This is a genomic window from Nesterenkonia sp. AN1 (assembly GCF_000582475.1).
Classification (GTDB): Bacteria; Actinomycetota; Actinomycetes; order Actinomycetales; family Micrococcaceae; genus Nesterenkonia; species Nesterenkonia aurantiaca.
Genome location: NZ_JEMO01000003.1, coordinates 1 through 54,168, shown reverse-complemented (window position 1 = coordinate 54,168; position 54,168 = coordinate 1). Strand labels below are relative to the sequence as shown.

Genomic DNA, 54,168 nt, shown 5'->3' with positions numbered 1-54,168 from the left:
ATCTCTACTGAGAACATCGAAGACCCTGCCTTCGAAAAGCCATCGCCGTTGTCGACCAGGATGCCACCCTGTTCCACGGAACGGTGCGGGAGAACCTGTTGCGAGGTGCCGATCCGATACGCGACACCGAACTCCTGGCTGTACTGGACAGGGTGAAGGCCTTGGAGTGGGTCACTCTCGAGGACCATATCGGTCAAAACGGTCTGCGGCTCTCCGGGGGACAACAAGCCCGGCTCTGCCTTGCCCGCGCCCTGATCCGGAAACCAAAGATCCTTCTTATTGACGAGGTGACTGCCAGCTTGGACTCGGAGACCGAACGCATCATTTCTGACGTCATCGCGGATTATGAAGGCACAGTACTCGTGGCCTCACACCGAAGCGAGACCCTGCAACGGCTCGACCGGGTCCTACACCTCACCCCAACCCGCTGAACTTCAATACCCGGTCCTTCGCGGCGCACCAGGCGCACCAGGCCGCTGGCGGTGACCCATATCTGAGGATTACGACAGGCGGTCTCAACCGGTCAACGCACCACCTGTGATTCTGAGAGTATCGCGGGCTGGTTCGCGGTGGTGAGGTGGGCTTGGTAGAGGTCGTTTGAGCTGGCCCATTCCAGGACCTGCCAAGGACGATCGTTGATGAGATTCGCGATGTCGTCGAGGTCTTTGGCTGTGAATCGTCGAAGGTCGGAGCCTTCCGTGAGGTATTGGCGAAGGATCCTGTTCGTGTTCTCGTTCGATCCGCGTTGCCAGGGGCTTCCTGGGGCGCAGAAGTAGACGTTCATCCTCAGGTCCGTGGAGAGCTGCTGATGCTCTGCCATTTCCCGACCACGATCCCAGGTCAAGGGCCGGCGCAACGGCTCTGGGATGTCCTTGAACGCGTTGGTCAAGGCAATGCGTACGGCGTCTGCCTTGTATCCGTCCGGGAGGTGGACGACTTTCACGGCCCGGGTCGTGCGCTCGACCAGCGTCGCTACCGCGGAAGGCCTCTTCCCCCATAACGAGGTCTCCTTCCCAGTGGCCTGCTTCAAGACGGTCCTCGATCGACGCCGGTCGAGCCGTGATGGGCACCATGTTCTTCAACCGACCTCGACCTGATGCTTGCTTTTTCTTGCGGGGCCGACGGGTGGTGCACCTATAGCGCAGATGCTGGGACATGCCTCGGTCAAGCTCACGGCGGTAGACGTAGTAGATCGACCGGTAGATCCCCTCGTGGGACAGGCGCATGGCCGGGTCTCCGGGGTAGGCCAGCTTCAACCATGCTGCGATCTGCTCGGGTGACCAGCCCAGAATCAGCTTTGCCTTCACGACGTGCAGCAGCGCTGGTCTTTGCTTGAGCCGGGTCAGCTTCGGTCGCTTCGTGCGCATACGGGCTGCCTGTTCGGCGGCCGTTGCCCGGTAGGCGCCTCGTCCGCCGTTGCGTGCGAGCTCCCTCGAGATACTCGAGTGAGACCTTCCCAGGGCGGCTGCGATTCCGCGCTGAGACAACCCTGCTGCAACACCGCGGGAGATTTCCTCGCGCTCCAGCTGAGTCAGGTGCCGGTGATTCCGTCGAGGAATGTTCGGCTTGATGCCTCCATGGCCCCGGAGGAAGTACTGGATCGCGTGAGCCGGTTGCCCTACCCGTTCACCGACCAGGCGGAACGATTCACCGTCCCGCCACCCCTCCCAAATCGCCTGCTGCTGCTCCATCGTGAACTCCACACGCACCTCCACCACTCATCCTGCCCAAGTAGTGGTGCGTTGACCGGTTGAGACCACCAATGCTTTTTGGGGCACTGCAATCCACTAACGTTGCACAAGCCAACGGATTGCTCCTCCGATACTTCTAAGCGATTCGCTCTAGGTGTGGGGGGTGTCAACAATCTCGTACTCATCAAGTGACTTCGTAGATGCCGCCCGGATGTCCAGGGTCTCGCGGACAACGTCGCATAAACGTTTTCGGCCCTGCACTTTGCAGTCACCCGAGCCAGAAGCGCCAAAAATACCCAACGCACGTCCCTTACCTGCGGCAAATCTCGGCTGATACCAAATTCCCGTGAACCCGGCTTCGTGGAAAGCGCCTGCCCAGTCCTGGGAAACTCCATAATCCGATATCGAGCACAACTCATTCGATATGCGGTACGCGAATACCTCACTACTCGTCAGCTTCGCAGCAGAAACTCCGGTTGGTAGCTCCACGCTCGATATGACACGTTCTTCCAGGAACGTATCCGGGACTAAGCCAGAGGCCACGAAATCGGGCCCTACTACCTCGCGAGCGGCTGTCTCAGCGGTATTCGCGAGGTAGCAGGTCCCCAGGGGTTCCGTAAGATCGAACCTTCCCGCGCCACTAGACGCGAAATACCAAGGTTCATTCTCGACCTTATGAGCCCGTTCCCACACAGTTTCTGCTCGGACTACTCGCCTTGGAAAACTCTTCAAGTCGAGACCTTCAGCGGGCGACTGTTGCTTCGGCATTTCTCTCGGAGTCGAACCCATTCAAGCGGACCACCGGTTGGACGCACGTCTCGCTGCACGAAGGGCAACCTCTTTCTCGCCTTCGTCCAGAAGTTCTACTGGCGTACGTTTCTTGTCATCGTCCACCTGAGGAGTGCACAGCCACTGCGCGATGGTGAATGGATCCACAGCTTCGCGGAGCGTCTGCACAAGCTCCATCACGTCTCTTCTAACTTCCGCGCCGTCGAACTGGAACAAGGGGAACAAATTCTCACCCTCAACCTTCAGGGCAAGAAGACGACCTTCCTTTGCCCTTTTACTGACGCCCGCTCGAGTCATACTCCAAAGTTCTGTCAAAGCTCTCGTCGAATAGACCGGACCGATCTGCTTGCCAAACTCTCCTGGCGGAGTCGGAACCATCCGCGCCATACGCTCGCCTACTGCAGACAAGTCAGTTACCGCTTCAATGCGTTCGTCCGGCATTTCGCCAAGCCGCTTCTCAACGTCGCGAACTATTGCGCGTCTATTTAATTCAGCCATCTGCGGTGACATCGCTACCTCCTCGTCAACCTTGTCAACACTGTCAACACTATGACTCGGCGTCAACTCCGTCAACACGGGAAAAGCCCGTCAGAGACGTGGCTCCCTGGGCGACGGTTACGTATCGGTGCGGCAGGCCCATGGTTGCGCCGTCGAACGACTGAAGGCGGGGCATGTCCCACAACCAAGGAACTGGGACTGGCTGCAGGTGTGCCCGAGATCGGTATGGCTTCCGTCGCAGATGGTGCTGCCCGCGATCTGACACGACTGGCCCCCGCAGGCCGATCGATCACTGCGACGGTTCGACGCCTAACCCCGCCCTACAATGGCGTGATGAGCCTCCATCATGTCCAGAAAGGCGCCGGAAGCCCCCTGCTGCTGGTGCACGGCCTCGGGGCGGGTCTGCGCTCCTGGGATCCGATCATCGACGCGTTGGCCGCGCACCGGGAGGTCATCGCGGTCGACCTACCCGGATTCGGCCAGACCCCGCCGCTATCTGGCGAGGTATCGATCGCCACACTCGCCGATTCGGTCTCACAATTCATCGACGAGCAGGGCCTTCACGGCGTTGCCACTGCCGGGCAGTCGATGGGTGGGCGGATCGTGCTTGAGCTCGCCAGACGCGGGGTCGGTGGTGACACCGTTGCGCTGGACCCTGGGGGTTTCTGGAACGAGCGCGAGCTGACGGTCTTCAGCTCTACACTTCGGCTCTCGATCGGCCTGGTCCGTGCTCTGCGCGGTGTACTGCCGACACTGTTGAACAATCGCGTGAGCCGGACCGCGCTGCTCGCCCAGTTCTCTGCCCATCCGTGGTCACTGACGCAGCAGACTGTGCTACCCGATCTGCTCGGGTTGGCCGATGCTCCAACGACGGATGCAGCGATGGACGCGCTCACGAAGGGGCCCAAGCAGCAGGGCGCTCCGCTCGGGACGGTCCCCGGTCGCGTCACCATCGGGTGGGGACGTCGCGACCTCGTCACCGTTCCGCGGCAGGCGCATCGCGCCGTGGCGGCGTTCCCCGATGCGACCCTGCACTGGTTCTCCCGGTGCGGACACTTCCCCCAATGGGACGCGCCGCACGAGGCGGTAGAGCTCATCCTGACCGGCACTGACTGACAACTACGGTGAATCAACGAGCGACGAGGCAAAGGGTCTTTATGTCTCATTAACCTAATGGTTTTCGAAACGACCCAACTGCAGGAGCGACTGCATTACTCCGTCCATAATCGACACGGGCCCTGCAAGCTTCCTAGGCCGATTCCGTGTCCGTTCACTTGGTCTGGTTCGGGTGGCTGGTGTGCACCTGCTCCAGGTAAACCGTGCCACCGTCAACATAGAACCAAATGCGGGCCGCGCCCTTCTGGGTTGGCTTGTGCTGCCAGCGCTCAAATTCACGGCCATCACGGCGGACCGTAGCAAGTTCGCCACGCAGCGGGTAGTTCGTCGACGTCCTCGCCGTCGGTGTGGCGGTCAGGAAGCCCCACGTATCCACCATGGGGTTACGGATCGTCGCGACGAGATCGATCCAGCCCTTCTGCGCGCCAGTCGAGGAAAAGTAAATCTCGTACTCGGACTTCTTCGAGGGCCGCGATACTAAGTTCTTCTTCGCCACGCTCAGGGCCGCTCGACTGGTTCGTCTTCATCGAGCCACTCGACCGGCTGCACTCCCAGACCCGCAGCGATCGCCGTCGCCGTCTCACGCCATGACGTCAGTTCAGCAAGAGCAAGGTGCGGCTGTCCCGTAGAAAACGACGCGCGAGAAGCATCAACGAGGGCCCGCGCGCACGTGGCGCGCTCCTCGGGGCGAGAGCGCGAGCATCCAGGGAAATCGGTTCGCCATCCGCACCTCTAAAGGACCGTCCTCAAGGGTCACGGTGACCAGCTCAGCGGCGAGCTTCAACAGCTCCGTACGAGCATCGGCTTCCCGTTGGGACATGAGCACCAGCGACTCCCCATCACGCCGGGTCACCGTCACAGGGTGGTCCTCGGCCTCAGCGAAGACCTCAGCCGAGTGCTTGCTCAGGTCCGAAGAGCGCCTCGTGGCGACGGAATTATCAATGGCGAGCGTCATACGACCATACTATTCGGATCGTGTTCGGAAGTCCAGAGGTGGACGGCACTGCATCCACCCCCACGCGCACCAGTTCCGTGAACGGTAGCTACTCACACGCTGCACACGCACCTCTGAGACATACCCATAAGCAACACTCCCCCGGTCTAGAGAGGGTCTGCTGCACCGGTAGGTGACATCTACTCTGGCTTGCCTGCGGGCGGCCTGGAAGGATGTCCTTGTGCCCAAGCCCTATCCCTCAGAGTTCCGCGACGATGTTGTCCGCGTGGCCAGGAAGCGTGAACCCGGAGTCACGATCGAACAGATCGCCAAAGACTTCGGTGTCCACTCCATGACGCTGCAGAAATGGCTGCGCCGGGCTCAGATCGATGACGGGGCCAAGCCCGGTCAGACCCGCACCGAGTCAGCCGAGCTGCGCGAAGCCCGCAAGCGGGTCCGGCTCTTGGAACAGGAGGTCGAGGTAYTGSKGCGGCAGASCCTATCTCTCGCAGGCGAACCTGCCGGGAAAAGGCTCTACCCGCTCGTGAGTGAGCTCGCCGTCGATGGGATCCCCATCGCGGTGGCGTGCCGGGTCTTGAAGCTTGCTCGTCAGCCCTACTACCGGTGGCTGGCTGATCCTGTCACTGACGCTGAGCGGGTCCAGGCCCATCGAGCGAACGCGCTCTTCAATGCCCACCGTGATGACCCCGAATTCGGCTACCGATTCCTCTTGGATGAAGCCCGTGATGCTGGTGAGCCGATGGCAGGCCGTACGGCGTGGCGGATCTGTCGAGACAACGGCTGGTGGAGCGCGTTCGGGAAGAAGAAGGGCGGCAAGGGCCGCCGGCCCGGCCCACCAGTCCACGACGACCGGGTCCAACGCGACTTCGCCGCTGATGCTCCCAATCAGCTCTGGCTCAGCGACATCACCGAACACAAGACCGCTGAAGGAAAGYTCTATCTCTGCGCGGTCAAGGACGTCTWTTCCAACCGGATCGTGGGRTATTCGATCAGTGACCGGATGAAGGCCCGCCTGGCCGTGGATGCAGTCAACAACGCCGTGGCTCGGCGCGGTGACGTGGCCGGGTGCGTGTTCCACACCGACCGCGGATCGCAGTTTCGAGCACGGAAACTGGTGCGTGCTCTGGGTCGACATGACCTGGTCGGATCGATGGGCAGAGTCGGGGCCGCGGGAGACAATGCGGCGATGGAGAGCTTCTTTGCGCTGCTTCAGAAGAACGTCCTGGATCGCCGCTCATGGCAGACCCGCGATCAGCTGCGGATCGCGATCGTGACATGGATCGAGCGGACCTATCACCGCCGCCGCAGGCAGAAACGGCTATTGGGGTTGACCCCAGTTGAGTACGAAGCAATCATGAACACCGGCGTCGCTCTCGCGGCGTGACTACACCTGTCACCTATTGGTGCGGCAGACCCGATGCATATTCAGGGTGGAGGGTTTTTCTCGTCTCAGGACACCAGAGCGGCACCGCAGGAGCAGCCGGGTTCTCAGACCGGGCCAGCCGCAGCTAGGCCGGGTCCTGGACCAGCGCGTAGACCCGGGACGGGCTCGCGGTCCCATCCACGATGGGCAGCGGAGCCACCACCAGCATCGCCCCCACGCTGGGGAGCTTGTCCAAGTTCTGCAGCGAGGTGATCCCGTACTTGTCATTGCCCAGCAGGTGATAGTGCACCGGGAACGGCGGGTCCAGTTCGGCGCCGCGGCCGGCGTCGATCCCAACCGTCTCCACCCCGATGCCCGAGAGCGAGGTCTGCTCCGCGATCCACAGGGCCGCCTCTGCCGAGATGCCGGGGGTGTGTGAGCCGGTGTCGTCGGCGTTGAGGAACGACTCCTGGTCCTGGGAGAACCGGTCCCATCCGGTGCGCAGGAGCAGCCAGCCGTTCTCGGGCAAGGGACCGTTCGCGGTCTCCCAGGCACGGATGTCCTCGATCTGCAGCAGGAAGTCAGGATCCTTTTCCACCTGCTCCCTGACATCCAGCACCGCGGCCGGGCCGATGAGTCGCTCGGGCGGGATGGAGGCCACGTCATGGCCCTCTCGGCCTGATACCCAGTGCACCGGAGCATCGATGTGGGTACCGACGTGCTCACCGGTGTGGATGTTGTGGTGCTTCCAGAACGGCCCCGGTTCGTCATACTCCGAGACCTTGTCCAGGCTGAAATCGATCAGGTTGGCGAAGGGCTCGGGCAGCTTCAAGGTCGGTGTTGAGGCGGACAGCGGATTCGTGAGATCGACGATGCGCACGGAGCTGTCGGCCAGGCCGGCGAGCAATGCATTCACTGCGGTCATGTGGTGACACCCTCTTCTCGAGATGGATCTCAGCTGAGGCTATCGGAGTTTCAGTGCCCCTTGAAAGCCTCCGCCAGCCACCAGGAGCCTCCGTCGTCGGCGACCTTCGCATCGATCACCAGGGGACGCCTGGGGTCTGACCCGACCCATTCCCGCAGCGGTGCAAGGTCCTCGGTGGAGCGCACGGTGATGCCGTCGGCACCGAATCCTCGAGCGATCGCGGCGATATCCGTGTCGGGGAACCTCACCGTTGCCAGGTCATGCCCCTCACCGAAGTGGTGGACTTCGGCCGAGTAGGCGGCGTCGTTGTAGACCACCACGACCAAGGGCAGCTCCAGGCGCACCGCGGTCTCCAGTTCCTGAACGGCCATCAGGAACCCGCCGTCACCGGTTCCCAGCACCGGCATCCGACGGGGCTGCGCCAGGGCCGACCCGATGGCGGTGTACAGGCCCAGCCCGATCGATTGGAACGCCTGGGTGAAGCAGAAGCCGAACTCATCGGGCACGTCGAAGTACTGGCTGGGGTAACCCATGAAGTTGCCGGAGTCGACACTGACGATCCGCTCGGCCGGAAGGATCCGGTTGATCTCCTTGGAGAGCTCACGCGGATCGATGTTCTCTCCGGGAGTGCCCAGGTCCTCGGTCGGGGTCTGGTCCCAGCGCGACTGGGTCGCAATGCGCTCTTGCACCCCAGGTGTGCGGTAGCCGGTGCGCTCCCGGCCATCGAAAGCCCCCAGGAGTGCCTGGGCGACGCCGCGTGAACCGCCGAGGATCGGGAGGTCGACGCCGCGATGGGCACCGAGTGCGGAATCCTCGACGTCGACCTGGGCGACCACGGTGTCGGGACCGATGAGCCTGCCGTGGCGGGTGGTCCACATGTTCAGGCCGCAGCCGAAGGCCACGACCAGGTCGGCGTCGCTGATCAGCTCTGCGCTCAGGGGCGAGGAGAAGCCGCCGGAGATGCCCAGGTCGAAGTCGTTGCTGTGGAACAGTCCCTTCGCCACGGCGCTGGTCGCCAGCAGGGCCCCGGTCGCCTGCGCCAGCGCTGCGATTTCATGCTTCGCTCCGCGCCCACCACGCCCCGCCAGGAACACCGGCCGCTCGCTGCGAGCCAACGCCTCGATCAGTGGCTCGAGCTCGCCCTGGGACGGCGTGATCTCGGGTCGCGGCTCGACGCCGAGCTGCGGGATCTCTCCGAGAGCCTCCGCGGCCTGGACGTCCAGAGGAAGATTCAACACCACGGTGCGGCGGTCCCGGACTGCCGTGCGATAGGCCCTGAAGGTGTCTGTGAGCGCAGATGCCGCGGAGTGGACGCGTTCCGGCTGTGCCGAGAGCGCGCGGGCGAAGCCTGTCTGGTCCATGGCGAAGTTGGAATGGACCTGGTGAGCCGCACTCTCCGCGGCCAGCACGATCATCGGGGTGCGGGACTTCGCGGCTTCGGTGATTCCGGTGCCGGCGTTGGTCAGGCCGCACCCCTGGTGCAGGCTCAGCACGCTGACCTCCCCACTCATCCGAGAGTAGGCATCCGCCATGGTCGCCGCGCCGCCCTCGTGCCTGGAGGCGATGAAGGGCACTCTCGCTGCGCGCAGGGCATTGGTCACGATGAAGTTTCCGCTGCCCACGACGCCGAAGGCGTGGCCGACACCGAGGCGGGCGAGGTAGGTGCCGACCTGTTCTGCGACGGTGATCATCTGCTCTCCTCCGGCTCGTTGAATGGCTGGCATGACCTATTCGACCATGCCGAGCCTGATCGGCGATGCCGGACCCGAAGCTCCTCGGTGCGCGCACCTTGTCGCGGAGCCTCGGCGAGACGAGACTGATCCCATGACGAGTCATCTGCTCTCCTGGTCCGGCCTCGACGACCCTGACCGCTCCGACCACGCATGCATCGAACTGAGCGAGTCCTCCATGCACGCCATCGGCAGCACCCAGACCCGACATTTCAGCTCGGCCTGGGAGCTCGACGTCGCCAGCGGGTGGATGACGCAGGCGCTGCGCGTGAGCACACGCGGGTTCGGCTCGTCCCGCTGGTTGGAGCTCACCCGATCAGAGTCAGGTCGGTGGTCTGCCGAAGCTGGGGCACAGGGCGACACCAAGCTGCCGCCACCCGGTCTGGACGAGCCGGCGACCCTGGACGACGCGATCGACTGTGATCTCGGCCTGTGTCCGGTCACCAACACGATGCCGATCCGCCGGCTCGGACTCCTGGACCGGGACGTGCCCGCAACACAGCTGGCCACCGCGTGGGTGGAGATGCCGTCGTTGCGCGTGCTGCGCAGTGAGCAGGTCTACGCCTCGCAGTGGGAAGGTGAGCGCAGGCTCGTCAGGTATAGCAGCCTGCGCGGCGACTTCAGCGCTGACCTGACCGTAGACTCCCATGGCCTGGTGATCGACTACCCGTCCCTGGCCCGCCGCGCCTGAAGCTCAGGTGCCGGCAGCGGTTCGGCCGATCGAGATGAGCTGCGGCTCCTTGGCGGGCGCCGGAGTGCAGCAGCCTCCACCGCTGCTCTCAGGGGCGTCGAAATCGCCTGCGCCGCCGCAGACGCCGGTGTCGGGCAGCTCCAGCTCGACCCGGGCCGCGGCAGCGTGGTCCCCGGCAAGCTCGGCGACCACGCTGCGCACCTGCTCGTAGCCGGTGAGGGCCAGGAAGGTCGGGGCTCGGCCATAGGACTTCATACCCACGAGGTACAGATCCGATTCCGGCTGGGCCAGATCGGCGGCCCCGGTGGCCTGCACGGATCCACAGGAGTGCACGTTGGGGTCGATCTCCGCCGCCACACGACGCGGCGCCTCCAGAATCGGATCGAGATCGAGACGCATCTCGGCGAGGAAGGACAGGTCCGGCCGGAAGCCGGTGAGCGCCACCACCGCGTCTGCAGCGGGCAGTTCCCGGCCATCCTCATCGATCAGCACCACCTGTTCGCCGCTGCGTCGAACCTCGGCGGTCCGGAAGCCGGTGACCAGCTGCACGGCACCGGATTCCACCGCCCGCTGTGCGCGCTGGCCCAGGGCCCCGCGCTGCGGGAGCTCATCGGCTGCGCCTCCTCCGAAGGTTCCCTCGCTGACGACTCGGCGGATCGCCCAGGTGATTCGGGTGCCGGGATGCTTCTCGGCGATCTGGGTCAGCTCGTGGAGAGCATTGAAGGCGGAGTCCCCGGAACCGATGACCACCACATGCTTACCGGCGTACCGGGCGGGCTCCGCCCGATCAGGCACCTGGTAGCGGATCAGGTCTGCGGCCGCGCGTTCGCCCAGGGCGGGCACACCATCTGCGCCCGCCGGGTTCGGGACCCGCCAGTTCCCGGATGCGTCGATGACCGCACGCGCCTGTACGCGGGACTCCACACCGGCGGAGTCGATGATGTGCACGGTGAACGGCTGGCCCGCCCGGTCCGCGTCGACCAGACGGTCTCGGCCCTTGCGCGAGACCGCCGTGACCCGCGCGTCGCAGCGGACACGGTCACCCAGCGCCTCTGCCAACGGGGAGAGATAGTCCTGCACCCATTCGGCTCCGGTGGGGTATCCCGCCTGGGGTGCGGTCCATCCAGTGGGCCCGAGCAGTCGCGCCGAGGCCTGATCGATCAGCTCGGGCCATGCCGAGAACAAGCGCACATGTCCCCATTCGGACACGGCGGCAGCTGGGTTCGATCCGGATTCCAGCACCAGCGGTTCGAGGCCATGCTCGAGCAGGTGGGCTGCGGCCGCCATCCCCTGGGGGCCGGCACCGATGACTACGACGGGGAGACCATTCATGGTTCACTGCTCCTTACATTGATGAACCTCGATACACCCACTCTCGGTCACGCATCGACAACTGTCAATGTATTGGACAGAATGGGGCGTGACCCAGAACGGAGCCCAGTGACTGACCAGGTTGAACCATCCCCTGACACCACCTCCGAACCACCCGCACATGTGCCGATCGCGATCATCGGTGGGGGCCAGTCCGGGCTCGCCACGGGTTTCTATCTCCGCCGAGCCGGCCTCACACCAGGTGAAGACTTCGCGATCCTCGATGCCGCCGAGAGCCCCGGTGGCGCCTGGCCCCGCATGTGGGAAGGGCTGCGCACGTTCTCGCCGTCCTCGTCCTCCTCTCTGCCCGGGTGGATGATGCCGTCCTGGGACGAGTCCGAGCACGGATACCCGCCACGCGCCCACGTCGTGGACTACCTCACCCGATACGAGCAGCGCTACGACCTCAAGGTCTTCCGTCCCCGGCGGGTCACCGCAGTGCGGACCCAGGACCAGGACCCCCAGGGACGGCTGGTCCTGACCGGGGAGAATCTCTCGATGACGGCGCAGACCGTGATCTCCACGACGGGGACCTGGGAACGGCCCTTCTGGCCGGTCTACCCCGGAATGCGGGGCTTCTCCGGGAGGCAGCTGCACGCTGCGGACTATGTGCACCCCCGGGACTTCGAGGGCCGGCGAGTGATCGTCGTCGGCGGAGGCAACTCCGCCGCCCAGATACTGGCCGAGGTGTCCAGCGTGGCGGAGACGACGTGGGTCTGCAGCCGGCCGCCGAGGTTTCTCCCCGACGACGTCGACGGTCGGGCGCTCTTCGCCGCCGCCACAGCCCGCATCCGGGCGCTGGAACAGGGCCGGGAACACGCAGGGGTGGCCGGACTCGGCGACATCGTGATGATCCCCTCGGTGCGCGAGGCGCGCGACCGCGGCGCCCTGCGCGCCAGCCCGATGTTCACCCGCCTGACCCCCTCCGGAGTGGCCTGGGAGAACGGTGACGCTCAGGATGCCGACGTCATCATCTGGTGCACCGGGTTCCGCCCAGCGCTGCATCACCTTCAGCCGCTTGGACTGCGGGATGCCCACGGCCACGTTCCGGTCGGCGGACCCTCCAAGACCCAGGTCATCGGTGACCCGCGGCTCTACCTCCTGGGCTATGGGGACTGGACCGGCACGGCGTCGGCCACCCTGGTCGGGGTGGGCCCCTTCGCCAAGGCCACGGCCAGGGCTGTCACTGGCACCTGAGGCCTGCGGCGTGAGGGTCAGCGGGGCGCGTCGGACACCACCAGGCCCAGGTGATCCGCCAGTGAGGGGGCCAGCTCCACCAGCTGTTCCTCACTGATCACCGCTCCCTTGAGTCCGGCGAGCCCGACGATCCGACTCAGCGCGGCGCCGCGCAGGTCGACGTCTTTCAGTCGGGCGTCTCGCACCTCCAGCGTACCCACGGTGCAGTCGGAGAACTTCACCCGAGTGGCGCGGGCGCCGGAGATGTCCAGCTCAGCGATGGTGCAGTGTTCGAACAAGACATCCGCCAGGACAGCATTGCGCAGATTCACCAGGTCCAGCTTGCAGCCGCGCAGCACCAGCCCGCTGATCCCGGCATCGTAGAGTTCTGCGACCCCGAAGCGGCTGCCCTCTACCGAGACGTCCCGCCAGGTGGATCGGGGGGCCTTCAGATGTGGGGCGTTCACCCGCTCCCAGCTCGATTCCAACACCGAGGCCGCGGAGAAGTCTGTGTCGGCGAGCGCCACGGATCGCAGCAGGCATTCGGTGAGTCTGCCGCCGGAGAGATCCATCCCGGAGAGGTCCGCATCCTCTAAGCGGATGCGGTCCGCCTGCCCGGTGCGCTCCAACGCCTCGACGCTGCCTGCCTCTAGGTCACCCCCTCGGAACGAACGGAGTTTGGGGCCTTGAATCGGTCGCATCTGCCTGCCTCTCAGTCGGGCTCAGCCTAGCCCCGCGGGCGGACATCGCCCGGTGTTACAGTGCCAAGATGGACCTTCGAGTAGCTGCCTATGCCGTCATCACGGACCACGATGGGCGGATGCTGCTGCCGCATTGGCATGTCAGCGGCACCGCCAAGGGCTGGACTCTTCCCGGTGGCGGGCTGGACCCGGGTGAGGACCCGGCCGACGGCGTCGTCCGAGAGGTCTTCGAGGAATCAGGCTACGAGGCCGAGGTCCAGGAGCTGCTGGGCATCGATAACTTCATCATCCCGGGGAATCGTCGGATCCACGAGAGCGAGCGCGGGACCGCGCTGCAGAATCTGCGCATCATCTACCGGGCGCGGGTCACCGGCGGCTCCCTGACCGTGGAGCCGGACGGATCCACCGACGCCGTGCGCTGGTTCAGCCACGCGGAGATCGACGGTCTGCACCGGGTCTCGCTGGTCGACGTCGGCCGCCGCTTCGCGGGACTGCTGAGCAGCGCCTCGCACTGACCCACGCGCTGTCCCACCGCACTGACTCGCGGCTGATCCGACCTCCCGCTCAGACCGCCGCGTCTGCGGCGTCCCGGAGCGCCTCCCTGACCTGGTCGGCACGGCGACGGACCGCCACCAGCTCCCCGTGGCCCAGCCGCACCATCGCGGCGGCTTCGGCGGTGGTGGCCAGGTGGTTGGCCGCCCGGGAGAGCGAGGAATGCAGCTTGGTGGCTCCGCCGGGCACCTGGAGGCCATCGCTGAAGTGGCTGACCTGCGCCTTCCGGCAGAGCTCGTAGACGGTGTCCAGCGCCTCGGCCAGCTCGTCGCCGATCAGCACCAGCTGGCTGTAGGTCGCATCGTCGGCCACCCCGTCGATGACCTGGTGATACCGGTCCAGACCCCGGACGTAGCGGTCATGGGCCTGACGCCACAGTCCCTTGCCCAGCTCTTTGTCGAGGCGACGGGCGCGGCGGCGGCGGGGAAAGAGCTTCATCATGATGCGCAAAAGTCTATCGAATCGCGCCCTCCCCCTATCTTGAGGGGCGGATTCTCCGACTTGTTGGGCCCGAAAACCCCCCAACTACTCGGAGATTCCGCCCCTCAACGCAGGGGGGTCACTTCATGGTGAGCAGGATCTTGCCGGTGTGGGTGCCGGAGTCGAAGTACTCATGGGCTGCGGCGGCCTGTTCCAGCGGGAAGGTCTTGTCCGTCTGGATCGTGATCTGACCGGATTCGATCAGCGGCCAGATCTCCTCCCCCACGGCTTGGACGATCTCGGCCTTGGCTTCGGCCTCGCGGGCGCGCAGCGTGGTGGCGATGATGCGCAGCCGCTTGGCCAACATCAGACCCAGGTCCAGCTCGGCGGTACGCCCGCCCTGCAGCCCGATGATCACCAGCCGCCCGGCGGTGGCCAGTGAGCGCAGGTTCGTCTCGAGGTGCTTCGCCCCGACGACGTCGAAGATCACGTCCACACCGCGGCCCTCGGTGAGCTCCTGGACCCGCGCACCGAGGTCCTCCTCGCGGTAGTTGATCACGTGATCTGCCCCGAGTTCGACGGCGAGGCTCGCCTTCTGCGCGGAACCGACCGTGGTCAGCACCTTGGCCCCGAGCCCGTGCAGGTACTGCAGCGCGAAGGATCCGATGCCTCCGGTGCCGCCATGGACCAACACGCTGTCCCCGGGCTGTACCTGAGCCTCCCCGCGCAGATTCGAATGCACGGTGGCCGCCACCTCGATGAGACCGGCGGCGTCGGTCAGGCTGACCCCTGCCGGGATCGGCAGCACGTGGCGGGCATCGACGACCACCCTCTCGGCGTAGCCACCTCCGGCCAGCAGCGCCACGACCTCCTTGCCGATCAGCTCCTGCACGGCCACGTCCGCACCGGGACCTGCCGCGAGGACTCGGCCTGAGACTTCCAGCCCGGGAATCTGCGAGGCGCCCTTCGGCGGCGGATATGCCCCGAGGCGCTGCATCACATCGGCACGGTTCAGTCCTGCGGCGGCGACCTCGATCAGCACCTGCCCCTCTGCGGGTGTGGGGTCTGCCTGGTCCGCGAGGGTGATGACCTCTGGTCCTCCGGCCTCGGTGTAGTGCACTGCTCTCATGCTCGCGCTCCTCAACTCGATCCGTCTCTGCGACTCACGTATAGTCTGTGTCTGGAGTTTTCCACGAAACACCGGAGAGCTCCACGCCGGTTGAAAAGCCCAGGAGCGCTGTCCGAGCGGCCGAAGGAGCTGGTCTTGAAAACCAGTGTGCGGCAACCCCGCACCGTGGGTTCGAATCCCACGCGCTCCGCTCTATGAGATGTGGGGTCCCGCAGCCGGGGCCCCACATCGGTCACTGTGGCGGGTGGCTGCAGCAGTTCAGAACGGTCTTCTTCCGCCCCGACCACGCGGACACCGGTGGTGAAGCGGAGGTGTGGATGCGCAAGGAATCGGCGGGGCCTGGACTGCTGAGCATCCTGCTCGGCGCCGTGGCTGCAGGCCCGCTGCTGCTCTACGGGCTCAGCGCCACCAGCGAAGCGATCATCACCGACCTCGGGATCAGCGAGGCGCAGTTCGGGCTGCTGGCCACCGTCTGTTTCGCCTGCGCCGCGGTCGGCAACGCCACGTTGGGCCGACTCGCCGATCGGCGCTCCGATCTCACGCTGATGACAGCTGTCTTTCTGATCGCCGCCCTTGCCCTGGGCCTCGCCGGGGTCCCCGGCGGATATCTGGTGCTCCTGATCGCCGCCGGCCTCTCCGGTGTCGCCCAGTCCTTCACCAACGGGGTCACCAACCGGATCCTGCTCGAACGGGTCCCGGCGAGCAAGCGCATCGGCTGGGTCGGGGTCAAGCAGTCCGGAGTCCAGGTCAGCCAGCTGGTGGCCAGTCTGAGCTTTCCGCTGCTCGCGGTGCTGGTCGGCTGGCGCGGCACAGCCCTGCTCACGGCCCTGCTGCCGCTGCTGCTGCTGCTCCTCACCTGGCGCATCCTGCGCACCGTCCCGCTGCTGCACCCCACCCGCGAAGCCAGGCCAAGCTCAGAGGTCTCGACCTCCGGCAGCTCCGACACCTACGCAGAGTCCCCCGCCGCACCCCGCGGGCACTCGGCCGCCGTCTGGGCGCTGGCCGCGTTCGGCTGCCTCAACGGGATCGGCGTGCAGGCCACCAACGTCTATCTGCCGCTCTTCGCGGTCCGCGAGCTCGATTTCTCACTGATCCTCGGCGGCGCCACGGCCGCCGTCGCCGGCGTGGTCGGGGTGACCGCTCGGATCGGCTGGGCTCGGGTGATGGCCCGAGGCACCTCCGGGCCGCTGCTTCTGCTGATCCTGGCGCTGACCGCGTTGGCCGGCGTGGGCGCCTTCCTCGGCGCCGACGCCACCGGCTGGGCTGCGCTGCTCTGGACCGCGGTGGTGCTCCACGGCGCCTCGGCGCTCGGGGTCTCGGTGGTGCTGATGAGCGTGCTGCTGCGCAGCATCCCCTCGGCGAAGATGGCTTCTTCCTCCGGGGTGGTCACCGCCGGGATGTTCGCCGGGTTCGCGATCGGCCCGCTGGGCATGGGTCTGCTGATCAGCTCCGGCGGCGGCTTCACGCTGGGCTGGATGGCGGTCGGAGTGGTCTACCTGCTCTCCACGCTGCTGGCCGTGATCCTGGTCAGCCGCCGCCGTCGGCCTGGCAGCGCCTGACCGGGGAACCTGCTCTCGGGGCAGGGCACCCGGAGGTTGTTGAGCAGGTTCGCCAGACCAGTACAGTGACACCAGAACAGACCCTACCCAGGAGGTTCCCCATGACCGGCCACACTCCCCCGCAGGACGTCGCGCACGCCGCCCAGCGCGCCCTGAGCTGGATCGACGAGGGCAAGGCCGGCAAGGGCTTCACCGACACCGGACGCCACCGGGCCGAAGAGCTCGCCGAGCGCTCCGAGGTGCCGCTGGAGCACATCCACAAGATGCGCCAGTACTTCGCCCGGCATACCGTGGACCGCGAAGCCGAGGGCTTCCACAACGGACAGGACGGCTACCCCAGCCCCGGCCGGGTCGCCTGGGACGCCTGGGGTGGGGACCCCGGTGAGACCTGGGCCAACCGGGAGAAGTTCGACGACGCCGACTGATCCTCCACCGCAGCAGAGAGCAGGCACCACCATGGCATTCAGCAAGGGCGATAAGGTCTCCTGGAACACCCCGCAGGCAAGACCCACGGGACCGTGACGAGCAAGCACAGCAAGGACCTGGAGTTCCAGGGGCAGACCTTCCGGGCCTCCGCAGAGGACCCGGTCTACCTGGTGGAGTCCGAGAAGACCGGCGCCGAGGCCGCGCACCATGAGAAGGCGCTGGATAAACGCTGACCGTGACGCCGCGCCTGTATCAGCGCTGCTGCTGCGCGATACGCGACGGAGACCGCACGAAGAACGCACCGACCACGGCCGCCAATGACACGATTCCGGCGATCATGAACGCCGACTGCGCCCCGGAGGCCTGCGCCGCGATCTCCCCGAGCGAGCCCGATTCCTTCGCCGCGACCCGCGACATCGTGGTGATCAGCACTGCCACGCCGACGGCGCCGCCCACCTGTTGCAGAGTGTTCAGCACCGCGGAGCCGTGGGAGTACAGGTTCGGCCGCAGCGAGCTCAGCGAGGCTGAGAACAGCGGGGTGAAGGACATCGCCAGGCCGATGGACATCGCGATCTGGATGCTGGCCAGCAGCGCGACCGGGGTGTTCTCACCCACCAGGCTGTAGGACCAGAGCCCGGCCGAGACCAGCATGGTGCCCGGGATCAGCAGCGGACGTGGGCCGCGGGCGTCGTAGATGCGTCCCACAATGGGGCCCAGGATGCCCATCACCACGGAGCCCGGCAGAACGATCAGTCCCGCCTGGGTGGCCGAGAGTCCGACGACGTTCTGCAGGTAGAGCGGCAGCAGCGTGAGGCTGCCGAACATCGCCAGCGCGAGGATCGTCATCACCACGACCGCCATCGTGAAGTTCACCGAGCGGAATACCCGCAGGTCCAGCAGCGCCTGCTCGCGGCGCTGCAGCCGAAGCTGGCGCCACACGAACAGCGCCAGGGACACCACGGCAGCGCCGAGCATCAGCGCGATCACGCTGGTCGGGGTGTCTGCGGACTCGGTGCCGTGCGCGCTGCCGAGCTGGCTCAGCGCGAAGACCGCACCCCCGAAGCCCAGTGCGGAGAGAATGACCGAGGCCACGTCGATGCGCTTGTACTGTGACTCCCCCAGGTTCAGCATCCACTTCGCGCCGATCAGCAGCGCGATCACTGCGATCGGCAGGATCAGCCCGAAGATCCAGCGCCAGCTCAGCGAGTCCAGGATCAGACCCGAGACGGTGGGACCGATGGCGGGGGCCAGCGCCATCACGATGCCGGCCCGGCCCATGATCCGACCGCGCGAATGCTCGGGGACCACGTTCATCACGGTGGTCATCAGCAGCGGCATCATGATCGCCGTGCCCGAGGCCTGCACGATCCGTCCCACCAGCAGCACGCTGAATCCGGGGGCGAAAAGGCATATCAGCGTCCCAAGGGTGAACAGGGTCATCGCGGTCAGGTAGACGCCGCGGGTGCTGAATCGCTGCAGGACCAGGCCGGTGATCGGGATGACGACCGCCATGGTCAGCATGAACGCGCTGGTCAGCCATTGCCCCAGCGAGGGATCGATCCCCAGTTCCACGTTGAGCTGCGGGATCGCGATCCCCATGGTCGTTTCGTTGAGGATTGCGACGAATGCAGAGATCAGCAGCAGCCAGATGACTCGCATGCCTCGAGGATCGATCGTTTCTGGCCGCGTTTCGGCCGCGGTGCTGAGAGACACTGTTGAACTCCTTGGAAGAAAACCACGCGATGGACCGGCGCGGAGAGGGGAAGCCCCACGGAGAGACACTATATGACTATCGTGGCAGAGTCTGCCAGAACCGACAGTTAGACTGGCCACATGGGTGAATCGATCGGTATCAGGGAGCGGGCGCGCGGGGCCCTGCGCGGAGAGCTGGCGGATGTCGCCCTGCGACTCTTCGAGGAGCGCGGCTACGACGAGACTCCGGTCGATGACATCGCCTCCGCCGCGGGCATCTCACCTCGGACGTTCTATCGCTACTTCGGCACCAAGGAGGAGGTGCTCTTCGGGGACCTGCCGCCGACCAGCGGCGACCTGCCCGCGCTGCTTCAGGACCACCTCACCCGACTGGGCCCCTGGGAATCGCTGCACCAGACGCTGCGCCACGTCGCGGAGAACATCCGCACCGAGCGCGGCCGCTGGTCCCGACTGCTGCGCGTGGTCAACACCAGTGACTCGCTGCGCGCCGGGCACCTCGAACAACAGATGAACCTGGCTCAGTCCCTGATCCCGACGCTGGCCCCGGCGATTCAGGGGCAGGCGGCCTGGCGCGATCTGCGCGCGCGGGTGCTGGTCTACACCGCGCTGACCTGCTTCGACACCGCGTTCTCGCACTGGGCCGAGCACGAGGGTGATATCGAGATGCTCGAAGCTCTGGACATCGCGTTCGCGACTGTGCCGAATGCCGATTCCGCGCAGTCCTGAATCTGGGGCTGTCGGGTTCTAGGGAGCCGGCGTTCTGGGACACGCGGGTCCCAGCGCGATCATCTCTGACAGGACGGGCAGAAGTAGATCACGCGATCTTCCACGGCGGCTTTGCGCAGCTCGGCCTCGCCGAGCTCACTCTTGCGCAACCGGGTCCCACAGCGCATGCAGGGCTTGCCGCCGCGCCCGTAGACCCAATACGGCGGCCCCGAGGTGGGGTTGGCGGTGGTGCATCGCCGGATCCGCAGCCGATTCACCGTCAGCAGCTTCTCGCTGAGCTCGATCACCCGCGCGAGGTTCGCCACCTCCGCCACGGGACGACTGGGTAGGATCCCTGCCAGGAAGCAGATCTCGCTGCGGAAGACGTTGCCCACGCCGGCCAGGTTGCTCTGATCCAGCAGGGCCACTCCGATGCTGCGTTGTGGCACCGACAGCAGCCGACGGGTCGCCTCGGCGGGGTCCCAGTCTGGTCCGAGGAGATCAGGGCCCAGGTGGGCGAGCTTCTCCTGCTCCTCGGCCGCAGAGAGGATGTTCAGCTCTCCCAGTGAGAAGCCCACAGCCTCCTGGTCCTGGGTGCGCAGCACACAGCGCGCCGTATGGGCCGGACGACGCCAACGAGGTCGCGCTCCTGCGGCATCGCGGGGATAGACGTGCCATGTCCCCTCCATCTTCAGGTGGGAGTGCACGGTGAGATCACCGAACCGCATCACCAGGTGCTTGCCCCGGGCGATCACCTGCTCCACGGTCCGGCCGGAGAGATCGGCCGTGGCATGCTTCGGAACCCGGAAGTCGCTGGCCGTCAGCACCTTGCCGGCGAGGGCGGCGTGCAGCGCGGCCGCCTGCCGGAACACGGTATCTCCCTCCGGCACGTCAGGTCTCCATCGCGGGCGCCACTGATGCCGTCACGGGTTCGCTGGAATCCATCGAGGAGAGGTCCGTGGAGGCGTACTGGTCATCCTGCATCCGCTCTTCTGGCTTGGCGCGGAGCTTCGGTGCCGGCGGCGTCCACGGCTTCAACCGTTGAAGCACTCGTCCGTAGAAGTCATCAATCGAGGTACCCACGGAATCGATGAACGATGACTTCGCCCGTGTGGACTTTGCGACACCCATTGGGTAGATATGCGTGATCTTGAAGCGGCTGATCTCTTTGTCGGTTTCCGGGGCCAACACCTTCTCATCCGCACGAATCTCACTGATGGGAGCGGCCAGTTTTCTACCTCGACCACTCGCCTCGATAACGACGTTCTCCAGGTCATCGGAGAGCTGCCGCATGAGCCACCGCACTCGGGTCTCACTGCGCGCGTGACCTGAAGCGGGCACGGTCACCGAGATGTGAATCTGTTGACCTCGAAGATCACATTTCACCTCGAGGTCGGCCACCGTGTCCGGGATGCGAATCTTCGCGGCCAGGCAGCTGTCCGCCACCAGCTCTTCGACGAGTTCTGCCGTCCGCTCCTTGGGGTTCTGCAACTGTCGCCGGGGAAGCTGCGGGAAGACCTCTGTGCCCAACTTCTGCCCCAGCCTGAGACAGGTGTACCGAATGAGCGCATCAAACTTCGTGGCCACATCCACCACGTCAGGATCAGACTTGCGCAGCACACCTTTTCTCGCGTCTTCCCGAACCTTGGTCCACGACGAACCCATGTCAGTGAACGCCAGCGCTCCAGAATTATCATGTTCCAAGTACCGAATGAGCTCACCGAGAATCCAGGCTTGATCCGGGTCTTGGACTCCGTGAACTTCTTTCTGCATCAAGGCGATGGAGACAATCCGCACCCATGAAAAAGTGGTACACCGGCACGCTCTTGACCTTGCGCTTGTCGAGCACCAGCGGGTGGCTTCCCATCACGGGCGGAATCTCGTTGGAGATGGTGATGACGGCGTCGTAGCCGTTGTCCTTGGCCAGGTCGAGGTAGTTCTCGACCTGGTCCACTTCGAGGTGGTTGGACGAGGTCTTCACCTCGACGAGTGCGGTCCATTCTCGCTTGCCCCGGGACACTCGTATCACCCCATCCGGGCGCAGGGACTTCTTCCCGAGGTCAAATGGGACTTCCACGTAGGTCTCGACGTGGCCGGCAGGAGCGCCACAGGGCTTCAACAATGCACGGCCGAACTCGTCGACAGCGCTGATGACTGCAAGCAGGGCGGAAGTAGCTCGTCGTTCCTGCTCGATCGGACTGCCGATGCCAGAGGTGGGAATCAGGCGGGCTTCATGCCAAGTCTTCGGAACCATTCGAATACCCCTTCGTACGCGAGAATTCACTCGAGCCTATAGGGATTCACAAATCAGGTGTGGAATCTTTCCGAAAATTTTAACCAAACGAGCTGATCGGGCAGGAACCGCCTGAGATCAGGTCTGGTTCTTGAAGACCACGAGGAACTTGCGGGCTTCCTCTTTGGTCAGCGGGGAGTGCGCCGAGAGCAGCTCTGCCGCCTGGTCCACCCGGTCATCGCGCAGCAGCGCGTAGAGCTGATCGTGGACCCAAGGCTCGAGATCGTCGTGGGAGAGCGTGATCTTCTCCTCGCCGCGCTGGACCTCGAGGTGGAAGCCGGCCATCTCTTCTTCCTCGGTATCCCAGTCCTCCGGGATGGTCAGCTCGTCCTCGGGATTGAACCCGGACTCTTGCATCAGTCGCTTGGCCCGGGCATCCACGTCGTGAGGGGCGTCGGCGTCGCGGTGGGGCTTGTCGCCACCGGGGACGTTCGGGATCTGCTGTGAGTTCTCGCCGAGGATCTCGCCGGTATGCGGATCGGCCTCGCCGATGGGCTTGGCTGGATCCTGGGTGGACGCGTCACGCTCGGAGGAGTCTGCGTCCTCGCGGACTCCATCGATGGCGTCCTCCACCAGCTCCCCGTCGAGGACCTCATCCTCGGCTGCGGGGCGATCGCGGCGCTCCGCAGGGTTGGCGCTCGCGCCGCCGTCGGAGCCGGTCATCTCGTCTTCGACGCGCAGCTCTGAGGGCGCCTGCTGGGGGTAGGCATGCAACGCCTGGACCGCGATGATGCAGTCTTTGACCGGCGCGCCGGTGGACTGCTTGAAGATCGCCAGCGCACGCCGGCCATCCTCTGCGCCGATGGCGCGGTAGAGCTCGCGGTGTTGCTCGTCCGAGAGCGCCAGCGCCGCTTTGCGCGCGTTCTCCGGGGTCACAGCCACCTTGATGCCATCGTTGAGCTTCTGGGCCTGCCGCTGCATGAGCATGCGAATACCCAGGAACAGCACGACGCCGATTGCAAGGACCACCAGTATTTCCACACTGCTAGTCTACGTCGGTTCTCCTGGGCGCGGGCTAGATGAACCCTGCTCACGTACGATAATCCACGTGACTATTGATCTTTCAGCCTCATTCAAGGCATATGACGTCCGCGGACTTGTGGACGAGACCATCACCGAAGAGTCCGTGCGAGCCGTGGGTGCCGCCTTCGTCGACGTCCTCGGACTCGCCGGACAGACCGTGCTGGTCGGCGGTGACATGCGGGCCTCCTCCGCTGACTTCGCCGCGGCCTTCACCCAGGGGGCCAATTCCCGCGGAGCGAATGTGACGCAATTGGGGCTGGTCTCCACGGACATGCTCTACTTCGCCTCAGGCACCATGGAGGCCCCCGGCGTGGTCTTCACCGCGAGTCATAACCCGGCGCAGTACAACGGGATGAAGATGACCAAGGCCGGAGCAGTGCCGCTCTCCGCGGAGACCGGGCTCGAAGAGATCCGCGACGCCGCCCAGGCCTACCTCGACGCCGAGGAGATCCCCGCCGTCGACGAGCCCGGCTCGGTGAAGCTGATCAACATCCTGGCCCAGTACTCCGAGTACCTGCGCTCCCTGGTGGACCTCTCCGGGATCAGGCCGCTGAAGGTCGTCGTCGACGCCGCCAACGGCATGTCCGGGCTGACCACGGGCGCGGTGCTCGGCGATGACCTGCTGGCAGCTCTGCCGCTGGAGATCACCCCGCTGTTCTTCGAGCTCGACGGCAGCTTCCCCAACCACCCGGCCAATCCGCTGGAGTCGGAGAACCTGCGCGACCTGCAGGCCAAGGTCCGCGATACCGGCGCTGACATCGGTCTGGCCTTCGACGGCGACGCAGACCGCTGCTTCGTGATCGATGAGCTGGGCGAGCCCGTCTCTCCCTCCGCGGTGACCGCCCTGGTGGCCCGCCGCGAGATCACCCGCGCCCAGGCCGAGGGTGAAGAAACCCCCGTCGTCATCCATAACCTGATCACTTCCCGCGCGTGCCCGAGGTCGTGGAACAGGCCGGCGGTCGCGCCGTGGAGACCCGCGTGGGCCACTCCTACATCAAGGCCGTCATGGCCGAGGAGCAGGCGATCTTCGGCGGTGAGCACTCCGCGCACTATTACTTCCGCGAGTTTTTCAACGCCGACACCGGCATGCTCGCCGCCATGCACGTGCTCGCCTCCCTGGGTGGCCAGGAGCGGCCCTTGAGCGAGCTGGCCGCGGAGTTCAACCCCTACTCGGCCTCCGGAGAGATCAACTCCGAGGTCGAGGACAAGGCCGGTGCCGCCGAGCGGGTCGAGGCGGCTTTCACCGACCGTGACGCGGAGATCTCGCACATGGACGGACTCACCGTCCGGGCCGTCGATGGCACCTGGTGGTTCAACCTCCGCCCCTCCAACACCGAACCGTTCCTGCGGTTCAACGGGGAGGCGCACAGCTCCGAGCAGATGGAAGCCGTGCGCGACGAGGTCCTGGAACTGGTCACGCAGAGCTGATCTGATCGCACGACCATCAGCTGAGCTCGGCACCTGCTGCCGGGCTCAGCTGCGGGTGAAGCAGCTCAGTCAACTCCGAGTGGAGCGCTTCAGCAGCCACAGCAGGTACGGCGGGCCCAGCACCGCGACCACCAGTCCGGCGGGCAGCTGGTCCGGGGCGATCACGGTGCGACCGAACGTGTCCGAGACTGAGACCAGCACCGCGCCCAACAGTGCGGCAACCGGCAGGAACCAGCGGTGCTCCCGGCCCACCAGCATCCGCGCCATATGTGGGGCGGCCAGGCCCACGAAGCTGATCACGCCCACGCCGACCACTGCCACCGCAGAGAGCAGCACCGCGATGATCAGCGCGGTGGCGCGCACACCGGGGAGTCGCACCCCGAGGATCCGCGGGGTCAGGTCATCGATGCTGATCAGATCCAGCTCCCGGCGCAGAAAGATCAGCACCGGGATGGAGAGCAGCAGCATCAGCAGGATCGGGGTGAGATCGCTCCAGGTGGTCCCAAAGGTGGAGCCGCCCAGGAACGAGATCGCCATCGCCTGGTTATAGGGGTTCGTGGAGGAGATCAGCAGCTGAGTGATCGCCTGCGCGGCGGTCATGACTCCGATTCCGACCAGCACCACCTTCTCCGGGGAGCTCCCTCGGGACCCCGCGAGCAGGAAGACCACCAGCCCGGCGAGCACCGCGCCCACCGCCGCTCCGGCAGACATGGTCCAGGCGGAGGTGTTGAACAGGATCAGCGCGACCACCGCGCCGGCGCCTCCGGAGGCGGCCACGCCGAGGATGCCAGGGTCCGCCAGCGGGTTCCGGGTCACGGTCTGCACCAGCGCGCCGGCGATCGCGAGCACCGCACCGGCCAACACGGCTGCAGCGACGCGGGGACTGCGGAAGTCTAGGGTGACCTCGATGGCACGAGCGGCCTCCCCGGAGAGCCACAGCTGGACGTCACCGAGGCGCAGCCACCAGTCCCCCAGCAGCATGCCGACCCCGGCGAGCACCATCAGCAGCACCGCGGCGCCGATCGTGAGCGTGACCCGGCGGCTCAGGGTGATCCCATGGGGCAGCGGCATCGCGGAGATCTCCTGATTGCCGCCGGCGCTGCGCATCCGCAGCGCCAGGACCACCAGGAACACCGCACCCACCAGCGAGGTGACCACGCCGGTGGGGATGGCCACGGCCAGGTTCGGACCGGCCACGGCGAAGACCAGGGCGCGGACCGCGACGTCGGCGCCGATCACGATGAGCGCACCCAGCAGAGCGGAGGCGCTCAATGCCCAGGTGAAGCGGCCCAGCCGGCTGACCCGCGTCGCGAGAAGCCGCACGATCGCCGGGGCACAGAGGCCCACGAAGCCCAGCGGGCCCACCATGGTCACCGCGGCCGCCGAGAGCGCCACCGCGCAGAGCAGCAGGCCCGCGCGCAGGAGCGCCACATTGACGCCCATGGACTGCGCGGCGTCTGCACCCAGGGAGAGCACATCGGTGCTGCGCGCGAGCAGCACCAGTCCGATGGTCGCGGCGATCACCACCGGCAGCAGCGGCAGCAGCCCGGAGAGCCCGGCCAGGTTCAACGTGCCGGCGCCCCAGAGGAACAGCCCCTGGGTGGACTGGGCGTAGAGCATCAGCAGCGCCGCGGTCACCGAGGCCAGCCCCATAGCCACCACGGTCCCGGCGAGCACCAGCCGGATCGGGGCATGTTCGGAGAACCCGGCGAGCAGCAGCACGACGCCGGCCGCCACGCCTCCGCCGAGGAAGGCCAGCGCCGCGGAGCTCAGCAGCGGCAGCGAGATCCCGAAAGCTGCGGCCGCTGTGAGCGCCAGATGCGCCCCCGCGTTGACCGCCAGAGTGTCCGGGGAGGCCAGCGGATTCCGCGTCATCGCCTGCAGCGCGCACCCGGCGATGCCGAGTGCGGCGCCCACCACGAGCCCTCCCACCAGTCGTGGCAGCCGCGAATCCAGCGCGAGTGCGCGCAGCTGGGCAGCGGAGGCGCCGTCGTCGGAGCTGAAGAGTGCCGCCAGCAGGTCCCAGGGAGAGGTGGCCGAGGTCCCCTGGGTCAGGTGGATCATCGAGAGCAGCCCCAGCAGCCCGGCGCCGATGACCAGCGCACCCAGGGCGGTGGCGCGCGCCTTCGCCGGGGACCCGGCGGGGCCTCGGGGAAGCGTCCTTGGCGCCTCGGCGGCACTCTTCAGTTCAGTCACTACTCTCCGGCGGTCTCGGCTGCGGTATCGGCCAGGTAGTCGATCCACTGACCGGCCGAGGCGGGGCCGCCATAGATCCAGATCTCCTCCACCGGGTGGGTGGCCTCATTCTCGACGAAGCCCAGTGAGGTCCAGACCGAGTTGTCCTCGAGCGCGGAGAACGGATCCTCGGGCTCGGTCTCGGCGGTCCACCAGTAGAGGATCGTGTCATCCTCGAGCGCGGTCAGACCCTCGATGTCGGACTGGCTGATCGCGAAGGCCTCATCCCCTTCGTCCTGCCAGGCCGATTCCAGGCCGATCTCCTCACCGAGGGTCTGCGCGAGGGCTCCTGGGCCGTGCATCCGGAAGGTCGCGGTGTTGCCCTCCACGGTCGGGTAGACCAGCACAAACGGAGTGCCGGCTGCCCCGGCGGCCTCGATGGCCTCGGCACCGGCGTCGCGGGTCTCCTCGAACTCGGCCCAGACCTCGTCGGCGCGGTCCTCGGCGCCGAGCAGCTCAGCGGTCATCCGGAAGTTGTCCTCCATATTCCCCAGCGGGTCCGAGGCGTCCGCCCCGGGCTGCAGCACCACTGGAGCGATCTCCTCGAGATCCTCCAGCAGGCCCTCCGGGACCGAGACGTCCACGCCGAGGATCAGGTCAGGATCGGCCTGTCCGATGGCCTCCAGGCTCGGCTCGGTGCGCAGCCCGACGTCGGTGGTGTCCTCGTCCAACGGCGCTGCGGAGTTCCACATCCCGTAGCCCTCAAGATCGGCCACGCCGACCTGGTTGCCGCCGAGGATCTCGACGTTCTCCGTCTGCGCCCATTCCAGGGTGACCACGCGTTGCGCCGGGGCGTCCAGGGTGATCTCTTCGCCGCGGTAGTCGGTCACGGTGACCGGGCCGGAGTCCGCGGCCGCGGCGTCCTTCCTCGGTGTCTTCGACATCGGTGGTGCCACAGGCGGTCAGCGCCATCAGGACGACGGCGGCGGCCGCAGACGTCCTGCCGAGGCGGGGAGAGAGGTTCATGGTGGAGAGAGTTCCTTTCGGTAAGGGTCAAACAAGGTGTGGAAACTGTGGGTCAGGCAGGGGTGAAACAGGGCAAGGTGTGGCGAGGACGCGACCTGCGCGGATGCGGCGGGGAGGGATTGGCCGGGAGGAAATAGCGCAGAGGGTCAGGCGGAGAGCAGCGCCGGTTCTGCAAGCTCCTCGGCCCGGGCGCTCAGGCGCCTTCCGGAGCGCTGGGCGCGCACCGCGAGTCCGCCGAAAGGAAGCGTGGCCACCTGGATATCCACTCCGAAGGTGGCGCTGAGCCGTTCGGCGGTCATCACCTCGGCGGGGGTTCCGGTGGCGGTGATCCGTCCTTCCGAGACCAGGATGACGCGGTCGGCGATATCGGCGGCCTGCTCGAGATCGTGCAGCACCACCCCGATGGTCAGCCCGTGGGTGTCGGCGAGATCATGGATCAGATCCAGCAGGCTCATCTGGTGCTTGAGATCCAGGAACGTGGTGGGCTCATCGAGCAGCAGCACGTCGGTCTCTTGGGCCAGGCAGGTGGCGAGCCAGACCCGCTGGAGCTGTCCGCCGGAGAGCTCCGCAACCGGACGATGCCGCAGCTCTTCGAGGCCCGTCAGTGCGATGGCTCGTTCCACGGCCTTCTCGCAGGCCTGGTCCGTGCGGCTGAAACGCTTCCGGTGGGGATGTCGGCCGAGTTCGACCACTTCGGACACGGTCAGCCCGCCGGGGGTGGGGCGCTGCTGGGCGAGGATGGTGAGCCGCTTGGCGAAGGCCCTGGGCGAGAGCGCCGCACTGTCTGAGCCGTCCAGGGTCACGCGCCCCGTGGTGTGCGCGAGTCGGCAGATGCCGCGCAGCAGTGTGGACTTGCCGCTGCCATTGGGGCCGATCAGGGCGGTGACCCCGCCGGGGAGCAGCTCGACGCTGGCGTCGTGCACCACCGGGGAGGCTCCGTAGGAGACCGAGACAGACTCTGTCCGCAGCGTGGCGGGCGTTCGATTGATTGGCACATCTGCATGTTAGCAATTTCTGGGAAGGTTCACCTAACTTTGCGTCAAGAGTTCTGGCGGAGCAGTTCTCGGGACACCTCCCAGAGCCTTGCGGCGCTCTCCGGGTCCAGCGCGTAGTCCCTCACACCATGTGTGCCATTGACGATCTCCGGGACCGTCTCCGCCTCCTGGCAGTCCTCCAGATACAGCCCGCCGATCCCCTCGAGCAGGGGCGAGGCTGCGGCGAAGATCGATGTCGCGGCCCCCTGTGCCGGGGACTTCATGGCTATACCGGCGCGCTCGACATAGGACTTGGCTTCGGCGAGCGCCCGAGGCTCCCAGTGGCGCTGCAGGTTGGTCCAGATCCCACCGGGCATGACGGCGTTGGCCGTGATGCGCTCCGGCGCCCATCGGCGGGTGGCCTCCACGGCGAACAGCACATTGGCAGTCTTGGACTGCCCGTAGGCGTGCCCGGGGTCATAGGCTCCACGGTCGAAGAAGAGATCCTCATAGCGGATGTCTGACATGCCATGCCCGCTGGAGCTCACCGAGACGATCCTGCCGCCCCCGGCCGCGCGCAATCGTGGATGCAGCCCCAGCGCGAGCGCGAAGTGGCCCAGGTGGTTGGTGGCGAACTGAAGCTCCCAGCCCTGCGCGGTGCGCAGCTCGGGAGTCATCATGATGCCGGCGTTGTTGATCAGCAGATGCAGCGGACCGGAGAAGTCGCTCGTGAAACGACCTACCGAGTCCAGATCCGCCAGGTCCAGGCCCCGGACGTCGAGAGACGCCGCCGGGTGCGTGCGGAGAATGTCATCGGCGGCTCGGCGCCCGGCTGGCACGTCACGGACCGCGAGCACCACATGAGCACCGGCCCCTGCCAGGGCTCGGGCAGTCTCGATCCCGATCCCTGAGGATGCCCCGGTCACGACCGCTGACTTCCCTCGCAGATCGACCCGCTCCAGCACCTCCTCGGCGGTGCTGGTCGCGGTGAACGCAGAATTCGATGAAGAGATGAAGCGCGCCATGACGAAGGTCCTTCCAGCCCGGGGTCACATGAACCCCATCCTGCACCCATAAGCTGAACCCATGACAGTCTCCAGCCCGCTGCCCGAGACCCCGGACCCGGCGGACGCCGCCCCCGGGGAGCCCACGCTGACCATGCTCAACCCCGACTTCCCGTTCAGCTACGACCACTACCTGGAGCACCCGGCAGGGCTGGGCAGCCTCCCCGAACAGGCCCAGGGCACGGAGGTGGCCGTGATCGGGGCAGGGCTCGCCGGCGTCGTCGCCGCCTATGAGCTGATGAAGCTGGGGTGCAAACCGGTGATCTTCGAGGCCGGGGAGATCGGCGGCCGACTGAAGACCCAGTCCTTCGCCGCGGCCCCGGAGGTGGTGGCCGATCTGGGCGGGATGCGCTTCCCCACCTCGGGCAAGGCGTTCTATCACTACGTGGATCTGCTGGATCTGCCGACCCGGGAGTTCCCGAATCCGCTCACCGGGGCGGCCCCCTCCACGGTGATCGAGCTCAAGGGTCAGGCGTTCTACGCCGAAGATGCCAGCCACCTTCCGCCGTTCTTCGCCGAGGTGGCCCAGGCCTGGCAGCGCGCGCTCACCGAGGAGGCCGAGCTGGAGGCGGTGCAGCAGGCGATCTGCGCCCGCGATGTTCATACGCTGAAGCGGCTGTGGAACCAGCTGGTGGAGCGCTTCGACGATGAGTCCTTCTACGGCTTCCTCTCCTCCAGCCAGGCGTTCCAGGATCTGAGCTTCGAGCACCTGGAGGCCTTCGGACAGGTCGGCTTCGGCAGCGGGGGCTGGGACACCGACTTCACGAATTCGATCCTCGAGGTGCTGCGCGTGGTGTTCACCGGCGCCGATGATCACCACCGCAGCATCGACGGGGGTGCCCAGCGGCTGCCGGTCCAGCTGTGGAAGCACCGCCCCGAGCAGCTTGCCCACTGGTCCCCTGGAACCTCGCTGGAATCTCTGCATGGCGGGGCCCCTCGAGGTGCGGTCTCCGGGATCCATCGTGGCAGCAACCCGGCGCTGCCCGGCGGCGGGGTGCGGGTCACCGAGAAATGGGGCCGCACCCAGGAGTTCGCCGCCGCGGTGGTGACCTGCCAGTCCTGGCTGCTTTCGGCGCGGATCGACACCGATGAGAATCTCTTCGCTCCCTCGATGTGGACCGCGATCGAGAAGAGCCACTACATGCTCTCCTCCAAGACCTTTGTGATGGTGGACCGGCCCTTCTGGCGCGACATCGACCCGGAGACCGGCGCCCGGTGATGTCCATGACGCTGACCGACCGGCTCCCCCGCGCCACCTACCTGCTGGATGAGGGCCCGGACCGGCCTGCCGCGATCCTGCTCAGCTATACCTGGAACGACGACGCCCTGAAGTGGCTCCCGCTGGACGCCTCCGAGCGGACCCGGCTGATGCTGCATTCACTGGCGAAGATCTACCCCGGGGTGGACATCGGGGCGCATATGGTCGGTGAGCCGATCACGGTCTCCTGGGAGGCCGACCCAAATTTCATGGGCGCCTTCAAGAACAACCTGCCCGGGCACTACCGCTACCAGGAGCGGCTCTTCGGGCACTTCGTCCAGGAGCAGCTGCCGGAGCACCAGCGCGGGGTGTTCCTCGCCGGCGACGACATCTCCTTCACCGCCGGTTGGGCCGACGGCGCGGTGACCACCGCGCTGAACGCGGTCTGGGGGGTGCTGCACCACCTGGGCGGGTCCGCCGCGGCGCAGAACCCCGGGCCGGGTGACGTCTGGGCGGATCTGGCCCCGATCCGGCTGGACTGAACGGCCGGACTGAACGGTTGGACTGGTCGCCCGGACTGGGCGGCCCGACTGGGTGGCCGGAATCGGTGGCCGGCTTGGGACCGCTACAGCCAGTTCCGGTGGAGCTCCGCGCGCCGATCCTGAAGGTAGTCCGCGCTGTCGGAACCTGCGTCCTGGCTCTGGTCCGGCAGGTCCACGACCAGCAAACCCGGTTCCACACCCAGCTCCCCCAGCGGCTGCCCTGCCGGGCCGACGACGACGCTGCCCCCGTCGAAGACCAGCCCGCCCTCCGGGCCGCAGTGGTTGGCATAGGCCAGGGTGATCCCATTCTCCACCGCGCGCGCGGGCAGCAGGATCCCCGGGACCGAGGTCTCGTCCCCGGCCAGAGCGGTGGGCACCAGCACCAGCTGGGCGCCGCGGGCTGCGGCGGCCCGGACCATCTCGGGGAACTCCACGTCGTAGCAGACCAGCAGGCTCAGCTGCCGTCCGCCCCAGCTGAGCACCGGCGGCGGCTGCTCGCCCGGGACGAAGGCGGCCTTCTCCTCGGGTCCGTAGAGCTGGACCTTCTGGTAGCTGGCAAGCACCTCTCCGTGTTCATCGGCGAGCTCGGCAGTGATCCCGCGCCGCTCGGGCCCCTCAGGGCCGGGAAGCGACCACACCAGCGCGATCCCGCGGTCCCGGGCGATACCGCGCAGTCTGGACCTCGCGGCGTCGACCTGTTCCGCGCTGACCTGGGCACGGATCTGAGACGGGACGTAGCCGAAGCCGAAGAGCTCCGGGGTGAGCAGCAGCTGGGCCCCCTGCTCGCTCGCCCGAGCCGCGGCGTCGTCGACCAGGTCCAGGTTGTGCTGCGGCTCCAACGGACGGGCGGTGTGCTGCATCAGCGCGATTCGCATGGGACCAGTATCCCCTGACCGATGCCCAGCTGGGCGGACTCCTTCAGAATCAGCCGGTCAGCACCTCACTCTTCCTGAGGGTCAGGCTGGTCAGAACACCATGCCGAAGGCTATCGGTCCCAGGAGCACGGTGAAGATCGTGATCAGGATGATCCCGACGACGTTGAGCACGACACCGCCGCGCACCATCTCGGTGATCTTCACATAGCCGGTGGCGTAGACGATGGCATTCGGAGGGGTGCCCACCGGGAGCATGAACGCGCAGGTCGCGGCCAGGGCAGCCGGGATCAGCAGTGTGACCGGGTCCACCCCGATGCCCACCGCCACGCCGCCGAGGATCGGGATGAAGGTGGCTGCGGTGGCGGTGTTGCTGGTGATCTCGGTCAGCAGCAGCACGATGGTGACCACCACGGCCAGCAGCAGCACGATCGGCAGCGCGCCGAGGCCGCTGACCTGTTCACCGAACCAGGCATCGAGACCGGTGCTGGCCACGGCCGCGGCGAGTGAGAGGCCGCCGCCGAAGAGCAGCAGCACACCCCAGGGAAGACCTTCCTCGGCGTCCTTCCACTGCAGGGTCATGTTGCCGCGCTTGTCACCGGGGATCAGGAAGAGCAGCACGCCTGCGCCGATGGCGATCACGGTGTCGTCGAAGAGCTCCAGCCAGGGCAGCTGTTCACCGATGTCACCGACGCCGGAGAGCACTCCGGGCACGATCCAGCAGAAGGCGGCGAGGACGAATACGCCGAGCACGACCTTCTCTCCCTGGCTCATCGGCCCCAGGGCGGAGACCTCGTCATTGATCAGCTTCTTGCCGCCGGGGATCTCCGCGAGCTGGAATCGGAACATCACCCGGGTGATCAGCAGCCAGGAGAGTCCGATGAACACGACCACGATCGGCACCCCGAGGATCATCCACTGGGCGAACCCGACGGTCTCACCGAGCTCCTCACTGATGTAGCCGGCCACGATGGCATTGGGCGGGGAGCCCAGCAGGGTGCCGAGCCCGCCGATGGTGGCGGCCCAGGCGATCGCCAGCACCAGGGCGACGCCGAAGATCCGCACCTCACGGTCCTCGATGACGTCGCTGATCGCCTTGCCCGACCGGATCTCCTCGGTCAGGGAGGCGCTCTCGGCCTGGGTGCCGGTGTTGCGGCTGTTCTCCACCACCAGGGTCAGCACGCTCAGGCCGATGGGCAGCATCATCAGGGTGGTCGCGGTGTTGGAGACCCACATGGACAGGAACGCGGTGGCGATCATCATCCCGAGGATGATCTGCCGGGGGTGCGTGCCGACCCGTTGCAGCGTCAGCAGCGCGATCCGGCGGTGCAGGTTCCATTTCTGCATCGCGATGGCGATCAGGAAGCCGCCGAGGAAGAGGAACACGATCGGGTTCGCGTAGGGCGCGGTGACCTCGGCGACCTCCAGCGCGGTGAGCACCGGGAAGAGCACGATCGGCAGCAGCGAGGTGACCGAGAGCGGCATCGATTCGGTCATCCACCACACGGCCATCAGCACCGCGACCCCGGCCACCAGGCGCGCGTCGGCGGACATGTCGGCGGCGCCGAGCAGCGCCCAGACCAGGATGGCCAGCCCGATCCCAAGCGCTCGGAAGGCCCAGGTCTTCGCCGGTGGGCGTGTGGGGCCTCCGGTGTCGATGATGCCTTCGCGTCGGGCCTGATCGGGCGTCGCGTCTCCGGACTGATCGCTCATGGCTGCATCTCCCACCTTGTTCCGAGACCGCCCACCAGGTGGAGTGACGTGTCTCACGTGTGGATCATAACCTAGGGCACTCCAGTGGGACTGACCAGGGCCCCGGACCCGGAATGTCTCGCCGAGCCCCGGGCCGCTGGGAGTTCCGGTGCAGCTGGGCGGGAGAGGTTGCGTATGCTTGTCCCCGATGTTCTGGCGGCCGCCTGTGCATTCGTCGCGGCGGGCTGTTGGCTCTGTTCGCTGAGCCAAGGACGCGTGACACAGATGAACAGCCAGGACAAGGCACCCCGAACGGTGCCAGACGCCGAACGAAACGGCGTGAGCCGGACCCCGGGCCGCTCGCGCCCCAGCGGTGTCTTCATCATCTCGATGGCGGCGCTGCTGAGCTTCGTGCTCTGGGCGGCGCTCGCGCCGGAGAATCTGAACCTGGTGATGACGGCGGCGTCGACCTGGTCCTCGCAGAACATCGGCTGGGCCTACCTGGTGGTCACAGCGGGCTGCATCGCGCTGATGGTCTATCTCGGACTGAGCAGGTTCGGCAAGATCCGGCTGGGCGAGGATCATGACCGCCCGGAGTTCAGCAACTGGTCCTGGATCGCGATGATCTGCGGCACCGTGATGGGCATCGGGCTGATCAGCTACGGCGCGGCCGAACCGATGAGCCACTTCATGGTGCCACCGCACGGCCTCGCAGAGCCTGAGACCCTGGACGCCGCGGTGCGCGCGATGCAGTTCTCCTACTTCAACTGGGGCCCCAATGCCTGGGCGCTGTTCGGCGTCTTCGGGCTGGCCATCGCCTACTCCACCCACAGGCGGCACAACACCGGACTGATCTCCCCGATGCTGCGCCCGGTGCTGGGCAAGAGCATGGACGGCTGGGCGGGCCAGCTCATCGACATCTTCACCATCATCGCCACGCTCTTCGGCACCACCACCTCGCTGGGACTCGGCGCGGCGCAGATCGCCGAGGGGGTCAACAGCCTCACCGGGATCCCCTCGGATCTGTTCGTGCAGGTCATCATCATCGGGGGGATCACCGTGGTCTTCACCCTCTCCGCGATGTCCGGGGTCACCCGCGGCATCAAATGGATCAGCAAGGCCACCATGCTCGCCGCCGCGGCGCTGGGCGTGTTCGTGCTGGCGGTGGGCCCGACCAGCTTCATCAGCAACCTGTACTTCCGTTCCATGGGACAGTTCCTCGCGGAGTTCCCGATGGTCGCGCTGCTGACCCCGGGCACCCCGGAGGACCTGCAGTGGATGCAGTGGTGGACCTACTTCATGATGGCATGGTGGCTGAGCTGGGGCGCCTTCGTCGGCATCTTCCTGGCGAAGATCTCCAAGGGGCGCACCATCCGGGAGTTCGTGGTCGCGGTGCTCGGCGTACCGACCCTGGTCTTCAGCCTCTGGTTCACGATCTTCGGCGGCTCCGCGATCCATCTCGATATGTTCTCCGGCAACAGCATCGGCGAGGCCACCTTGGAGGACACCAACGTGACCTTCTTCGCGCTGCTCGATGCACTGCCACTCGCGGCCATCACCTCGGTGCTCACCGTGGCTATGGTGGTGCTGTTCTTCGTCTCCAGCGCCGACTCGAACACCTTCGTGCTCAGCGTGCTCTCCTCGCGCGGCTCGATGTACCCGAGCGACCCATGCTGGGCGTCTGGGGCCTGCTCACCGGGCTCTGCGCCATCGTCCTGTTGATCGCCGGCGGCCTGCAGGCGCTGCAGCAGACCGCGCTGCTCTCCGCGGTGCCATTCACCATCATCGCCACCCTGCTCGGGATCTCGCTGGTCAAGGAGCTGCGCCGGGACGCCCGGTTCGTCCGGCGCGCCGAGCCCCGCCGAACGGTCGACGCCGAGCCGCACACCGTGAGCTGATCCCGCGATGTGGACGAGTTCTGCGCAACAATGAGGCGTATGAGCCCCCACGACGCCTCCGCAGAACACCCGCAGGACCCACCCCAGACACCGGTGGGACCCCGGGACAGCTCCCGCACGCCGCGCTTCGCCGGCCCCGCCAGCTTCGCGCTGCTGCCGCTTCTGGAGACGGTGGGCACCGCTGACATCGCGGTGGCCGGGGTGCCCTTCGACTCCGGGGTGAGCTACCGGCCCGGCGCAAGGTTCGGGCCCGCGCATGTGCGCGAGTCCTCCCGGCTGCTGCGCCCGTACAACCCCGCCCAGGACATCTCACCCTTCGCGGTGCAGCAGGTGGCCGACGCCGGGGACATCGTCGCGAACCCCTTCGATCTGGACCAGGCGATGGAGCAGGTCTATCAGGGAGCGAAGGAGCTGCTGACCCGCGCGGGCAGGCTCGCGGTGATCGGCGGCGACCATACGATCGCCTATCCGCTGCTGCGCGCCGCGGCCGAGCAGCACGGCCCGGTGGCGGTGCTGCATGCGGATGCGCATCTGGACACCTGGGACACCTATTTCGGGGTTCCGCTCACCCATGGCACCCCGTTCCGACGAGCCTCGGAGGACGGGTTCATCGATCTCACCGCGAGCGCGCATCTGGGAATCCGCGGACCGCTCTACGGCAAGGGCGATCTCACCGACGACGCGCAGCTCGGGTTCCAGATCACCAGCAGCGAGTACATCGAGGAACACGGGGTCCCCGCAGCGATCACCCGGCTCAAGCAGCGCCTGGCCGGGAAGCCGGTCTACATCTCGGTGGACATCGACGTGCTGGACCCGGCCCACGCCCCCGGCACCGGCACCCCGGAGGCCGGTGGGCTGACCAGCCGCGAGCTGCTGCGGATCATCCGTGCCCTGAGCGATCAGCAGATCGTCGGCGTGGACGTCGTCGAGGTCGCCCCCGCCTATGACCACGCGCAGCTGACCGGGATCGCGGCCGCGCACGTGCTCTACGAGCTGATCTCCGCCATGGGCGCTGAGCGGGTCCGGYCSGCGCGCTSAGCGCGCGGACCGGACCCGCTCAGCGGCCGGACCCGCTCAGGCGCTCGGGGCCGGCAGCTGCGCTCAGGGCGTCAGACGACGGCGCAGCTCTTCGCTCTGGGCCGCGATGGACTCCGGCAGCGAGTCGCCGAACTGAGCGAACCACTCGTCGATTCCGTCGAGCTCGGTGAGCCACTCCTGGCGGTCCACGGTGATCGAGTCCTCCAGCGCCTCCGGGGTGATCTCCAGCCCGGTCAGGTCCAGGCCGTCCATCGTGGGGGTGAAGCCGATCGGGGTCTCCACCGCCTTGCCGCCTCCTTCGAGGCGTTCGGTGACCCACTTGAGCACGCGCGAGTTCTCGGAGAACCCGGGCCAGGAGATCTTCCCGTCGCGCCCCCTGCGGAACCAGTTCACCAGGAAGATCTCGGGCAGCTTGGACTGGTCCGCCTGCCCGGAGACCTCCACCCAGTGCCTGAGGTAATCCCCGGCGTCGTAGCCGATGAACGGCAGCATCGCCATCGGGTCCCGCCGCACATTGCCCACCGCGCCCTCTGCCGCCGCGGTGGTCTCCGAGGAGAGCGTGGCGCCGAAGAAGATCCCGTGGTTCCAGTCCCGGGCCTGGGTGACCAGCGGGACCGTGGTCTTGCGCCGTCCGCCGAAGAGGATCGCGTCCAGCTTGACCCCGTTGGGCTCGGAGTACTCCGGGGCGAGCATGTCGGTCTGATCGATAGGGGTGCAGAACCGGGCGTTAGGGTGGGCGGCCGGCTGTTCTGAGTCCGGCGTCCAGTCCTCACCGCGCCAGTCGGTCAGATGGGTCGGGGTCTCTTCGGTCATGCCCTCCCACCAGACGCCGCCGTCGTCGGTGAGCGCGCAGTTGGTGAACACCGAGTTGCCCTTGGCGATGGCACGCATCGCGTTGGCGTTGGTGTGCCAGCCGGTGCCCGGGGCGACCCCGAAGTAACCGGACTCCGGGTTGACCACCCGGAGCTCGCCGTCGTGACCCGGCCGGATCCAGGTGATGTCATCCCCCAGGGTCTCAGCCTTCCACCCCTGAAGGGTGGGGTCGATCAACGCCAGGTTGGTCTTGCCGCAGGCCGAGGGGAAGGCACCGGAGATGAAGTAGCTGCGGTTGGCGGGGCTGGTGAGCTTGAGGATGAGCATGTGCTCGGCGAGCCAGCCCTCGTCCCGGGCCATGACCGAGGCGATGCGCAGCGCGTAGCACTTCTTGCCCAGCAGCGCGTTGCCGCCGTAGCCGGAGCCGTAGGACCAGATCTCTCGGGTCTCCGGGTAGTGCACGATGTACTTCTCCTCGTTGCACGGCCAGGGGACGTCCTGCTGGCCCGGCTCCAAGGGTGCGCCCACGGAGTGGACCGCCGGGACGAAGAACGCGTCCAGCTCCTCGATCTTGCGCAGCACATCGGTGCCGATCCGTGCCATGATCCGCATGCTGGTGACCACGTAGGCGGAGTCGGTGATCTCCACGCCGAACTTGGGGTCCTCGGCGTCGAGATGACCCATCACGAAAGGGATCACGTACATGGTGCGCCCGCGCATCGCCCCGTCAAAGACGCCGCGCAGGGTCTCGCGCATCTGCGCGGGCTCGACCCAGTTGTTCGTGAAGCCGGCATCGCGCTCGTTCTCCGAGCAGATGAAGGTGCGGGACTCCACCCTAGCCACATCGGCGGGATCGGAGAACGCGGCGAAGGAGTTGGGGAAGTCTGGGCTGGTGAGCCGTGTGAATGTTCCGGATTCGACCAGTTCGTCGGTGAGTGTGCGGTGCTCGCTCTCGGATCCGTCCACCCAGTGGATCCGGTCGGGCTGAGTCAGGGCTGCGATCTCCTGGACGAAGTTCAGCAGCGGGGCATGTGTCGTGGGAGCCTCGGCCGTGATCGCAGGATCCCTGGTCCCTGATCCATTCGATCCACTCGCACCGGGCGCCGTTGCAACGGTGTTGACCATTGTTTCCCTCCATTGGGTACAGGTTCGTTCTGACCCCCTCCTGGTTGGTGAGACCAGGACCCAAGGACGTGGGACGCCGATCATGTCCCGGTGCGCACAGCACTGTACGCACACATCCCTGCATCCCCGTCAGCACCGATGGGGACCAGCTACATACCACTGTAGCGTTCCCAGATGACAGGGCTGTAAACGACGACGGCGCGGTCCACCTCCGCGCGGCGTCCCGGTCACACCCGGTGCGCCGCGAAGGATTTGTCGGCCCTCCGGTGTGCGTGTATAGTCTTCTAGGTCGCGATCGCTTGGCGGTCAGGCAGTGAAAAAGTAAATATGCGCCTATAGCTCAGCTGGATAGAGCGTCGGTCTACGGAACCGAAGGTCGGGGGTTCGAATCCCTTTGGGCGCACCAAAGACCTTCATGGAACACCCCCTGAATCGCAAGATTCAGGGGGTGTTCTTGTGTGTTCCCAGACCTTGGAGGTCCGACCTTGGAGCCGAGACCTTGAGGCTCAAGGCTCGGCTGGCTAGTCTCAGCCCAGACCGATCAGCGTTGAACACCTCTTTGCGGGAATGAGGCTTCGCCATGACTGCACCAGGACGGGGGTGGCTGGCCAATGGCCTGGCCGGTGTGCGCATCCTGGGCCACCTGGTGACCGGGCCGCTGCTGCGCCGTCGCAGGATGGGTTGGGGAGCTGTTTGTTCCGAGGTCGAGGCCGACTGGCCAGGAAATGAGCTGATCCCGGATCCGGCCTGGACCGCCACCCATGCCGCGACCGTCGCAGCGTCTCCGGAGCAGATCTGGCCCTGGTTGGCTCAGCTGGGACAGGGCCGCGGCGGGTTCTACAGCTTCGAACGGTTGGAGAACCTCCTCGGGTGCCAGATCCGCAACGTCGACCGGGTCCTCCCGGAGCACCAGGACGTCGTCGCCGCCGGAGAGGTTCGACTGGCACCTCAGATGGCGATGCGCGTGGCACGAGCCGAGATCGCCGCCGACCTGGTGCTGGTCGCGGACTTCCGGGCCGCTGACGCAGAGACCACCGACGCGGTGGGTCCCGGCTCAGCGCATGCCGGCTCAGAAGACCCCGGCTCCCGCACCGGCGGTTCGGTTGCGGCGGTGGCTGGCGTCTGGTCCCTGCATCTGAGGCCGAGGCCCGAGGGCGGCACACGCCTGATCGAACGTCTCCGCTACGCCAAGGCTCGTTCCTTTCCGGAGCAGATCTTCGGCTCACGCCACCTGATCGAACCGATCAGTTTCGTGATGAGCAAAGAGATGCTGTGCAACATCAAAGAGCTAGCGGAACGAGGCGCGCTCGCCTCGCGCTCCGGGGCGGATCACATCGAGCCGACATTGGCCTGACTCCAAGGGTTCCCGTGGGGTTTACCCAGTCCTATCCTGAGAACAGGTCCATTGGGAGATCCAGCCGAGGGAGCTCGTCATGGCAGAAGCGCCTTCACCGAGGCCATCCGAAGACGCACCCGCTCCCCCCAAGACAAGACCGGGTCAATGGGCCCTGCTGATCGTCGGCGCACTCTTGCATGGCGCTGGCAGCACCCTGCTGCTCACGGCGGCGCTGGCGAGTCTGATCCCAGAGCCGGGCGAATGGAAGTTTTGGCCGTACTACCGAGTCGACTACATGACCGAGTGGGACGCGCAGCAGGCCACGCAGTGGTGGGAACAGCTCCAGGACACCATCCCCACGCTGCTGATCATCGGCGCGGCGGCCCTCGTGGTCGGCGTCGTCGCCCTGCTCTTCGGCGCGGCCGGACTCGGCCGTGACATCGACCCGCAGCGCACCGCCCCAGCAGGCGGCGGCGGTACCGCCGGTCTGGACAGCCCCGGTGCAGGCGGTGTCAGTGCGGGCAGTGTCGACACTGCCCAGCGAAGCTCGGTCTATCCGGTCCGGCTCACCGGGCACCTCGATGCACCATCCCGGGCCCTGTGGCTGGTGAAGTGGCTGCTGGCGATCCCGCACTACATCGTGCTGGCCCTGCTCTGGCTCACCGCGTTCGTGACCACCCTTGCGGCGGGGCTGGTCATCCTCTTCACCGGAAGGTACCCCCGCGCCTGGTTCTGCTTCAACGTGGGAGTCCTGCGCTGGTCCTGGCGCGTGGGCTTCTACGGCTATTCGGCGCTGGCGACGGATCGGTATCCTCCCTTCACCCTGGCCTCTGCGGACTATCCAGCAGACCTGAGCATCGCCTATCCCGAGCGGCTCTCGCACTGGATGGTGCTGGTGAAGTCCTGGCTGTTCGCGATCCCTCACCTGTTGCTGATCGGGATCTTCACCAGTCCCTCGGGCACCGGCTGGCAGAGCAGCTGGGAGAATACGGGCAGCGGCACCGGGCAGACCACCGGTTCTGGGGGCGGCTTCTCGCTGCTGGGCCTGTTGCTGCTGATCACCGTCATCATCCTGCTCTTCACCCGGCGCTACCCGCGGGGGATCTTCGACTTCGTGATGGGCCTGAACCGCTGGGGCAACCGGGTCGCCGCCTATGTGCTGCTGATGCGTGATGAGTACCCGCCCTTCCGGCTCGATCAGGGGCCGGTGGAACCAGGACCGGATCCTCACCCCAACCCGGGCGCCGCTCCGGACCGCACCCGGTCCGCCCCGGCCACCTGGACCGACTGGGTGTAGGCACACCATGAAGGCCTGGCGGAGCAGCTCTATCAGCACCACCCTGGAACGAGCCGAGATGCCGGTGCCCACCCCTGAGCCGGATGAGGTGCTGCTGCGCGTGGAGGCCTGCGGGGTCTGCCGGACCGATCTGCACGTGATCGATCATGAGCTTCCGCCACGTCGGGCAGATGTGGTTCCCGGTCATCAGATCGTCGGGATCGTGGAGGCGCGCGGCGCGGCGGTGCGGCGGATCGAGCTCGGCGACCGGGTCGGCGCGGCCTGGCTTCGCCGCACCTGCGGGCTCTGCGCCTGGTGCAGGACCGGCCGGGAGAATCTCTGTCCCGATTCGCTCTATACCGGGTGGGACGCCGATGGAGCTTCGCCGATTACGCCACCGTCCCGGCAAGCTACACCTATCCCCTGGGGCCGGAGGCCGATCCGGTCCGGACCGCTCCGTTGCTCTGCGCGGGGATCATCGGCTACCGAGCGTTCATGCGGAGCAGGCTTCCCCCGGGCGGCCGGCTGGGCCTCTACGGATTCGGCTCCAGCGGGCATCTGACCGCGCAGCTGGCGATGGCTTTCGGTGCGCAGGTCTGCGTCATGACGCGCGGGCAGACCAACCGCAGGCTCGCCCGGCAGCTCGGCGTAGACTTCGTCAGCGATGCCTTCGCGGAACCTCCGGGCCCTTTGGACGCCGCGATCATCTTCGCCCCCGCTGGAGAGCTGGTCCCGGCAGCGTTGCGGGCCACAGCGCGGGGCGGCACCGTGACGATCGCTGGCATCCATATGAGCGACATCCCGCAGATGCCCTATCAACAGACCCTCTTCTATGAACGGGATCTCCGGACGGTCACCGCAAACACCCGCACCGACGGGATCGAGTTCCTGAGACTGGCTCAACACCTCGGCATAGCGGCCGAGGTGACGGTCTACCGCTTCGATGCGCTTCCGACCGCTCTGGAGGACCTGCGGGCCAGCCGCGTCTCCGGGTCCCTGGTGCTCTCCGACTGACCAGGGACCGTTTGAACGCAGCGGGTCAGTGCCTGCGCAGCCGGTGCGGCTTGTGCGTGGGAATCACCAGCACCGGGCTGACGGCCCGGTTCAGCACGGCCTGACTGACCGATCCCAGCAGAAGCCCGGCGAATCCGCCGTGACCCCGGGTGCCGATCACCAGCAGCGCCGCGGTGCGCGAGGCCTCAGAGAGCACCCCGGCGGGTGAGCCGTCGAAGAACTGCCAGCGCACCGGCACCCCCGCGGACTTCGCCGCCACCTCCTGGGTCAGCGCTTCCAGGTGATCGGTGTAGCGCCGGCGCAGATTGGGCAGCTCGAGGTTGTGCTCCACGGTGTTGGGATACCAGTGGCCCTGCGCGTTCAACGGTGCCGCGGAGACCAGGGTGAGCGGACTGTCGACGAGCTCCGCAGCCTCAGCGGCCAGGTGCACCACATCAGCGGCGCGATCGCCGACGTCGACGCCGACCACGATCTCGGAGTCAAAGTTGAGCGCGTCGGTGACGTTCGCGAAGGACCGGCGCGAATGTTCTCGGCGCCCGACTCCTCCATCAGCGTCACCGGCTCCTCATGGGCCGCCTCGGCGTCTGGGCGGTCCTGATGCTGCGCCAGCAGCTCGGTCTCGGAACCGGACTCCCAGCGTTCCGGCACCACCAGTGTGGGGCAGTGCGCGTGTGCGGTCAGTTTCGCGGAGACGCTGCCGAGGAACCGGCCGGCGAACCGGTTGCGGCCGCGTTTGCGACCACGGCGATGCGGGCGTCACTGCTCTCATCCACCAGGGTGGCGCCGGCGTCGCCCTCCGCGGTGCGGGTCGTGACCTCGACTCCAGCCTCGACCGCACGGGCGGAGTAGCTGTCAAGGAGGTCCTGCACGGAGCTCGCGGCCTCGGAGCGGTACTGGTCCAGCTGGCGGACATAGTAGTCGTCGGTCACGACTGGTCGGATGAATGTTCCGATAAGACGCAGCGGCCATTCGCGCTGCCGAGCGATCATCAGTCCCACCTTGAAGGCGCGCTCGCTGCCCGCCGACCCGTCGATACCGACCAGCACGCCTGGGACGCGGCTGCTGGAGGCTTCGTGTGCATGTGACATACCACGAGCTTACGGGCAGTTTCAGCATTTCTGTAGGGATTATTTTCATATTCAGATCACTGTTTCGCCGCAGTTCGAATCAGCGAGCGCCCGGCCGTCCTGAGCTCGCGGCACCGCGCGTGCCGCGAGCCGACGGTGAGCAGGACGAAACCTGTTGCATACACAGGCAAACACAGATAAAGTGTGTCTAAACCCACACGAAAGTGGTCTGGGTCACTGAAATGGAGCTCCGAATGACACTGCTTGCCCCCGAACGGCACGAGCGGATCCTGGACCGATTGCGCCGCACCGGCACGATCACGGTCCAAGAGATCGCCCGCGACCTGAAGGTGACCAAGGAGACCGTCCGCCGCGACCTGGACCAGCTCGAGACGGCCGGCTCGCTGCAGCGCGTCCACGGCGGCGCCGTCGTGAGTTCTGCCCCGTCCCGGCGGGAGACCTCGCTGCGCCAGCGGCAGAGCGAGCACTCCGCGCAGAAGCGCGCGATCGCCCGTGAGGCGATGAGCTTCGTGCCCTCCTCCCCTGATGCCTCTGTGCTGCTCGACGCCGGCACCACCACCGAGGCGCTCGCCGAGCTGCTCGGCGCCGAGGAGCAGCAGCAGCACACCCGGTTCGTCACCACCAGCTCGGTCCCGATCGCCCAGAAGCTGGCCGAGATCAGCTCCCTGGACGTGGAGGTGCTCGGCGGGAAGGTCCGAGGGATCACCGGGGCCGTGGTGGGCGCGCAGGCCGTGGCCACCTTGGCGCACCGTCAGGCTGACGTCGCGTTCATCGGCACCAACGGGGTCGACGCCGGCTTCGGCCTGTCCACTCCCGATACCGCTGAGGCCGCAGTGAAGTCCGGCCTGGTCCACGCCGCCCGCCAGGTCGTCCTGCTGGCGGATTCCAGCAAGCTCGGCCAACGCACCCTTGTACAGTTCGCAACCCTGGAGGAGATCGATGTGCTGATCACCGATGCCGCACCGCAGTCCGAGCTGGCCCACGCGCTGGACGCCGCCGATGTCCGAGTCATCGTGGCGGTCACCTCATGATCGTCACCTTCACGCCCAATCCGAGCCTGGACAAGACCCTCGAGCTCGACGCCCCGCTGCGTCCGGGGGCTGTGCAGCGCGCGATCAGCCACACCACCGACCCCGGCGGCAAGGGGGTCAACATCTCCCGAGCGCTCACCGCCGCCGGCACCCCCTCGCTGGCAGTGCTCCCCGGAGACCCCGGAGATCCGGTGCTGCTTGCCCTGCAGGAGCTCGGCGTTTCCGCTCGGGCGCTTCCGCTGGGCGCGCCGCTGCGCACCAACACCGCGATCACCGACCCGCAGGGGATCACCACCAAGATCAACGAGCCGGGACCGACGTTCGACGCCGCGCTCACCAGCTCGCTGCTGGAGCTGCTGCTTCAGGCCTCCGAGGGCGCCTCCTGGGTGGCGCTGGCGGGGTCGCTTCCCCCCGGAGTCCCGGTGGACTTCTACGCCCAGGCGATCACCGCGCTGCGCAGGACCTTCGGGGAGCAGGCGCCGAAGATCGCGCTGGACACCTCCGGGGAGCCGATGGCCGCCGCGCTGCCTGCCGGGCCGGACCTGATCAAGCCCAATGCCGAGGAGCTGCTCGAGCTCCATGCTGCCTTCACCGGCTCGATCTCCACCGACCTTGACACTGCTCAGCGACTGGCCGATGCACTCGAGACCGACCCCGCCCGTGCCGTGCAGCTCGCCACCGAGCTCCAGCACCACGGAGCACGCGCCGCCCTGGTCACCCTGGGCGCCCATGGTGCCGTGCTCATCCCCCACCTGGAGACCACGCCGAGCGTCGACGCGCCCACCGCGCTGCGCGCCTGGGGACCGGCGATCGCGCCGCGTTCCACCGTGGGGGCCGGTGATGCCTCGCTCGCGGGCTTCATCGCCGCCGCCCAGTCCGGAGCCTCAGAGACCGATTCACTCAAGCACGCCATGGCCATGGGACGAGCCGCGGCAGAACTGCCCGGCTCCATCATGCCGACACCGCAGGACCTCAGCACCGAAGAGATCAGCACCGAACACCTCATCCTCAACCCGAGAATGACCACTACCGTGAATGTGGAGACATCATGAACACGATCATCACGCCGGACCTGGTGAGCCTGGACAGGCTCACCGTCGGCAGCAAGCGCGAGGTCATCGATGCCCTCGCCGCACTCGTCGGCTCCGCCGGACGCAGCGCCGCCGTGTCAGAACTCGCCGCCGATGTCTGGGCGCGCGAGGAGACCTCCGAGACCGGCATGCCCGGCGGGATCGCCATCCCGCACTGCCGCACCGGTGCCGTCACCGAGGCCACGCTGGCGTTCGCCCGGCTGGCCCAGCCGGTGGACTTCGGCTCCACCGACGGCCCGGCGGACCTGGTCTTCATGATCGCCGCCCCCGACGGCGCGGACCAGGCGCATCTGAAGATCCTCTCCGCCCTGGCGTCCTCGCTGATCAACGAGGAGTTCCTCGCTGATCTGCGCAGCGCCGACTCCGAACAGCGCGTGGTCGACCTGGTTGCCGAGGCGGTCCAGCCGGCACCGGTCACCGCCAACGCCGGGGGCCGCGGGGCCTCCAGCGGCGCTGCGGCGTCCACCGCCGGCACCGCACAGGGTGCAGACCAGACCGCGACGACGGTCGGTCGCCTCGTCGCTGTGACCGCATGCCCCACCGGCATCGCTCACACCTATATGGCAGCAGACTCGCTGAAGAAGGCCGCGAAGGAAGCCGGCGTGGAGCTCCACGTGGAGACCCAGGGCTCATCGGGTGCAACACCGCTCGGTGCCGACACCATCGCCGCCGCCGACGCCGTCATCTTCGCCACCGACGTCGACGTCCGCGATCGCCACCGCTTCGCCGGCAAGCCCGTCATCGCCTCGCGGGTCAAGCGCGGCATCGATGAGCCGGCCAAGATGATCGCCGAGGCCCTCGCCGCGGCGAAGGACCCGAACGCCGCCGTCGTCGCATCGGGCGGATCCGGGGACTCCGACGGCAGCTCCGCTGCCAGCGGGGAACGTGAAGGCTTCGGCCGCGCGACCCAGCGGGTCCTGATGACCGGCGTCAGCTACATGATCCCGTTCGTCGCCGCGGGTGGTCTGCTGATCGCGCTGGGCTTCCTGCTCGGCGGCTACAACATCACCGAGGTCGCTAACGACGTGGCCCTGGGGAACTCGCTGTGGAACCTTCCCACCCCTGATCAGCTGCCGGAGGAGTTCCTCGGCTTCGGTGCCCTCGGTGGGTATCTGGGCGCGGTCTTCTTCACCCTCGGTGGAGCGGCGATGGGCTTCCTGGTCCCCGCCCTGGCCGGTTACATCGCGTTCGGCATGGCTGATCGTCCCGGCATCGCCCCCGGCTTCACCGCCGGTGCGATCGCGCTGACCATGGACGCCGGCTTCATCGGCGGCATCGTCGGCGGTGTCCTCGCCGGTGCGGTGGCCCTGTGGTTCCGCAAGCTCAGCGTGCCGCGCTGGCTGGCCGGGCTGATGCCCGTGGTGATCATCCCGCTGCTGGCGACCCTGGTCGCCGGTGGACTCATGCTCCTGGTGCTCGGCGGCCCGATCGCCGCGCTGACCGCAGCCCTGGAGGGCTGGCTCAACGGCATGACCGGCTCCGCCGCGATCCTGCTGGGCATCATCCTGGGTCTGATGATGTGCTTCGACCTTGGTGGACCGGTCAACAAGGTGGCCTACTCCTTCGCTGTGGCAGGGCTCTCGGCAGCCGTCGCTGATGGCAACACCGGACCGCTGATGATCATGGCCACGGTCATGGCCGCCGGCATGGTGCCCCCGCTGGGCATGGCGTTCGCGACCTTCATCGACTCTCGCCTGTTCAGCCCGGCCGAGCGGGAGAACGGCAAGACCGCCGTGCTCCTGGGTGCGGCATTCATCTCCGAAGGCGCCATCCCCTTCGCCGCAGCCGACCCGCTGCGCGTACTCCCGGCATCCATGATCGGTGGCGCCGTCACCGGTGCGATGACCATGGCTTTCGGCATCACCTCCTACGCACCCCACGGCGGCATCTTCGTGCCGTTCGCCATCGAGAACTTCTGGCTCTTCCTGGTGGCCGTGCTGGCGGGCTCCCTGGTCACGGCGTTCTCCGTGATCGCCCTGAAGCGCTGGGCACGTAAGGGTGTAACCTCTGCTGCATGATTGAACGCACTGCGGTGATCGCCGCGGCGGCCGGGCTCCACGCCCGGCCTGCCGCGGCTTTCGCGTATGCGGCGGCAGAACAGACGGTCCCGGTCGAGATCGCGAAGGCGGCCGCGCCCGAGCTCTCCGTGCAGGCGGACAGCCTGCTGGGCGTCATGAGCCTGGACGTCGCGCAGGGCGACCGGGTGGTGCTGCGCGCCACCGGAGCGGGTGCCGAACAGGCCCTGGAGACGCTGGTCCAGCTGCTGGAGGCCTCGCAGTGAAACTCCTACTCGACAAATTACCCGGACGGGGCGAGGCGGCCGGCCCCCTGCTCGCGCTGAAGTGAAGCGTTCTGCGGCTACTCGGGATTGCGCCCAGACCATCCCTGTGTGAGATTGCGCCGAATCCGACGCAGTGCCCCACGTCCGCTCGCCGTCATGACCGCGGCGGCGATGGCGGCCAGGGCCGCGCTGAAGTAGAGCACAAAGGCCAGATTGTCCGAGCCCGTGAACATCGCGCCCGTCACCAGTAGGGCGAAGATCAGTACAAATAGTCCGGCCCGCATATCAGCGCCTCCTGTTATCAGTCCCGAGCTCGGAGGCCGGGAATCTCGCGCGGAATCAGTCCATCCTCGCGAACAGCAGGGAGTCTTCCCGTCGTCCACGGATGAGCATATGTGAGCGCAAGAGGGCTTCTTGCTGCATTCCGATCCGTCTCAGGACTCGCTGCGACGCGATGTTGCCCGGCCGGCACGTCGCCTCTACCCGCTGCAGTCCCAGTTCTTCGCGTGCGAAGCCCAGCACGGCGTCCGCGGCCTCGGTGGCGTACCCCTGACCCCAGAATCGGCGGGCCAACACGTAGCCCAGCTCCCCACGATGGTGCTCGGCACTTGTGATCGTGACCGAGCAAGCCCCCAGGACCTCTCCCCCAGCGGTGACTGCCCAGGTGAAGGACTCGCGCGCGGAGCGTGAAGCGGCGGCCATCGTGTCCTCGATGAACACACGAGTCTGCTCCAGCGTGTTCGGACCCCAGTCCATATAGCGACACACCTCCGCATCAGCGGCGTAAGCGTGGACACCCGGGACGTCCGCGGAGATGAAGTCGCGCAGCAGGAGACGATCAGTCCTCAGGTCGGGCATGAGGAGACTCTACGGGGCCGCCTCTCGCGGATTCCAGTGATGTGGCAGGTCAGAGCTAGATTCCGCCCTGGCGATGCCGTCGAGTGTGCACGGCCTGATTCTCGTGTGCCACGAATGCTCCACACCTGGTGCAGGTGAGCTGCGCACCACGCTCGGCCCTCTGGTACTGCTCGTGGACCGGCATCGACTCGAGTCCCAGGTACCGCTGAAGTCTTGTTGCCAAACCCATTCCAGGAGTACGCCATCTGTAAGTGAAGGCACCCGAGACGGGCCTTGTCACGACTGATCCTCGGGAAGGAAAATCTCTTCGATGGTGCAGTCGAAGACAGCTGCAATTCGAAATGCCAAGGGCAGAGATGGATCGAAGCGCCCGCGCTCGATTGAGATGATCGTCTGGCGCGAGACCCCGAGTTCATCGGCAAGTTTCTGCTGAGACCACGCCAGGCGTCGTCGTGATTCGTGGACCAGGTTCTTCACGTCACCCTTTCCGTCGCAGCAGCAGGTATCGGATGCCGGTAGAAACGAAGCAGAGTGCGAGCACCGCTGGGAGGACAAGTTTCAGGTCAACCTGGAAGTCGCGAGGGATGAAGGCAAGGACGAGGGAGGTGACTCCGAGGACGACGATGATGTCGTGAAAAGTGCCCGAGGTGGCTCTGTCGTACCACCCGGATTCGACCGAGTCGTCAGGATGCTGGGTTGCTCCTTTGAGGGTTTCGCGGTCGACGACGACAGCGAAGACCACAGCTATGCCAGGAAATGTGAGAAAGGCGGCGAAGCTCAGGAAGCCCACGAGGGGTTGCGCGCCAGCGACACCGAAGACCACAGCGAGCAGACCTCCAGCTATCCCGATGAGGATCCCGAGAGGAACCGCGATTGCCATCGCCGGTGTGCGGCCGGTCCCGAATCTGGTGCGGCCCCACGTCGTGGGTGGTTGCTCGATGGTCACTTTGAGTCCCCCTAAATGAACAGTTCACTTGACGTACAGCTTCTTTTACATCCTCGGCTGTGTCAAGTGGACTATGCACCGCCAGAAGCAGACCCTGCGTCAGCCTGCGAGCCAATCGCTCACCGGACACTCCCCCACGTCAGGCCGGTCCGCTCGATTGCTGACTGTGGATCGCGACCGTAAGCGGCGGGGGCGCTATATGCCCCAGGTGGCAGTGTTGATCACGTGGCTTGCGAGACAGGTTCGCGGATACTCCTCGGGAGGGAACGCAATGCCCAGCTTCTGAGTATCAGCGCCGCGGGGAGTGCGGCGAGACAGGCGAGCAGCCCGAACAACATGAGCGGACCGCCGACATTCTCCTCCCACCCCGCATGGAAGAACACTCCTGCCAGTAACAGCGCCATGATGCCCAGCGACGCCGTCATGCCGTTCGCCCACCGCCGCACGCGGCCCGCCGAACCGTTCTCCGCCACGGCCCCCGTGAGCAGCACCCAGCCGGCCAGCAGTGCAGCCTCGAATCCCAGGATTGCCACCGTCACGGCAGCCAGATAAGGGAATCCCAGATGTGCCACCTGCGGGTAGTCCTCGGCAAGCGCCGCGGCGACAAATGGGACCACGAGGAGTTGCGTGATGAGGGCTCCTAAAGCCAACGCTCCGAGAGTGATTCGGATGCCGAGGAACTCCGACGTGGTCACGCGTGGACCCTTCCCCTAGTGCTGCTCCCTGGCAGGAGCAAGGTTCTCTGGTGCATCCGCCGGAGACTCGTCATGAGAGCCCTTACCCCTCACCGAAGATGTTCTTCATGCGTCTTCGGCGGTGGGGTCGCGGTTCTCCCGACGCAGCAGGTCCCCGGGTTCACAGTCGAGAGCTTGGCAGAGTGCTTCCAAGGTGGAGAACCTGATGGCCCGTGCATGATTGTTCTTCAGTATCGAAATGTTGGCCGGAGTGATTCCGACCTTCTCGGCCAGCTCGCCCACCGACATCTGGCGTTCAGCGAGCATGACATCGATGGCAACCCTGATGGCCATCAGACGACCCCTGCCAGTTCGCTTCTGTAGTCGATCGCCTGGACCAACAGGCCACGCATGACTGCCAGAAGCAGCAAGAGCGAGAGCCCCAGTGTCACGGCGCCACCCAGCCCTACGAGGGCTGGAGGCCCACCGACCTGGACGATGAGTATCAGGTGCACGAAAACCGCTGCGGCCAATCCGGTGGTGATGATCAGCGCGACGAGGATGACATCCACCCATTTCAACGCCGACGCATCAAAGATTCGATCCTTCGACACCATCGACGCCAGTCGCCACGTAGCGACCAACCCGACCTGCACTCCCACGATGGCGGCGATCGCGAGAGTCGCGTAGGGCGCCGTCAGCGGCTCGATCTCAGGAAACACTTCGCCGGCGCTTCTTGCATTCACAGGGATCGCCACCTGGACGATGAGACTTCCCAACATCAGAAGGCTCAGGGCAACTCGGAGCCCGGTCGAGTACACAGTAGACATGTATTGATTATCAGGTGATTACTATTGTTAGTCAATATGCTGGGTCTAACGTTGGCGGCATCCTGGTTGCGATTTCTGGTTCCGGGGAGATCGTGCGGACTTCCGGTTCGCCCCGCTAGGGTGAAGAGATGAGTGCGTCACGGACCCGGCACAGCGCAATGGTCGCGGTCGCTGCGGCAGGTGGCTTGTTGATCACTGCGTGCGGCAGTGAAGAGCCGACGCCTCAGCATTCTACCTCCCCGACCCACGACGACATCGACTGGGCAGAGGCTTACCAGCAGAGCGCACAACAAACGCCGGAAGATGATTGGCCTCGTGGCGACGTGCAGGAACCTGTGGAAACACTTTTCTCCCGGCACTATGTGGAGTGGGGAGACTACGAGGAAGTCGACGACGAGGTCTCACGGTTCTTCGTTGTCATGGGCAACTTCGATTGTCACGGCTTGCAGTACAGGGTGGAGGAGACCCAGGACGAAGTGGCCGTCGCCGTGATCACCGGCACGCGTGAGGGGGTGAACGAGTGCACAGAGGAGGCCGTCCTGGGAGCCATCGATGTGGAGCTCGAGAACCCCGTAGGTGTCCGCGACGTCGTGGACCTCAGCCAGCGCCTCTAGCAACCCTGGCACTCACCACCTGAACTCGCCTTCTGTGCTCGTCGTGAGTTAGGAGACATCTCCGCATGAGATGGCGAGTGAAGAACGCCCGTAAGCCGATGGTCTAGCGGGCGCTGGAACGTCGTCGCCGCGGTGTTGCGGCAGCGACACCGTCACCAGATTGACCGAAGGCCCCAAGGACAGACTGAATCGCCGTGCCTCTGAGGGGCGCATCGATCCGTGGATCGTCATGGCGCTTCGAAAGACGATTGCTCCATCCACCACCGGTGTCCCGCGGAATATGGGAGTCCGCGGTGATGCCGAGGTGTCGCAGGATTGAAGCGGCCCGTGGGTAGGTCTATGCTCTCGGCTTGTGAATCACTCGAATCCCGCTGGTCAGCGGGCGATGCTTCGCCGAGTACGCCCGGTGCAGCTCATCTTTCTAGGTTTCCTTCTCACCGCTGCTGTGGGAACGGGATTGCTTTTGTTACCGGCTGCCACGGCCCCGGGGGAACAGACTGATTTCATACACGCACTCTTCACCGCCACCTCGGCGCTGTGCGTGACTGGCCTTGTCGTAGTCGACACGGCGACTCACTGGTCCCCACTGGGGCAAGCGGTGATACTGGTGCTCATCCAACTGGGTGGTTTCGGGGTCATGACGTTTGCCACCGTGATCGGTCTGATCGTCCTGGGGCGTCTCTCGCTGAGGTCAAAACTGGTCGCTGCCACCGAAGCTAAGAGTCTGGGCCTGGCTGATCTTCGATCCTTGATCCTGGGGATCGTGAAGATCTCGTTGAGCATCGAGGGGGTCTTAGCCGTGGTGTTGGTGCTGCGGTTCTACCTGAGCTATCAGATGGGTTTTGGCGAAGCACTGTGGCAAGGGGTCTTCCATTCCGTTTCGGCTTTCAATAATGCAGGCTTCTCCCTCTTCAGTGACTCGATGATGGGATTCGTCGCTGACCCGGTGGTCTGTCTTTCCATGGCGGCAGCGATCATCTTGGGTGGTCTGGGTTTCCCTGTGATCATCCAGCTGCGGCGATATTTCCGGACCCCCAGATTATGGTCGATGCACACCCGGATAGTGGTGTGGGCGACCACGCTGCTACTGGTGCTAGGTACAGCACTGATCACTGTGTTGGAATGGTCGAACCCCCGGACCTTAGGGCCGCTGCATTGGTCTGAGAAGCTCTTGGCGGGATTCTTTCAGTCGGTGCAGACTCGCACTGCCGGGTTCAACAGTGTCGATATCTCCGCGATGGAACCGACGACATGGCTGGGGATCGATGTGTTGATGCTGATCGGCGGGGCACCGGCGGGAACGGCGGGAGGTATCAAGGTCACGACATTCGCAGTGTTGCTGTTCATCTTGATCACTGAACTCCGCGGAGACGCCGCGGTGAACATCTTCGGCAAAAGGCTCTCTCGTTCCGTGCACCGTCAAGCTATCGCCGTGGTCTTGCTGGCGCTGGCTCTGATCACCGTGGTGACCGGGGTGCTGATGCACATCTCTGGTCTTCCTCTCGATCAGGTCCTCTTCGAGACAGTCTCGGCGTTCTCCACGGTCGGGCTATCGACCGGGATCACCGCGGATCTTCCGGTCCTGGGACAGCTTCTCTTGGTGATGTTGATGTTCATCGGCCGGATCGGTCCCATCACGTTTGCTTCCGCTTTGGCACTGCGGGAGCGGCGAACCAAGTATGAACTTCCTAAGGAAAGGCCGATCATTGGCTAATTTCAAACTCTTCGGCGGCACTGACCCCTCTGATGTTGCGCGCCCGGATGCTGTGGCGGTCATCGGCTTGGGACGCTTCGGCAGAGCCCTTGCCCTGGAGCTGATGGCTCACGGAACAGACGTGCTCGGAATCGATATCGATGAAGCGGTGGTGCAATCACTCAACGGCAAGCTCACCCACGTCGTCGCCGCCGATGTGCGAAGCGAAGACGCGATGCGGCAGCTCTCGGTGGATGAGTTTGATCATGTGGTGATCGCGATCGCTTCGAACCTGGAATCCAGCATCCTCGCGACTTCCCTGATGATCCAGTTCCAGATCAAGGAACTATGGGCCAAAGCTGTCAGTGAAGCGCACCGGGCGATTCTTGAACAACTCGGGGTCCCCCACATCATCTTCCCCGAGCACGACATGGGCCGACGGGTCGCACATATGGTCAGAGGAAGCTTGGAAGACTACATCTTGATTGATGAGGACTTCGCGATCGCGAAGACGACCCCTCACCAGAAGATCCTCGGTCGGCCTCTCGGTGAGATCGATGTTCGGACTCTCCATGGGGTGAGCATCACCGCGGTCAAGCGCCTCAATGAGAAGTGGCAGCCCGCGACCCCGCAGACGGTGCTTGGCGCTGAGGACATCATCCTCGTCTCAGGGCCTGCCCGAGCAGCAGAGGGGTTCAAACGTCTGCGCTGAAGCCCCCGTTAGCTTCTAAGGACACCACTCATCCTGCCGGAGAAGCGGTGTCC

Annotated in this window: 48 protein-coding genes, 2 tRNA genes and 10 pseudogenes; 27 read left to right on the top strand and 33 right to left on the bottom strand. The window is 66.1% G+C overall.

The window, feature by feature from the left end:
* Window positions 1-32: 32 nt before the first annotated feature.
* Window positions 33-431 (top strand): annotated as a pseudogene (locus BG28_RS02295) (ATP-binding cassette domain-containing protein); the annotation flags it as partial.
* Window positions 432-523: 92 nt separating this feature from the next.
* On the opposite strand, the pseudogene BG28_RS16640 reads toward BG28_RS02295, so the two are convergent.
* The 3 genes and pseudogenes from BG28_RS16640 to BG28_RS14105 all read right to left on the bottom strand — a co-directional run bounded on the left by BG28_RS16640 (window position 524) and on the right by BG28_RS14105 (window position 2,990).
* Window positions 524-1,691, bottom strand: a pseudogene (locus BG28_RS16640) (IS30 family transposase).
* Between the two features lie 150 nt (window positions 1,692-1,841).
* A complete protein-coding gene (locus tag BG28_RS16635; protein ID WP_161634782.1) occupies window positions 1,842-2,459 on the bottom strand; it encodes an RES family NAD+ phosphorylase in 618 nt (205 codons plus the stop codon).
* 21 nt (window positions 2,460-2,480) lie between these two features.
* Window positions 2,481-2,990 carry a hypothetical protein gene (locus BG28_RS14105; protein WP_152539185.1) on the bottom strand — a complete coding sequence of 170 codons (510 nt, stop codon included), beginning with the start codon at window positions 2,988-2,990 and terminating at the stop codon, window positions 2,481-2,483.
* A 198-nt stretch (window positions 2,991-3,188) separates the two neighbouring features.
* On the opposite strand from BG28_RS14105, the gene BG28_RS02280 reads away from it, so the two are divergent.
* On the top strand, window positions 3,189-4,094 hold the full coding sequence (locus tag BG28_RS02280; RefSeq protein ID WP_235180933.1) for an alpha/beta fold hydrolase: 906 nt from the start codon (window positions 3,189-3,191) through the stop codon (window positions 4,092-4,094).
* Window positions 4,095-4,248: 154 nt separating this feature from the next.
* On the opposite strand, the gene BG28_RS02275 is transcribed toward BG28_RS02280, so the two are convergent.
* The gene (locus tag BG28_RS02275; protein WP_036473814.1) at window positions 4,249-4,590 is read right to left on the bottom strand and encodes a hypothetical protein; all 342 of its coding nucleotides are present in this window, start codon (window positions 4,588-4,590) and stop codon (window positions 4,249-4,251) included.
* 2 nt (window positions 4,591-4,592) lie between these two features.
* Window positions 4,593-5,049: pseudogene (locus BG28_RS02270) on the bottom strand (prevent-host-death protein).
* A 220-nt stretch (window positions 5,050-5,269) separates the two neighbouring features.
* Here BG28_RS02270 and BG28_RS02265 point away from each other — a divergent pair.
* Window positions 5,270-6,433, top strand: a complete 1,164-nt coding sequence (locus BG28_RS02265; RefSeq protein ID WP_084479342.1) for an IS3 family transposase — start codon at window positions 5,270-5,272, stop codon at window positions 6,431-6,433.
* 124 nt (window positions 6,434-6,557) lie between these two features.
* On the opposite strand, the gene BG28_RS02260 is transcribed toward BG28_RS02265, so the two are convergent.
* The gene (locus tag BG28_RS02260) at window positions 6,558-7,337 is read right to left on the bottom strand and encodes a cyclase family protein (RefSeq protein WP_036473812.1); all 780 of its coding nucleotides are present in this window, start codon (window positions 7,335-7,337) and stop codon (window positions 6,558-6,560) included.
* A gap of 50 nt (window positions 7,338-7,387) precedes the next feature.
* On the bottom strand, window positions 7,388-9,028 hold the full coding sequence (locus tag BG28_RS02255; protein ID WP_133725964.1) for a thiamine pyrophosphate-binding protein: 1,641 nt from the start codon (window positions 9,026-9,028) through the stop codon (window positions 7,388-7,390).
* 133 nt (window positions 9,029-9,161) lie between these two features.
* Here BG28_RS02255 and BG28_RS02250 point away from each other — a divergent pair, with 133 nt between their 5' ends.
* Complete coding sequence (locus BG28_RS02250) at window positions 9,162-9,758, top strand: putative glycolipid-binding domain-containing protein (protein ID WP_051500854.1); 597 nt, start codon at window positions 9,162-9,164, stop codon at window positions 9,756-9,758.
* Between the two features lie 3 nt (window positions 9,759-9,761).
* Here the strand turns inward: BG28_RS02250 and BG28_RS02245 are convergent, their stop codons facing one another.
* Complete coding sequence (locus BG28_RS02245; RefSeq protein ID WP_036473811.1) at window positions 9,762-11,090, bottom strand: NAD(P)-binding domain-containing protein; 1,329 nt, start codon at window positions 11,088-11,090, stop codon at window positions 9,762-9,764.
* Window positions 11,091-11,198: 108 nt separating this feature from the next.
* Here BG28_RS02245 and BG28_RS02240 point away from each other — a divergent pair, with 108 nt between their 5' ends.
* Window positions 11,199-12,326 carry an ArsO family NAD(P)H-dependent flavin-containing monooxygenase gene (locus tag BG28_RS02240; RefSeq protein WP_235180932.1) on the top strand — a complete coding sequence of 376 codons (1,128 nt, stop codon included), beginning with the start codon at window positions 11,199-11,201 and terminating at the stop codon, window positions 12,324-12,326.
* A gap of 17 nt (window positions 12,327-12,343) precedes the next feature.
* On the opposite strand, the gene BG28_RS02235 is transcribed toward BG28_RS02240, so the two are convergent.
* Window positions 12,344-12,934: a pentapeptide repeat-containing protein gene (locus BG28_RS02235; protein WP_051500851.1), complete on the bottom strand. Its 591-nt coding sequence runs from the start codon at window positions 12,932-12,934 to the stop codon at window positions 12,344-12,346.
* A gap of 140 nt (window positions 12,935-13,074) precedes the next feature.
* Here BG28_RS02235 and BG28_RS02230 point away from each other — a divergent pair, with 140 nt between their 5' ends.
* Window positions 13,075-13,521 carry an NUDIX hydrolase gene (locus tag BG28_RS02230; protein WP_036473807.1) on the top strand — a complete coding sequence of 149 codons (447 nt, stop codon included), beginning with the start codon at window positions 13,075-13,077 and terminating at the stop codon, window positions 13,519-13,521.
* A 49-nt stretch (window positions 13,522-13,570) separates the two neighbouring features.
* Here the strand turns inward: BG28_RS02230 and BG28_RS02225 are convergent, their stop codons facing one another.
* Window positions 13,571-13,999: a hypothetical protein gene (locus tag BG28_RS02225; RefSeq protein ID WP_341802705.1), complete on the bottom strand. Its 429-nt coding sequence runs from the start codon at window positions 13,997-13,999 to the stop codon at window positions 13,571-13,573.
* Window positions 14,000-14,117: 118 nt separating this feature from the next.
* Window positions 14,118-15,107: an NAD(P)H-quinone oxidoreductase gene (locus tag BG28_RS02220; protein ID WP_036473805.1), complete on the bottom strand. Its 990-nt coding sequence runs from the start codon at window positions 15,105-15,107 to the stop codon at window positions 14,118-14,120.
* 102 nt (window positions 15,108-15,209) lie between these two features.
* On the opposite strand from BG28_RS02220, the gene BG28_RS02215 reads away from it, so the two are divergent.
* The 4 genes from BG28_RS02215 to BG28_RS02200 all read left to right on the top strand — a co-directional run bounded on the left by BG28_RS02215 (window position 15,210) and on the right by BG28_RS02200 (window position 17,325).
* Window positions 15,210-15,297 (top strand) — tRNA-Ser (locus BG28_RS02215).
* Between the two features lie 127 nt (window positions 15,298-15,424).
* Window positions 15,425-16,666, top strand: coding sequence for an MFS transporter (locus BG28_RS02210; protein WP_036473843.1), 1,242 nt, complete (start codon window positions 15,425-15,427; stop codon window positions 16,664-16,666).
* A gap of 101 nt (window positions 16,667-16,767) precedes the next feature.
* A complete protein-coding gene (locus tag BG28_RS02205) occupies window positions 16,768-17,091 on the top strand; it encodes a hypothetical protein (RefSeq protein WP_036473803.1) in 324 nt (107 codons plus the stop codon).
* Between the two features lie 93 nt (window positions 17,092-17,184).
* Window positions 17,185-17,325 (top strand): DUF2945 domain-containing protein, encoded by a 141-nt coding sequence (locus BG28_RS02200; RefSeq protein WP_369797173.1) that lies wholly within the window; start codon window positions 17,185-17,187, stop codon window positions 17,323-17,325.
* 19 nt (window positions 17,326-17,344) lie between these two features.
* Here the strand turns inward: BG28_RS02200 and BG28_RS02195 are convergent, their stop codons facing one another.
* Window positions 17,345-18,751 (bottom strand): MDR family MFS transporter, encoded by a 1,407-nt coding sequence (locus BG28_RS02195; RefSeq protein WP_084479340.1) that lies wholly within the window; start codon window positions 18,749-18,751, stop codon window positions 17,345-17,347.
* 174 nt (window positions 18,752-18,925) lie between these two features.
* Between BG28_RS02195 and BG28_RS02190 the strand changes: the two genes are divergently transcribed.
* A complete protein-coding gene (locus BG28_RS02190) occupies window positions 18,926-19,531 on the top strand; it encodes a TetR family transcriptional regulator (protein WP_051500850.1) in 606 nt (201 codons plus the stop codon).
* Window positions 19,532-19,590: 59 nt separating this feature from the next.
* Here BG28_RS02190 and BG28_RS02185 read toward each other — a convergent pair whose 3' ends face one another.
* From BG28_RS02185 to BG28_RS02175, 4 genes are all read right to left on the bottom strand, one after another.
* Window positions 19,591-20,400 carry a DNA-formamidopyrimidine glycosylase family protein gene (locus tag BG28_RS02185; protein ID WP_036473800.1) on the bottom strand — a complete coding sequence of 270 codons (810 nt, stop codon included), beginning with the start codon at window positions 20,398-20,400 and terminating at the stop codon, window positions 19,591-19,593.
* A gap of 1 nt (window position 20,401) precedes the next feature.
* A complete protein-coding gene (locus BG28_RS16040; protein ID WP_235180931.1) occupies window positions 20,402-21,214 on the bottom strand; it encodes a hypothetical protein in 813 nt (270 codons plus the stop codon).
* Window positions 21,215-21,227: 13 nt separating this feature from the next.
* On the bottom strand, window positions 21,228-21,764 hold the full coding sequence (locus BG28_RS16035) for a hypothetical protein (RefSeq protein ID WP_235180930.1): 537 nt from the start codon (window positions 21,762-21,764) through the stop codon (window positions 21,228-21,230).
* Between the two features lie 117 nt (window positions 21,765-21,881).
* Window positions 21,882-22,772 (bottom strand): hypothetical protein, encoded by an 891-nt coding sequence (locus tag BG28_RS02175; RefSeq protein ID WP_036473798.1) that lies wholly within the window; start codon window positions 22,770-22,772, stop codon window positions 21,882-21,884.
* A gap of 79 nt (window positions 22,773-22,851) precedes the next feature.
* On the opposite strand from BG28_RS02175, the pseudogene BG28_RS02170 reads away from it, so the two are divergent.
* Window positions 22,852-24,254 (top strand): annotated as a pseudogene (locus BG28_RS02170) (phosphomannomutase/phosphoglucomutase).
* A 69-nt stretch (window positions 24,255-24,323) separates the two neighbouring features.
* Here the strand turns inward: BG28_RS02170 and BG28_RS02165 are convergent.
* From BG28_RS02165 to BG28_RS02150, 4 genes are all read right to left on the bottom strand, one after another.
* Window positions 24,324-26,450 (bottom strand): iron ABC transporter permease, encoded by a 2,127-nt coding sequence (locus BG28_RS02165; RefSeq protein ID WP_235180929.1) that lies wholly within the window; start codon window positions 26,448-26,450, stop codon window positions 24,324-24,326.
* Window positions 26,450-27,373 (bottom strand): ABC transporter substrate-binding protein, encoded by a 924-nt coding sequence (locus BG28_RS02160; protein ID WP_051500847.1) that lies wholly within the window; start codon window positions 27,371-27,373, stop codon window positions 26,450-26,452. Before BG28_RS02160 ends, BG28_RS02165 begins: the two co-directional genes overlap by 1 nt.
* 228 nt (window positions 27,374-27,601) lie before the next feature.
* On the bottom strand, window positions 27,602-28,450 hold the full coding sequence (locus BG28_RS02155; protein WP_235180928.1) for an ABC transporter ATP-binding protein: 849 nt from the start codon (window positions 28,448-28,450) through the stop codon (window positions 27,602-27,604).
* Between the two features lie 44 nt (window positions 28,451-28,494).
* Window positions 28,495-29,454: an SDR family NAD(P)-dependent oxidoreductase gene (locus BG28_RS02150; protein ID WP_036473796.1), complete on the bottom strand. Its 960-nt coding sequence runs from the start codon at window positions 29,452-29,454 to the stop codon at window positions 28,495-28,497.
* A 61-nt stretch (window positions 29,455-29,515) separates the two neighbouring features.
* Here BG28_RS02150 and BG28_RS02145 point away from each other — a divergent pair.
* Window positions 29,516-31,233: pseudogene (locus BG28_RS02145) on the top strand (flavin monoamine oxidase family protein).
* A gap of 83 nt (window positions 31,234-31,316) precedes the next feature.
* Here BG28_RS02145 and BG28_RS02140 read toward each other — a convergent pair.
* Window positions 31,317-32,108, bottom strand: coding sequence for a carbon-nitrogen hydrolase family protein (locus tag BG28_RS02140; protein ID WP_036473794.1), 792 nt, complete (start codon window positions 32,106-32,108; stop codon window positions 31,317-31,319).
* Window positions 32,109-32,198: 90 nt separating this feature from the next.
* A complete protein-coding gene (locus BG28_RS02135) occupies window positions 32,199-33,818 on the bottom strand; it encodes a DASS family sodium-coupled anion symporter (protein ID WP_036473792.1) in 1,620 nt (539 codons plus the stop codon).
* 174 nt (window positions 33,819-33,992) lie between these two features.
* Between BG28_RS02135 and BG28_RS02130 the strand changes: the two are divergent.
* Window positions 33,993-35,695 (top strand): annotated as a pseudogene (locus BG28_RS02130) (BCCT family transporter).
* A gap of 39 nt (window positions 35,696-35,734) precedes the next feature.
* Window positions 35,735-36,709 (top strand): annotated as a pseudogene (speB, locus tag BG28_RS14745) (agmatinase); the annotation flags it as partial.
* 87 nt (window positions 36,710-36,796) lie between these two features.
* Here the strand turns inward: speB and BG28_RS02120 are convergent.
* Window positions 36,797-38,671 (bottom strand): phosphoenolpyruvate carboxykinase (GTP), encoded by a 1,875-nt coding sequence (locus BG28_RS02120; protein ID WP_051500844.1) that lies wholly within the window; start codon window positions 38,669-38,671, stop codon window positions 36,797-36,799.
* Window positions 38,672-39,000: 329 nt separating this feature from the next.
* Between BG28_RS02120 and BG28_RS02115 the strand changes: the two genes are divergently transcribed.
* The 5 genes and pseudogenes from BG28_RS02115 to BG28_RS02100 all read left to right on the top strand — a co-directional run bounded on the left by BG28_RS02115 (window position 39,001) and on the right by BG28_RS02100 (window position 42,297).
* Window positions 39,001-39,077, top strand: a tRNA-Arg gene (locus BG28_RS02115).
* A 174-nt stretch (window positions 39,078-39,251) separates the two neighbouring features.
* Complete coding sequence (locus tag BG28_RS02110; protein WP_051500843.1) at window positions 39,252-40,025, top strand: hypothetical protein; 774 nt, start codon at window positions 39,252-39,254, stop codon at window positions 40,023-40,025.
* A gap of 79 nt (window positions 40,026-40,104) precedes the next feature.
* Window positions 40,105-41,304 carry a DUF4389 domain-containing protein gene (locus BG28_RS02105; RefSeq protein WP_084479339.1) on the top strand — a complete coding sequence of 400 codons (1,200 nt, stop codon included), beginning with the start codon at window positions 40,105-40,107 and terminating at the stop codon, window positions 41,302-41,304.
* Window positions 41,305-41,311: 7 nt separating this feature from the next.
* Window positions 41,312-41,605, top strand: a pseudogene (locus BG28_RS16025) (alcohol dehydrogenase catalytic domain-containing protein); the annotation flags it as partial.
* A 41-nt stretch (window positions 41,606-41,646) separates the two neighbouring features.
* Window positions 41,647-42,297 (top strand): zinc-binding dehydrogenase, encoded by a 651-nt coding sequence (locus tag BG28_RS02100; protein WP_235180934.1) that lies wholly within the window; start codon window positions 41,647-41,649, stop codon window positions 42,295-42,297.
* 25 nt (window positions 42,298-42,322) lie between these two features.
* On the opposite strand, the gene BG28_RS02095 is transcribed toward BG28_RS02100, so the two are convergent.
* The 3 genes and pseudogenes from BG28_RS02095 to BG28_RS02090 all read right to left on the bottom strand — a co-directional run bounded on the left by BG28_RS02095 (window position 42,323) and on the right by BG28_RS02090 (window position 43,385).
* The gene (locus BG28_RS02095; protein WP_051500841.1) at window positions 42,323-42,766 is read right to left on the bottom strand and encodes a universal stress protein; all 444 of its coding nucleotides are present in this window, start codon (window positions 42,764-42,766) and stop codon (window positions 42,323-42,325) included.
* Window positions 42,658-42,987: pseudogene (locus BG28_RS16630) on the bottom strand (hypothetical protein); the annotation flags it as partial. The pseudogene BG28_RS16630 and the gene BG28_RS02095, both read right to left, overlap by 109 nt.
* Window positions 42,975-43,385 carry a universal stress protein gene (locus BG28_RS02090; RefSeq protein ID WP_036473787.1) on the bottom strand — a complete coding sequence of 137 codons (411 nt, stop codon included), beginning with the start codon at window positions 43,383-43,385 and terminating at the stop codon, window positions 42,975-42,977. The gene BG28_RS02090 and the pseudogene BG28_RS16630, both read right to left, overlap by 13 nt.
* A 233-nt stretch (window positions 43,386-43,618) precedes the next feature.
* Here BG28_RS02090 and BG28_RS02085 point away from each other — a divergent pair, with 233 nt between their 5' ends.
* Genes BG28_RS02085 through BG28_RS02070 form a run of 4 tightly spaced genes read left to right on the top strand, consistent with a single transcriptional unit; the run spans window position 43,619 to window position 47,788 of the window.
* Window positions 43,619-44,416: a DeoR/GlpR family DNA-binding transcription regulator gene (locus tag BG28_RS02085; protein WP_133725946.1), complete on the top strand. Its 798-nt coding sequence runs from the start codon at window positions 43,619-43,621 to the stop codon at window positions 44,414-44,416.
* Window positions 44,413-45,468: a 1-phosphofructokinase family hexose kinase gene (locus BG28_RS02080; RefSeq protein WP_036473785.1), complete on the top strand. Its 1,056-nt coding sequence runs from the start codon at window positions 44,413-44,415 to the stop codon at window positions 45,466-45,468. The genes BG28_RS02085 and BG28_RS02080 overlap by 4 nt, the downstream gene beginning before the upstream one ends.
* Entirely contained in the window at window positions 45,465-47,525 is a 2,061-nt protein-coding gene (locus BG28_RS02075; RefSeq protein WP_036473783.1) for a fructose-specific PTS transporter subunit EIIC, read from the top strand. The genes BG28_RS02080 and BG28_RS02075 overlap by 4 nt, the downstream gene beginning before the upstream one ends.
* The gene (locus BG28_RS02070) at window positions 47,522-47,788 is read left to right on the top strand and encodes an HPr family phosphocarrier protein (RefSeq protein ID WP_036473781.1); all 267 of its coding nucleotides are present in this window, start codon (window positions 47,522-47,524) and stop codon (window positions 47,786-47,788) included. The genes BG28_RS02075 and BG28_RS02070 overlap by 4 nt, the downstream gene beginning before the upstream one ends.
* Window positions 47,789-47,865: 77 nt before the next feature.
* Here the strand turns inward: BG28_RS02070 and BG28_RS02065 are convergent, their stop codons facing one another.
* The 7 genes and pseudogenes from BG28_RS02065 to BG28_RS02035 form a co-directional block, all read right to left on the bottom strand.
* Entirely contained in the window at window positions 47,866-48,072 is a 207-nt protein-coding gene (locus tag BG28_RS02065; RefSeq protein WP_036473779.1) for a hypothetical protein, read from the bottom strand.
* 55 nt (window positions 48,073-48,127) lie between these two features.
* On the bottom strand, window positions 48,128-48,646 hold the full coding sequence (locus tag BG28_RS02060; protein ID WP_036473776.1) for a GNAT family N-acetyltransferase: 519 nt from the start codon (window positions 48,644-48,646) through the stop codon (window positions 48,128-48,130).
* A 276-nt stretch (window positions 48,647-48,922) separates the two neighbouring features.
* Window positions 48,923-49,123, bottom strand: a complete 201-nt coding sequence (locus BG28_RS02055; protein WP_036473774.1) for a helix-turn-helix transcriptional regulator — start codon at window positions 49,121-49,123, stop codon at window positions 48,923-48,925.
* A 1-nt stretch (window position 49,124) separates the two neighbouring features.
* Window positions 49,125-49,592, bottom strand: a complete 468-nt coding sequence (locus BG28_RS14085) for a hypothetical protein (RefSeq protein ID WP_152539184.1) — start codon at window positions 49,590-49,592, stop codon at window positions 49,125-49,127.
* 221 nt (window positions 49,593-49,813) lie between these two features.
* Complete coding sequence (locus BG28_RS02045) at window positions 49,814-50,287, bottom strand: hypothetical protein (protein WP_036473773.1); 474 nt, start codon at window positions 50,285-50,287, stop codon at window positions 49,814-49,816.
* A gap of 150 nt (window positions 50,288-50,437) precedes the next feature.
* Window positions 50,438-50,593: pseudogene (locus BG28_RS02040) on the bottom strand (helix-turn-helix domain-containing protein); the annotation flags it as partial.
* 26 nt (window positions 50,594-50,619) lie between these two features.
* Window positions 50,620-51,096, bottom strand: coding sequence for a DUF2975 domain-containing protein (locus BG28_RS02035; protein ID WP_051500839.1), 477 nt, complete (start codon window positions 51,094-51,096; stop codon window positions 50,620-50,622).
* Between the two features lie 128 nt (window positions 51,097-51,224).
* Between BG28_RS02035 and BG28_RS02030 the strand changes: the two genes are divergently transcribed.
* From BG28_RS02030 to BG28_RS02020, 3 genes are all read left to right on the top strand, one after another.
* Window positions 51,225-51,710: a hypothetical protein gene (locus BG28_RS02030; protein ID WP_152539183.1), complete on the top strand. Its 486-nt coding sequence runs from the start codon at window positions 51,225-51,227 to the stop codon at window positions 51,708-51,710.
* Window positions 51,711-52,095: 385 nt separating this feature from the next.
* Window positions 52,096-53,424, top strand: coding sequence for a TrkH family potassium uptake protein (locus tag BG28_RS02025; protein ID WP_036473766.1), 1,329 nt, complete (start codon window positions 52,096-52,098; stop codon window positions 53,422-53,424).
* Complete coding sequence (locus BG28_RS02020) at window positions 53,390-54,115, top strand: TrkA family potassium uptake protein (RefSeq protein ID WP_084479336.1); 726 nt, start codon at window positions 53,390-53,392, stop codon at window positions 54,113-54,115. The genes BG28_RS02025 and BG28_RS02020 overlap by 35 nt, the downstream gene beginning before the upstream one ends.
* The last annotated feature ends 53 nt before the right edge of the window (window positions 54,116-54,168 follow it).

Bases quoted from the DNA above. Each gene is read 5' to 3' on its own strand.
- BG28_RS02020 (WP_084479336.1), top strand. From the start codon at position 53,390: ATGAACTTCCTAAGGAAAGGCCGATCATTGGCTAATTTCAAACTCTTC.
- BG28_RS16035 (WP_235180930.1), bottom strand. From the start codon at position 21,764: ATGGTTCCGAAGACTTGGCATGAAGCCCGCCTGATTCCCACCTCTGGC.
- BG28_RS02225 (WP_341802705.1), bottom strand. From the start codon at position 13,999: ATGATGAAGCTCTTTCCCCGCCGCCGCCGCGCCCGTCGCCTCGACAAA.
- BG28_RS02255 (WP_133725964.1), bottom strand. From the start codon at position 9,028: ATGATCACCGTCGCAGAACAGGTCGGCACCTACCTCGCCCGCCTCGGT.
- BG28_RS02205 (WP_036473803.1), top strand. From the start codon at position 16,768: ATGACCGGCCACACTCCCCCGCAGGACGTCGCGCACGCCGCCCAGCGC.
- BG28_RS02135 (WP_036473792.1), bottom strand. From the start codon at position 33,818: ATGAGCGATCAGTCCGGAGACGCGACGCCCGATCAGGCCCGACGCGAA.
- BG28_RS16635 (WP_161634782.1), bottom strand. From the start codon at position 2,459: ATGCCGAAGCAACAGTCGCCCGCTGAAGGTCTCGACTTGAAGAGTTTT.
- BG28_RS02160 (WP_051500847.1), bottom strand. From the start codon at position 27,373: ATGTCGAAGACACCGAGGAAGGACGCCGCGGCCGCGGACTCCGGCCCG.
- BG28_RS02025 (WP_036473766.1), top strand. From the start codon at position 52,096: ATGCTTCGCCGAGTACGCCCGGTGCAGCTCATCTTTCTAGGTTTCCTT.
- BG28_RS02085 (WP_133725946.1), top strand. From the start codon at position 43,619: ATGACACTGCTTGCCCCCGAACGGCACGAGCGGATCCTGGACCGATTG.
- BG28_RS02110 (WP_051500843.1), top strand. From the start codon at position 39,252: ATGACTGCACCAGGACGGGGGTGGCTGGCCAATGGCCTGGCCGGTGTG.
- BG28_RS02150 (WP_036473796.1), bottom strand. From the start codon at position 29,454: ATGGCGCGCTTCATCTCTTCATCGAATTCTGCGTTCACCGCGACCAGC.
- BG28_RS02140 (WP_036473794.1), bottom strand. From the start codon at position 32,108: ATGCGAATCGCGCTGATGCAGCACACCGCCCGTCCGTTGGAGCCGCAG.
- BG28_RS02210 (WP_036473843.1), top strand. From the start codon at position 15,425: ATGCGCAAGGAATCGGCGGGGCCTGGACTGCTGAGCATCCTGCTCGGC.
- BG28_RS02075 (WP_036473783.1), top strand. From the start codon at position 45,465: ATGAACACGATCATCACGCCGGACCTGGTGAGCCTGGACAGGCTCACC.
- BG28_RS02065 (WP_036473779.1), bottom strand. From the start codon at position 48,072: ATGCGGGCCGGACTATTTGTACTGATCTTCGCCCTACTGGTGACGGGC.
- BG28_RS02195 (WP_084479340.1), bottom strand. From the start codon at position 18,751: ATGCGAGTCATCTGGCTGCTGCTGATCTCTGCATTCGTCGCAATCCTC.
- BG28_RS02030 (WP_152539183.1), top strand. From the start codon at position 51,225: ATGAGTGCGTCACGGACCCGGCACAGCGCAATGGTCGCGGTCGCTGCG.
- BG28_RS02035 (WP_051500839.1), bottom strand. From the start codon at position 51,096: ATGTCTACTGTGTACTCGACCGGGCTCCGAGTTGCCCTGAGCCTTCTG.
- BG28_RS02060 (WP_036473776.1), bottom strand. From the start codon at position 48,646: ATGCCCGACCTGAGGACTGATCGTCTCCTGCTGCGCGACTTCATCTCC.
- BG28_RS02260 (WP_036473812.1), bottom strand. From the start codon at position 7,337: ATGACCGCAGTGAATGCATTGCTCGCCGGCCTGGCCGACAGCTCCGTG.
- BG28_RS02120 (WP_051500844.1), bottom strand. From the start codon at position 38,671: ATGGTCAACACCGTTGCAACGGCGCCCGGTGCGAGTGGATCGAATGGA.
- BG28_RS02220 (WP_036473805.1), bottom strand. From the start codon at position 15,107: ATGAGAGCAGTGCACTACACCGAGGCCGGAGGACCAGAGGTCATCACC.
- BG28_RS02090 (WP_036473787.1), bottom strand. From the start codon at position 43,385: ATGTCACATGCACACGAAGCCTCCAGCAGCCGCGTCCCAGGCGTGCTG.
- BG28_RS02190 (WP_051500850.1), top strand. From the start codon at position 18,926: ATGGGTGAATCGATCGGTATCAGGGAGCGGGCGCGCGGGGCCCTGCGC.
- BG28_RS02230 (WP_036473807.1), top strand. From the start codon at position 13,075: ATGGACCTTCGAGTAGCTGCCTATGCCGTCATCACGGACCACGATGGG.
- BG28_RS02070 (WP_036473781.1), top strand. From the start codon at position 47,522: ATGATTGAACGCACTGCGGTGATCGCCGCGGCGGCCGGGCTCCACGCC.
- BG28_RS02105 (WP_084479339.1), top strand. From the start codon at position 40,105: ATGGCAGAAGCGCCTTCACCGAGGCCATCCGAAGACGCACCCGCTCCC.
- BG28_RS14105 (WP_152539185.1), bottom strand. From the start codon at position 2,990: ATGTCACCGCAGATGGCTGAATTAAATAGACGCGCAATAGTTCGCGAC.
- BG28_RS02245 (WP_036473811.1), bottom strand. From the start codon at position 11,090: ATGAATGGTCTCCCCGTCGTAGTCATCGGTGCCGGCCCCCAGGGGATG.
- BG28_RS02250 (WP_051500854.1), top strand. From the start codon at position 9,162: ATGACGAGTCATCTGCTCTCCTGGTCCGGCCTCGACGACCCTGACCGC.
- BG28_RS02080 (WP_036473785.1), top strand. From the start codon at position 44,413: ATGATCGTCACCTTCACGCCCAATCCGAGCCTGGACAAGACCCTCGAG.